Annotated in this window: 49 protein-coding genes and 1 pseudogene (2 of these 50 running past the window's edge); 32 read left to right on the forward strand and 18 right to left on the reverse strand. The window is 61.9% G+C overall.

Features of this window, described 5'->3' with window-relative positions:
• Nucleotides 1–402: the 3' end of an aromatic ring-hydroxylating dioxygenase subunit alpha gene (locus EVC45_RS22850; RefSeq protein ID WP_129960514.1), read on the forward strand. It extends 699 nt beyond the left edge of the window; the window shows 402 of its 1,101 coding nt (coding positions 700–1,101); its start codon lies off the left edge, out of view; the stop codon is at nt 400–402.
• Nucleotides 399–1,364, forward strand: a complete 966-nt coding sequence (locus tag EVC45_RS22855) for a PDR/VanB family oxidoreductase (protein WP_129960515.1) — start codon at nt 399–401, stop codon at nt 1,362–1,364. The genes EVC45_RS22850 and EVC45_RS22855 overlap by 4 nt, the downstream gene beginning before the upstream one ends.
• A 76-nt stretch (nt 1,365–1,440) precedes the next feature.
• Here EVC45_RS22855 and EVC45_RS22860 read toward each other — a convergent pair whose 3' ends face one another.
• Nucleotides 1,441–3,873 carry a penicillin acylase family protein gene (locus tag EVC45_RS22860; protein WP_129960516.1) on the reverse strand — a complete coding sequence of 811 codons (2,433 nt, stop codon included), beginning with the start codon at nt 3,871–3,873 and terminating at the stop codon, nt 1,441–1,443.
• 162 nt (nt 3,874–4,035) lie between these two features.
• Between EVC45_RS22860 and EVC45_RS47660 the strand changes: the two are divergent.
• A pseudogene (locus EVC45_RS47660) lies at nt 4,036–4,101 on the forward strand (cytochrome c); the annotation flags it as partial.
• 52 nt (nt 4,102–4,153) lie between these two features.
• Here EVC45_RS47660 and EVC45_RS22870 read toward each other — a convergent pair.
• Together EVC45_RS22870 and EVC45_RS22875 are read right to left on the reverse strand one after the other, a co-directional pair.
• The gene (locus EVC45_RS22870; protein ID WP_129960517.1) at nt 4,154–4,558 is read right to left on the reverse strand and encodes a Fis family transcriptional regulator; all 405 of its coding nucleotides are present in this window, start codon (nt 4,556–4,558) and stop codon (nt 4,154–4,156) included.
• A 174-nt stretch (nt 4,559–4,732) separates the two neighbouring features.
• Entirely contained in the window at nt 4,733–5,473 is a 741-nt protein-coding gene (locus EVC45_RS22875) for a 3-ketoacyl-ACP reductase (RefSeq protein ID WP_129960518.1), read from the reverse strand.
• Between the two features lie 378 nt (nt 5,474–5,851).
• Here EVC45_RS22875 and EVC45_RS22880 point away from each other — a divergent pair, with 378 nt between their 5' ends.
• Together EVC45_RS22880 and EVC45_RS22885 are read left to right on the forward strand one after the other, a co-directional pair.
• Nucleotides 5,852–7,543, forward strand: coding sequence for a Na/Pi cotransporter family protein (locus tag EVC45_RS22880; protein WP_129960519.1), 1,692 nt, complete (start codon nt 5,852–5,854; stop codon nt 7,541–7,543).
• Between the two features lie 341 nt (nt 7,544–7,884).
• Nucleotides 7,885–8,157, forward strand: a complete 273-nt coding sequence (locus EVC45_RS22885) for a hypothetical protein (RefSeq protein WP_129960563.1) — start codon at nt 7,885–7,887, stop codon at nt 8,155–8,157.
• A gap of 250 nt (nt 8,158–8,407) precedes the next feature.
• Here EVC45_RS22885 and EVC45_RS22890 read toward each other — a convergent pair whose 3' ends face one another.
• The 5 genes from EVC45_RS22890 to EVC45_RS22910 form a co-directional block, all read right to left on the reverse strand.
• Nucleotides 8,408–8,809: a DUF3597 domain-containing protein gene (locus tag EVC45_RS22890; RefSeq protein ID WP_129960520.1), complete on the reverse strand. Its 402-nt coding sequence runs from the start codon at nt 8,807–8,809 to the stop codon at nt 8,408–8,410.
• 115 nt (nt 8,810–8,924) lie between these two features.
• Entirely contained in the window at nt 8,925–9,797 is an 873-nt protein-coding gene (locus EVC45_RS22895; protein WP_129960521.1) for an oxaloacetate decarboxylase, read from the reverse strand.
• A 47-nt stretch (nt 9,798–9,844) separates the two neighbouring features.
• Nucleotides 9,845–11,251, reverse strand: coding sequence for an MFS transporter (locus EVC45_RS22900; RefSeq protein ID WP_129960522.1), 1,407 nt, complete (start codon nt 11,249–11,251; stop codon nt 9,845–9,847).
• A gap of 114 nt (nt 11,252–11,365) precedes the next feature.
• Nucleotides 11,366–12,040, reverse strand: coding sequence for a GntR family transcriptional regulator (locus EVC45_RS22905; RefSeq protein WP_129960523.1), 675 nt, complete (start codon nt 12,038–12,040; stop codon nt 11,366–11,368).
• Nucleotides 12,041–12,229: 189 nt separating this feature from the next.
• Nucleotides 12,230–13,324, reverse strand: coding sequence for a porin (locus tag EVC45_RS22910; RefSeq protein ID WP_129960524.1), 1,095 nt, complete (start codon nt 13,322–13,324; stop codon nt 12,230–12,232).
• A 1,115-nt stretch (nt 13,325–14,439) separates the two neighbouring features.
• Here EVC45_RS22910 and EVC45_RS22915 point away from each other — a divergent pair.
• From EVC45_RS22915 to EVC45_RS22935, 5 genes are all read left to right on the forward strand, one after another.
• Nucleotides 14,440–16,200: a tannase/feruloyl esterase family alpha/beta hydrolase gene (locus EVC45_RS22915; RefSeq protein ID WP_129960525.1), complete on the forward strand. Its 1,761-nt coding sequence runs from the start codon at nt 14,440–14,442 to the stop codon at nt 16,198–16,200.
• Nucleotides 16,201–16,742: 542 nt separating this feature from the next.
• Entirely contained in the window at nt 16,743–18,098 is a 1,356-nt protein-coding gene (locus tag EVC45_RS22920) for an aromatic acid/H+ symport family MFS transporter (protein WP_129960526.1), read from the forward strand.
• Nucleotides 18,099–18,169: 71 nt separating this feature from the next.
• Nucleotides 18,170–19,195: an amidohydrolase family protein gene (locus EVC45_RS22925; protein WP_129960527.1), complete on the forward strand. Its 1,026-nt coding sequence runs from the start codon at nt 18,170–18,172 to the stop codon at nt 19,193–19,195.
• Between the two features lie 2 nt (nt 19,196–19,197).
• Entirely contained in the window at nt 19,198–19,881 is a 684-nt protein-coding gene (gene ligK / locus EVC45_RS22930) for a 4-carboxy-4-hydroxy-2-oxoadipate aldolase/oxaloacetate decarboxylase (protein WP_129960528.1), read from the forward strand.
• Nucleotides 19,882–19,886: 5 nt separating this feature from the next.
• Entirely contained in the window at nt 19,887–20,603 is a 717-nt protein-coding gene (locus tag EVC45_RS22935) for a substrate-binding domain-containing protein (protein WP_129960529.1), read from the forward strand.
• A gap of 120 nt (nt 20,604–20,723) precedes the next feature.
• Here EVC45_RS22935 and EVC45_RS22940 read toward each other — a convergent pair whose 3' ends face one another.
• Together EVC45_RS22940 and EVC45_RS22945 are read right to left on the reverse strand one after the other, a co-directional pair.
• Nucleotides 20,724–21,740 (reverse strand): ATP-grasp fold amidoligase family protein, encoded by a 1,017-nt coding sequence (locus tag EVC45_RS22940; RefSeq protein WP_129960530.1) that lies wholly within the window; start codon nt 21,738–21,740, stop codon nt 20,724–20,726.
• A gap of 93 nt (nt 21,741–21,833) precedes the next feature.
• Nucleotides 21,834–22,805, reverse strand: coding sequence for a GlxA family transcriptional regulator (locus EVC45_RS22945; protein WP_129960564.1), 972 nt, complete (start codon nt 22,803–22,805; stop codon nt 21,834–21,836).
• A 770-nt stretch (nt 22,806–23,575) separates the two neighbouring features.
• On the opposite strand from EVC45_RS22945, the gene EVC45_RS22950 reads away from it, so the two are divergent.
• The 4 genes from EVC45_RS22950 to EVC45_RS22970 all read left to right on the forward strand — a co-directional run bounded on the left by EVC45_RS22950 (nt 23,576) and on the right by EVC45_RS22970 (nt 29,962).
• A complete protein-coding gene (locus tag EVC45_RS22950) occupies nt 23,576–25,897 on the forward strand; it encodes a polysaccharide biosynthesis tyrosine autokinase (protein WP_211193461.1) in 2,322 nt (773 codons plus the stop codon).
• A 59-nt stretch (nt 25,898–25,956) separates the two neighbouring features.
• Nucleotides 25,957–27,072 (forward strand): glycosyltransferase family 1 protein, encoded by a 1,116-nt coding sequence (locus EVC45_RS22955; RefSeq protein WP_129960531.1) that lies wholly within the window; start codon nt 25,957–25,959, stop codon nt 27,070–27,072.
• A gap of 331 nt (nt 27,073–27,403) precedes the next feature.
• Nucleotides 27,404–28,720: a lipopolysaccharide biosynthesis protein gene (locus EVC45_RS22965; RefSeq protein ID WP_129960532.1), complete on the forward strand. Its 1,317-nt coding sequence runs from the start codon at nt 27,404–27,406 to the stop codon at nt 28,718–28,720.
• A 51-nt stretch (nt 28,721–28,771) separates the two neighbouring features.
• Nucleotides 28,772–29,962, forward strand: a complete 1,191-nt coding sequence (locus tag EVC45_RS22970) for a glycosyltransferase family 4 protein (protein WP_129960533.1) — start codon at nt 28,772–28,774, stop codon at nt 29,960–29,962.
• On the opposite strand, the gene EVC45_RS22975 is transcribed toward EVC45_RS22970, so the two are convergent.
• Together EVC45_RS22975 and EVC45_RS22980 are read right to left on the reverse strand one after the other, a co-directional pair.
• The gene (locus tag EVC45_RS22975) at nt 29,938–31,245 is read right to left on the reverse strand and encodes an O-antigen ligase (protein ID WP_129960534.1); all 1,308 of its coding nucleotides are present in this window, start codon (nt 31,243–31,245) and stop codon (nt 29,938–29,940) included. The two genes, EVC45_RS22970 and EVC45_RS22975, sit on opposite strands and share 25 nt — an antisense overlap.
• A 308-nt stretch (nt 31,246–31,553) precedes the next feature.
• Nucleotides 31,554–31,751 carry a hypothetical protein gene (locus EVC45_RS22980; protein ID WP_129960535.1) on the reverse strand — a complete coding sequence of 66 codons (198 nt, stop codon included), beginning with the start codon at nt 31,749–31,751 and terminating at the stop codon, nt 31,554–31,556.
• Nucleotides 31,752–31,877: 126 nt separating this feature from the next.
• Here EVC45_RS22980 and EVC45_RS22985 point away from each other — a divergent pair, with 126 nt between their 5' ends.
• The 4 genes from EVC45_RS22985 to EVC45_RS23000 are packed head-to-tail and all read left to right on the forward strand — an operon-like array spanning nt 31,878 to nt 36,281.
• Complete coding sequence (locus EVC45_RS22985) at nt 31,878–33,398, forward strand: mannose-1-phosphate guanylyltransferase/mannose-6-phosphate isomerase (protein ID WP_129960536.1); 1,521 nt, start codon at nt 31,878–31,880, stop codon at nt 33,396–33,398.
• A gap of 41 nt (nt 33,399–33,439) precedes the next feature.
• Complete coding sequence (locus EVC45_RS22990; protein WP_129960537.1) at nt 33,440–34,822, forward strand: undecaprenyl-phosphate glucose phosphotransferase; 1,383 nt, start codon at nt 33,440–33,442, stop codon at nt 34,820–34,822.
• A 2-nt stretch (nt 34,823–34,824) separates the two neighbouring features.
• Complete coding sequence (locus tag EVC45_RS22995; RefSeq protein WP_129960538.1) at nt 34,825–35,910, forward strand: sugar-transfer associated ATP-grasp domain-containing protein; 1,086 nt, start codon at nt 34,825–34,827, stop codon at nt 35,908–35,910.
• 35 nt (nt 35,911–35,945) lie between these two features.
• Entirely contained in the window at nt 35,946–36,281 is a 336-nt protein-coding gene (locus EVC45_RS23000) for a hypothetical protein (protein WP_129960539.1), read from the forward strand.
• Between the two features lie 27 nt (nt 36,282–36,308).
• Here EVC45_RS23000 and EVC45_RS46845 read toward each other — a convergent pair whose 3' ends face one another.
• Complete coding sequence (locus tag EVC45_RS46845) at nt 36,309–36,710, reverse strand: hypothetical protein (RefSeq protein ID WP_248295219.1); 402 nt, start codon at nt 36,708–36,710, stop codon at nt 36,309–36,311.
• Between the two features lie 230 nt (nt 36,711–36,940).
• Here EVC45_RS46845 and EVC45_RS23010 point away from each other — a divergent pair, with 230 nt between their 5' ends.
• The 3 genes from EVC45_RS23010 to EVC45_RS23020 all read left to right on the forward strand — a co-directional run bounded on the left by EVC45_RS23010 (nt 36,941) and on the right by EVC45_RS23020 (nt 40,742).
• Entirely contained in the window at nt 36,941–38,608 is a 1,668-nt protein-coding gene (locus EVC45_RS23010; RefSeq protein ID WP_129960540.1) for a tetratricopeptide repeat protein, read from the forward strand.
• A 101-nt stretch (nt 38,609–38,709) separates the two neighbouring features.
• A complete protein-coding gene (locus EVC45_RS23015) occupies nt 38,710–39,165 on the forward strand; it encodes a hypothetical protein (protein WP_129960541.1) in 456 nt (151 codons plus the stop codon).
• A gap of 119 nt (nt 39,166–39,284) precedes the next feature.
• A complete protein-coding gene (locus EVC45_RS23020) occupies nt 39,285–40,742 on the forward strand; it encodes a S8 family serine peptidase (protein WP_306770787.1) in 1,458 nt (485 codons plus the stop codon).
• A 41-nt stretch (nt 40,743–40,783) separates the two neighbouring features.
• Here EVC45_RS23020 and EVC45_RS23025 read toward each other — a convergent pair whose 3' ends face one another.
• Nucleotides 40,784–41,065 carry a hypothetical protein gene (locus EVC45_RS23025; protein WP_129960543.1) on the reverse strand — a complete coding sequence of 94 codons (282 nt, stop codon included), beginning with the start codon at nt 41,063–41,065 and terminating at the stop codon, nt 40,784–40,786.
• Between the two features lies 1 nt (nt 41,066).
• Between EVC45_RS23025 and EVC45_RS23030 the strand changes: the two genes are divergently transcribed.
• Both EVC45_RS23030 and EVC45_RS23035 read left to right on the forward strand, forming a co-directional pair.
• Nucleotides 41,067–41,249: a hypothetical protein gene (locus EVC45_RS23030; RefSeq protein ID WP_129960544.1), complete on the forward strand. Its 183-nt coding sequence runs from the start codon at nt 41,067–41,069 to the stop codon at nt 41,247–41,249.
• 278 nt (nt 41,250–41,527) lie between these two features.
• Nucleotides 41,528–42,865 (forward strand): MFS transporter, encoded by a 1,338-nt coding sequence (locus EVC45_RS23035; protein WP_129960545.1) that lies wholly within the window; start codon nt 41,528–41,530, stop codon nt 42,863–42,865.
• Here the strand turns inward: EVC45_RS23035 and EVC45_RS23040 are convergent.
• Nucleotides 42,840–43,775 carry a LysR family transcriptional regulator gene (locus EVC45_RS23040; protein WP_129960546.1) on the reverse strand — a complete coding sequence of 312 codons (936 nt, stop codon included), beginning with the start codon at nt 43,773–43,775 and terminating at the stop codon, nt 42,840–42,842. The two genes, EVC45_RS23035 and EVC45_RS23040, sit on opposite strands and share 26 nt — an antisense overlap.
• Nucleotides 43,776–43,911: 136 nt before the next feature.
• On the opposite strand from EVC45_RS23040, the gene EVC45_RS23045 reads away from it, so the two are divergent.
• From EVC45_RS23045 to EVC45_RS23055, 3 genes are read left to right on the forward strand one after another with little or no spacing between them, the layout of a single operon-like run.
• Nucleotides 43,912–45,255: an MFS transporter gene (locus tag EVC45_RS23045; protein ID WP_129960547.1), complete on the forward strand. Its 1,344-nt coding sequence runs from the start codon at nt 43,912–43,914 to the stop codon at nt 45,253–45,255.
• 31 nt (nt 45,256–45,286) lie between these two features.
• Nucleotides 45,287–46,462 carry an L-rhamnonate dehydratase gene (locus EVC45_RS23050; protein ID WP_129960548.1) on the forward strand — a complete coding sequence of 392 codons (1,176 nt, stop codon included), beginning with the start codon at nt 45,287–45,289 and terminating at the stop codon, nt 46,460–46,462.
• A gap of 23 nt (nt 46,463–46,485) precedes the next feature.
• Nucleotides 46,486–47,487 (forward strand): 4-hydroxythreonine-4-phosphate dehydrogenase PdxA, encoded by a 1,002-nt coding sequence (locus tag EVC45_RS23055; protein ID WP_129960549.1) that lies wholly within the window; start codon nt 46,486–46,488, stop codon nt 47,485–47,487.
• 27 nt (nt 47,488–47,514) lie between these two features.
• On the opposite strand, the gene EVC45_RS23060 is transcribed toward EVC45_RS23055, so the two are convergent.
• Nucleotides 47,515–48,531 (reverse strand): LacI family DNA-binding transcriptional regulator, encoded by a 1,017-nt coding sequence (locus tag EVC45_RS23060; RefSeq protein ID WP_129960550.1) that lies wholly within the window; start codon nt 48,529–48,531, stop codon nt 47,515–47,517.
• Nucleotides 48,532–48,736: 205 nt separating this feature from the next.
• Here EVC45_RS23060 and EVC45_RS23065 point away from each other — a divergent pair, with 205 nt between their 5' ends.
• The 6 genes from EVC45_RS23065 (at nt 48,737) to EVC45_RS23090 (ending at nt 56,806) form a co-directional block, all read left to right on the forward strand.
• Nucleotides 48,737–49,876 (forward strand): ABC transporter ATP-binding protein, encoded by a 1,140-nt coding sequence (locus EVC45_RS23065; protein ID WP_129960551.1) that lies wholly within the window; start codon nt 48,737–48,739, stop codon nt 49,874–49,876.
• Nucleotides 49,877–49,995: 119 nt separating this feature from the next.
• Nucleotides 49,996–51,249 carry an ABC transporter substrate-binding protein gene (locus tag EVC45_RS23070; RefSeq protein WP_129960552.1) on the forward strand — a complete coding sequence of 418 codons (1,254 nt, stop codon included), beginning with the start codon at nt 49,996–49,998 and terminating at the stop codon, nt 51,247–51,249.
• Between the two features lie 115 nt (nt 51,250–51,364).
• Nucleotides 51,365–52,270, forward strand: coding sequence for a carbohydrate ABC transporter permease (locus EVC45_RS23075; protein WP_129960553.1), 906 nt, complete (start codon nt 51,365–51,367; stop codon nt 52,268–52,270).
• 312 nt (nt 52,271–52,582) lie between these two features.
• A complete protein-coding gene (locus tag EVC45_RS23080; protein WP_129960554.1) occupies nt 52,583–53,434 on the forward strand; it encodes a carbohydrate ABC transporter permease in 852 nt (283 codons plus the stop codon).
• 60 nt (nt 53,435–53,494) lie between these two features.
• A complete protein-coding gene (locus EVC45_RS23085) occupies nt 53,495–55,459 on the forward strand; it encodes a beta-galactosidase (RefSeq protein ID WP_129960555.1) in 1,965 nt (654 codons plus the stop codon).
• Between the two features lie 156 nt (nt 55,460–55,615).
• A complete protein-coding gene (locus EVC45_RS23090; protein ID WP_129960556.1) occupies nt 55,616–56,806 on the forward strand; it encodes an arabinogalactan endo-1,4-beta-galactosidase in 1,191 nt (396 codons plus the stop codon).
• 73 nt (nt 56,807–56,879) lie between these two features.
• Here EVC45_RS23090 and EVC45_RS23095 read toward each other — a convergent pair whose 3' ends face one another.
• Together EVC45_RS23095 and EVC45_RS23100 are read right to left on the reverse strand one after the other, a co-directional pair.
• Complete coding sequence (locus tag EVC45_RS23095; protein ID WP_129960557.1) at nt 56,880–57,212, reverse strand: hypothetical protein; 333 nt, start codon at nt 57,210–57,212, stop codon at nt 56,880–56,882.
• Nucleotides 57,213–57,376: 164 nt separating this feature from the next.
• Nucleotides 57,377–57,671: the 3' portion of an Lrp/AsnC family transcriptional regulator gene (locus EVC45_RS23100; RefSeq protein WP_129960566.1), read on the reverse strand. Its footprint extends 158 nt past the window's final position; the window shows 295 of its 453 coding nt (coding positions 159–453); its start codon lies beyond the right edge, outside the window; the stop codon is at nt 57,377–57,379.

The raw sequence follows: 57,671 nt of genomic DNA on the forward strand, positions 1-57,671 counted from the left end.
GTCGCGCATGCCGGGCATGGCGGCTATGATGCGCCGGCTGACAAGAAGGCGTCGTCGATCGTGGTGGATTTCATCACGCCGGAAACGGAAACGTCGATCTGGTATTTCTGGGGCATGGCGCGCAATTTCCGTCCCGACGATGCCGAGCTGACCGCAAGCATCCGCGAAGGGCAGGGCAAGATTTTCAGCGAAGATCTGGAGATGCTCGAGCGTCAGCAGCAGAACCTGCTGCGCTGGCCCGAGCGCAATCTGCTGAAGCTCAATATCGACGCGGGCGGCGTGATGTCGCGTCGCGTGATCGATCGGCTTGTCGCGCAGGAACGCGCGCAGACGGGCGAGCCACAGGCTGGCGCGCCCCCGGCTGAAGTGATACGCGTGATTCCGGTGCGGACGGCAACATGAATCATCCCGTGCTGAATGTGGTGGTCGCGCGCCGGCGCGACGAAGCGCTCGGTATCGCGAGCTTCGAACTTGCGAGCGAAAACGGTCAGGCGTTGCCCGCTTTCGACGCCGGCTCGCACGTCGACGTGCATCTGCCCAACGGGCTCGTGCGTCAGTACTCGTTGTGCAACGATCCGCGCGAAACGCACCGCTATCTGATCGCGGTGCTGCGCGACGAAGCGGGACGCGGAGGATCGAAAGCGGTTCACGATCTGGTCCGCGAGGGCGACCGCTTGCTGATCAGTGCGCCGCGCAATCATTTCGCGCTCGCTGACGATGCATCACATCATCTGCTGCTCGCGGGCGGGATCGGCGTCACGCCGATCGTTTGCATGGCTGAGAGGCTTGCCGCCACGGGCGCTTCGTTCGAGATGCACTACTGCACGCGCTCGAAGAAACGCACGGCGTTCGTCGAGCGGCTGGCGCAGGCGGGTTTTGCGAAGTCAGTGCAGCTTCATCACGACGACCATCCGGGCGGCTCGACATTCGATATCGAGCAGACGCTGAGCGATGCGCCGGCCGGCACGCATCTGTATGTATGCGGTCCGCGCGGCTTCATGGACTTCGTGCTCGCGACCGCGCGTGCGAAAGGCTGGCCGGAAAACAGGTTGCACTACGAGTTCTTCGGCGCGGCCGCGAATCAGGCGGTGCCGGGCGACAGCTTCCAGGTGCGCCTCGCGAGCAGCGGCGCGACGATCGACGTGCCGCCGGAATGCACGGTGGTGCAGGCGCTGGCCGCCCATGGCGTCGAAGTGATTACGTCGTGCGAGCAGGGCGTGTGCGGTACCTGTCTGACGCGAGTGTTGTCGGGCGAGCCGGATCACCACGATTCCTATCTGACCGACGAGGAACGCGCGGCAAACGATCAGTTCCTGCCGTGCTGCTCGCGCGCGAAATCGCCGCTGCTGGTGCTCGACCTTTGATCTGTGATCCTTGATCTTTGACCTACGACGGGCGTGTCGCCCGTCGTCCCGCCTACTGCGCCTTCCCCCCGGAATCCTACGAACTTACCGTGCGCACACTCAACGCCGGATCGCGCGCAATCGCTTCTTCCGAGAACGGCATCATCGTCCAGCGTTGGACCGCGTAATCGCGTGTTCCGTCGGCATAGTGCGGCGACGCCGGATCGTCGGATTCGGACGAAGCGAGCAGCGTGCGCGCGACCACCTGATCGCCGGCGAACGACACGATCTGCAGATACGTGTCGCCCATTGGCTTGACGTTCATCGAGTAGCCGCTCGCATCGAATGGATGCGCGGCACACGCCGAGGTGAAATAGCCCCCCGCATCGCAACCTCCGAAGAGCGCAATGCGCTCGTCGTTGCGTTGCACGTAGAGCGCCGTGCTGCGCGGCGCATCGATCGCGATGCCGGCGCGTTGCAGCGCCTTGAGCGCGTCATGCAGCGCGGCGGCGAGCCTGGCTGGATCGGCGGCAATGCCCGCGGGCGTGGTCAACGGCTTCGCGGGATCGAACGGCACCGCGTATAGCTGCGCGGGCGGAATCGCCAGCAGACGTCGCCACAACTCGTCCCACAGGGTTGCACCCACTGCGCCGGTCGCGGCCGTATCGTCCCATGCGGCGAGGACTTTGCACGCCGCGCGCTGTTGGTCGGCGTTCGGATCGGCCGGCAACGCAGCGAGCGCGTCGCTGCCGCACAGACGGTCGAGCACGGGCTGCTTGAACAGCAACGCCGACATCGAGCGGCTGTCGAGCGCCGCGTGGGCGAGCGCATCGGCGGACACGCCATGCGGATCGTTCTGCAATTGCGCGGCGATCGTATGGCCGAGGCGTGTGCGCAGTGACTGCGGCGTGCCGGTCGCGCCGATGATCCTCGCGTAGCCCGTCATCGGTTCGGCCGGATTGCTGAGCCAGTAGCTGTCGTTGAAATTGCCGACATAGTCGCGCCGAAGCAGCGACGGCATTCGCGCGACCGGCAACGCATGATGCTGTACCGCTGCGGGATCGTCGCGCCAGTCGCAGTCGCTGCGCGAACCGTCGAGGACCGGCACGCCCGGCATGATTTGCGCCAGTGCCCGGCCGACCGGCGGCGTGCAACGCTGCGCGAGTTCGTCGGGCACGTCCGGGGTCGCGCCGATATCCGCGTACCACACGCGCGGATCGTTGCGGCCGATCGCGAGCGTGTTGACCCACGGCACGGCCGCGTTCTTCTTCTGGATGCGGATGAAATCGTCGAGCGAACTCGCCTGATCCCATTCGAGGAAGTTTTCGTACACGCGGAAGTTGTCGGTGTTGATATCGCGCAGTGCGAACGCCTGCTGCGCATTCCACGCTAGCGCGGGCGACATCGTGCCGAGATTGACGAGCGGGCCGAAGCGCGAGCGATACAACGTGCGCGACACGGTATGCATCGAACCGTCGGCGGCGCGTACCTGGACGGTCACGCGCGACGGCGTCATCGCTTCGGTTTTGCCGTCGACCTGATACCGGGTCGGCGCGCCGGGTTCGAGCGTCAGCTTGAAGAGGCCGAAGCGCTTCGCGGTGGATACGGTATGCGTCCACGCGATGTTGTCGTTGAAGCCGATGATGATCAGCGGCACGCCGAGAAACGATGCGCCGCTGACGTTCACCTTGCCGGGAATAGTGAGGTGAGCCTGATAGAAGCGATCGGGACCGGTCCAGAACCAGTGCGGATTGCCGAGCAGCAGCGCGCTGCCGGTGTGCGTCGCATCCGCGCCGAACGCGAGCGCGTTGCTGCCGATGCCCGCATAGCCGCCGAATTCGGCGAGCGGCGCGTCGACGTGGGTGTGGCCGTGCAACGCGCTCTGCGGCGGCACCGGCATGGCTTGCGGCGGTTGCGCGGTCGCGATTGCATTGATGAAGCGCGCCTCGCCACCGGCCAGATTTGCCGCGACCTGACGCCGGTAGAGGTCCGCGTTGCCGATCTTGCCGAGCCACGGCGCCGCGCGGCAGGCCGCATGCGCGCCGGGAAAATCGCCGTGCGCGAGATCGGCGACGTAGCGGTTATAGCCGGCGACGAAGCCGTCGATCAGCGCGCGCATGTCGTCGGTCTGGCTTTTGCGGTAGCGTGCGACGGCCGCATCGTCGACGATGAAACGGAAGAAGAAATCCGAGTTGAGATTGTCGGGCTGGCCGAACGTCGCGCCTAATGCGGGGCGCGCGTCGGCGCCGAAGAAGCGCGAGCGTTCGCCGCGATAGGTGACGAAGCTTTCGGCCATCGTGCATAGATTGTCTTGCGCCTGCGCGTAGCCGAATCCATAGCCGAGGCTGCCCCAGTCGTCGGCTTTGATGTGCGGGATGCCGAGCGCGGTGCGGCGAATCTCGGCGCGATAGGGGCCGGCGTGCGCGACGTTGTCGGTGTCCGGGCTCGCGCAGCCTGGCAACGTGGCGGCGATGGGCAGGACGACTAGCAGGGCGGCGAGGCGGCGGAGCAGAGAGACGTTCGAACGCATGGCTCTTTTGTGGTTGCGCGGACGTTGAGCGGCAATGGGGGTGGCGCAATCGCGAGCTTAGCGGGTAATTGAGGGCGGGTCACGGCAGGCAACGCATGCGGATGCGCTTGCGCATCGCTGTCGGCTCTGACCTGAGCGTCGAGGCGCGGCCGCGTCGAGCCCGCGTCATACTGCGCGCGCTGTCATCAAATGGATGGGGCCGGCGTGCCGCAAAAGTATCCGCGCCTCGATGTGTCGAGCGTGCGCGGCGCATAGCACAAGTCAATGCCAACGCGCTTCGTCAAGCGGTGTTCCCGTTGCCGTCGCAGTGCCCGTTGGCGGTGCTGAACAGCGTCTTCAGCTTCGCGTTGACCGCGATCAACTCATGAACCGGTGCCGCCGCCAGTTGCTGATCGAAGAGCGTGAGGACCTGACCGAGCAGCGCGTAGGCGTCGTGATCGACCGCGCAGGTGCCGGTTTCGAGTCCCGCCTGCCGGCAGCGCAGAATCACGCCCTCCGCGTCGCGAAACAGCTCGGGTACGGCCGAGCCATAGCCGCGCTGATTCAGCAGCATCGCCATGTAAATGGCCTGTGCCATGCTGCCGACATGATATTGATTGGCGACGCCGCTGCGTAATGCCTCGAGCGTCATGTGATAGTCGAGCGAGATTTCGCCCGCCTTGGCAGGCACGATTGGGCGCAGCATCGCCTTTGGGCGTGTGCGCGGCGACTTCGCGGGTGCAGCGCGCGTAGCGCTCGCTTTTCTGGCCATAAGCTCACTGAGGCGGCCGGCTCGCGCCGGGCCGCGACACCATCACGGAACCTGACAACGTCCAAAACGGAAAACGGCGGCGCCGCGCAGCACGCGGCGCCGTTCCCGTTAGCTCATATGCAGACCGCCGTTCAGCGAGAAATCCGCCCCGGTCGCAAAGCCCGCCTGATCCGACGCGATCCACGCGACGATCGACGCAATCTCATCCGGCGTACCGAGACGCCGTACCGGAATCGTCGCGACGATTTTTTCCAGCACCTCCGGACGGATGGCCTTGACCATGTCTGTACCGATGTAGCCCGGCGACACGGTGTTGACAGTCACGTTCTTGGTGGCCACCTCCTGCGCGAGCGACATCGTGAAGCCGTGAATGCCGGCCTTGGCCGTGGAGTAGTTGGTCTGGCCGAACTGGCCTTTCTGGCCGTTGACCGACGAGATGTTGATGATGCGCCCAAAGCCTCGTTCGACCATGCCCTCGATGACCTGTTTGGTCACGTTGAACAGGCTCGTCAGATTGGTGTCGATCACCGCTTGCCAGTCTTCGAACGTCATCTTGCGGAACATGCCGTCGCGGGTGATGCCCGCGTTGTTGACCAGCACGTCGACTTCACCGACGTCCTTCCTGACCTTCTCGAACGCTTTCGCGGTGGATTCCCAATCCGCGACGTTTCCTTCGGACGCGATGAAGTTGAAGCCGAGCGCTTTCTGATCTTCCAGCCATCGGGCTTTGCGCGCCGAGTTCGGGCCGCAGCCCGCGATGACGGTGTAGTTCTCTTTGTGCAAGCGCTGGCAGATTGCGGTTCCGATACCACCCATGCCGCCGGTTACGTACGCAATACGATTTGCCATAAGTCCTCCTTCTTGTTTGGGGTGAGTTGAAGCAAGTCGATTGGAGGATGGACCTATTATTGGCAGCCGCCAACGGCCGGGACGATGGGCATTTTCACCTAGGGGTTAACTGCCAAATCAGCGGGGGAAATCGTTGTTTGACGGGGCAATGATTTACGTCGCTTGCAGAATGAATGCTTTGCGAACTTCGCAGGTGCTCGATACCGCCGGTCGCCTGCCGTCCTTGCCTGCGCGCCATCTTCCTCTTACCCTTAGCGTTGGCCTTAAGTACCTGCCCCGGACACGGCGCAGCAAACTGCATGCGCGCTCGTCGATCCGGGGCGCGAAGCCGTCGGTTGCAGCTCCGTCCATTCGCGTGATCATCAGAGGCACATCAGGATGACTGATTATCTGACTGAAATCGATCCCGACAAGTTGAACATTCTTGGGATCTTCGGCCTGTTGATTGGCGGCCTTGCGCTGTTTCTTCTCGGTCTGGAGTTTTTGACCGGCGGCCTGAAGGCGATCGCGGGATCGAAACTGCAGTCGCTGATCGGCGTGCTGACCTCAAACCGCTTTCGCGGTGTGGTGGCGGGCGCCGTCGTCACCGCGCTGCTGAACTCGTCGACCATCACGACGGTGCTGATGGTCGGCTTCGTGTCCGCCGGCCTGATGACGCTGGCCCAGGCGGTGCCGATGATCATGGGAGCGAACATCGGCTCGACGATCACCGCGCAGATCATCGCCTTCGACGTTTCGCGGCTGACGCCATACATGCTCGCGATCGGCTTCGTGCTGCACGCGTTCGCCCCGCGCGAGCTGCTGCGGCAGATCGGCAGCGTCGTGATGGGGCTAGGGCTGCTGTTCATGGGTATCCAGCTGATGGGCGAGTCCACGCATCCGCTGCGCACTTACCAGCCGTTCATCGACGCGATGCAGGATATGCGCAATCCGCTGTTTGGCGTGATCGTGGGAGCGGTCTTCACCGCGGTCGTGCAAAGTTCGGCGGCGACGCTCGCGGTCGTGATCGCGTTGAGCGGCCAGGGCTTGATGCCGCTCGAAGCCGCCATCACGCTGATTCTCGGTGCGAATGTCGGCACCTGCGGCACCGCGCTGCTCGCGTCGATCGGCAAGCCGCCGGAGGCCGTGCAGGTCGGCGTCGTGCATCTGATCTTCAATGTGCTCGGTGTCGTGATCGCGCTGTTCCTGATTCCGCAGATGGCGGAGTTCGTGCGCTGGATATCGCCGTCGCATCCGGAACTGGACGGCCTCGCGCGCCTCGCGGCCGAGGCGCCGCGCCAGGTAGCCAATGTGCATACGCTGTTCAGCGTGGCGAACACGCTGCTGCTGATCTGGTTTACCGGTCCGATCGCGCGGATCGCGCAGCTGGTCGTGCCGAAGCGCGCGAAGCCCGCCAAACCCGCGGGTGATCCGCAGTATCTCGACGACTCGTTGCTGGATGTGCCGGCGCTGGGTCTGCAACGCGTGCGCATCGAGCTGACCCGGCTCGGCGCGCAGGTGCTCGAAGTCGTGCAACGCGGCTCGCAGATGGTGTCGACCGGCACGATGGAAGAGATCAACCAGATGCTCGATCAGGACAAGGAAAGCGACCGGCTCGCGTTCGAGATTCTTCAATATATCGGCCGCCTGTCGCAGGGGGAGCACTCGGAGGACGAAGGTCAGCAGATGGTCGGCTATACGCAGGTCACGAGCCACCTCGAGAGCATCAGCGGCATTGTCGGCACGACGTTGATGACGGTCGCGCAGCAGCGAATGACGCAGCAGATCGACCTGCTGCGCCTGCGCGATGCGGCGACCACGCAGTTTTCCGAGGCGGTGATCCGCAATCTCGAGCAGGCGATCCGCACGATCGAGGCGCCCGATCCGGAGGAGGTCGCGCAGGTCATCGACGCGAAAGTCGGCATCGAAAAACTTGCCGCGACCGCGCGTCAGGTCGTGCTCGCGAAGCTTCAACTGGCGGACAAGGCGGACGTGGTCACGTTCCGCCTCGCGATGGATCTGATCGAGCAGGGCCGGCAGATCGCGCAGTTCGCGCGGGCCATTGCGAAAAACGTGGCGGCGCTTCAATAGATTCCATGGCGCGCAAGGCGCGTCCGGCGATCGCCCTATTCGCGCGGAACTGATCGCCAGCACACGGAGGTTCGGCCTGCACGAGCGCTAGACTTGCGGCGTGTCATCCTCGTGACACGCTTTCAATGAGAGTGGGATTGCCCGCCTTTGCTGTGCGGGCTTTTTTCATGTCGCGCGGGTTGTGGTATCTGTAGTGAAGCGGCGGCCGTCGTGAGTGGATTGTGCGATGTCCCACAGTGGCTTGCGCAATTAGCAACGCCCGAATCGATTTAACACACGCCGCGTCCATAATTTGATAGCCTTTGTCGCAGCAGAGCATTGAACTCAAGGAGGACTTCACCATGATGAGGTGGCTTGCTAACTGGGCTTCACAACATGCTCCTACTCCCGAGAAACAGGCGGAACGCGCGCTCAACAACTTGCGCATGGAACTGTTTCAGGCCGAACAGCTCGTGCTCGACGCACAGCTGCGTGCCGATTATTATCGGGCTCGCCTGACCTTCCTCGAAGAAGTCACGAGAAAGGGAATCGAACAGGTATCGGACGAACGCAAGGCTCCTCTAGAGCCTCCCCAGCCGTTGCGGCCGGGACTCAAGCTCACCGCGGCGCAATAGCTGCGTGTATTCCATCGCAATGGGTTCGGTCACCCGCGTTTCGCTACGTGGGGTGGCGGCATTCGTGCTGTCGGGGGCGCGTGTAGCGCGCGTTCTTGCCGGTAGATTGCGCGAGCACTGATTGCTGCGTGGAGAAGTTTCGGGTTGCCCGGTTTGGTGCTTCGACCGGGCAATCTCGTTTGGGCGATTGATTATTGCTGCGCGACTTCCAATGCGCTTCGCTTGCCGCGAAACGCTTGCTTCGTCCTGCTTAGCTTGCCAGATCGGGCGGCAGCTTGCCGCCGTTTGCCGCGAGCGCCTGCATGACCTGCTTGTGCAGCCAGATGTTCATGCTCGCCGAGTCGTTCATGTCCCCGCTGTACTTCAATTCCTGCGCAAGCTGCTTGCGGTGTTCGAGACTGCTGTCGACGCCGAGCGCCTTCATCGTGTCGACGATCGACGTACGCCAGTTCAACGTCTGTCCGCTTTCGCTGACGAGTTGATCCATCACGGCGGCCACGTCGACGTCGGTCAGCGGTGCGGGTGCGGCGGGAGCGTCGGGCGTCGCGGCTTGCGCGGCGGCCGGGTCGGGAGTGGGTTCCGTCGCGGGAGGAGGTTGGTCCGGCTTCGCTTTGCCGAACAGCTTGTGCACGATGTCACCAAAAATACTCATTTCCGAAATCTCCGCGGTTGAATGACGAATGCGAGTGGGGGCGCTCGCAGGACATGCGTCCACTATGCTACGCGATCTACCCCGGTGAAAAACGTAATATTTTGTCAGCCCGTCGTCATTCGGCGTGCTCGCGGTCGAACTGCCATACGGCCGGGAAGTCCATCAGTTTGCACATTTCGGAGAACGGGTACAGGGTGTTTTCCGCGTGCGTGGTGCCGCGCTGCGCCTTGATCTCGCCGTAGATGTCCCGCAACGCTTTCGCGACCGCGAGAAAGCCGGAGGCTGGATAAATCGCAATCGAAAAACCGAGCTTCTGCAATTCGGCCGGCGTCAGTTGCGGAGTGCGGCCGCCTTCGACGATGTTCACGAGCAGCGGTGTATCGAACGTGCGTGCGATCGTTTCCAATTCTTCGACCGATTCCGGCGATTCGATGAACAACACATCGGCGCCCGCTTTGGCGAACGCTTCACCGCGCCGCAACGCTTCGTCGAGTCCGAGCGATGTACGCGCATCGGTGCGCGCCACGATCTGAAAGTTCGGATCTTCGCGCGTCTCGACCGCGACCTTGATCTTCTTCACCATGTCGTCGAGCACGATCACTTTGCGGCCTGGCGTGTGGCCGCATTTCTTCGGAAACTCCTGGTCCTCGAGCTGGATGCCCGCGGCGCCGGCACGCTCGTAGCCGCGTACCGTGTGCGCGACGTTCAGCAAGCCGCCGTAGCCGGTGTCGCCGTCGCAGATCAAAGGCGCGTTGGTAGCGCCGCAAAACGCGCTGACACGATCGACCATGTCGGTGTAAGTCGCGAGGCCCGCATCGGGCAGGCCGAGATAGGACGCGACCGTGCCGAAGCCCGTCATGTACAGGCAATCGAATTGCATCGAGTCGGCCATCTTCGCGGAGATCAGATCGAAGATGCCGGGCGCGGTGACGATTTCCGGCCGTGCGAGGCGTGCCTTCAACTGTTGACGCTTGTGTTGTGCGTTCATGCTATTTCCGTTTGCTGACGATGAATGGGTGCCGATTCGAGGTCGGATCATCGACGCGGTTCACGCGCGACCGGTGCGCCGGCGAGCGCGGTGTCGAGGTCGACCGTGGGCGGCGGCGCGATGTCTTCGAGCGAGCGCTGATTCGTTTCGATGCCGAACACCGCGAGAATCGCGGCCATCGCGACGAGCACGCCGACGATCACCGACAGCACGTCGCGCACGCCGCCCGTCGCATACATGACGACCACCAGCTGCGGCGCGAGAATGCCGGCGATGCGGCCCGCGCAACCGGCAATGCCGTTCGCGCGCATGCGGTTTTCGGTGGCGAACAGCTCGGGGATGTAGGTGGCGATGCCGAGCGCGACCATCAGATACGTGAGCGTGAAAAGCAGGAAGCCGAGCAGGGTTGCGGTCGCGACGCTCGTCGAGTGTCCGTACAGCCAGCCGACCGCGGCCGCGATCGCCGCGACCGCAATGAGCCCATTTTTACGGCCTATCCGATCCGCGACGAGCACTCCCAGGAAGGCGCCGGCGGGACCGCCGAGCGACATCAGCGTCGTATATCCGAGCGACGACGCCATGCCGAGGCCCTGCTTGATCAGGAAGGTCGGCACCCAGACGATGAAGCCGTAGATCACGACGTTCACGCCGATCTGCACGCAGATCGCGAGCAGCGTGCGGCGAATCTGCGGACCTTTGAATAATTCGAAGAGTGTCGTGGAGCGCGGCGCGGCGGAGGCCGGTTCGAGCGCTGGCGTGAAGGGCGGCAGCGGCTGACCGTTTGCCGATTCGGCTTCCGCCGCGAGCAGAATCGCATCGGCTTCGGCATAGCGCCCCTTCGATTCGAGCCAGCGCGGCGACTCCGGCATCTTCTTGCGAATCACCCAGACGATCATCGCGCCGACGCCGACGATCGCAAACATCGCGCGCCAGCCGATCGACGGGATGATCAGATAGCCGATGAAGGTCGAGAAGAACAGCGCGGAGTTCGTGATCAGCGACAGATACGCGGACCACTTGCCACGCACGGCCGGCGGAATGAACTCGCCGACCGATCCGTAACCGACGACGATTTCCGCGCCGAGCCCGAGACCCATGAAGAAGCGGCAGACGATCAGCCACGTCATGTTCGGCGCGAGCGCACCGGCGATCGACGCGAGACCGAAGATCGCGAGATTGAATTGGTAGGTGAACTTACGGCCCTTTGCATCGCCCAGCAAACCGGCCGTGAACGCGCCGAATAACATGCCGACGAATGTCGACGACAGAAACGCCGCATTCAATTGCATCGTCGACCAGCCGCTCTTCGCGAGCGCGCCGAGCACGCCGCCGGCCAGGTAGATATCGAACGAATCGAGAAACATGCCTCCGCCGATCAGCCAGAGGATGCGCCGGTGAAAACCGGAGAGGGGCAGTCTGTCCAGTCTCGGACCAGCGTTCACGGTGCTCGGCATTTCACGTCTCCTGCGTCGTTATGGGACGGCTATTCGTGCGTTGCGTCGATGCGTGGTGCTGCGATATTCGGCTGTGATGCGTGCGGACCAGAGGCTAGATTCAATCGCGAATGGCTACGACGAAGGGTGCTCCCTTTGATAGCGGTCGAGCACCGCTTTCTCGGCGGCGAGGATATGACAACGGGTGATCGCCTCGGCCCACGCGGCATTGCGATTCTCGAGCGCCTGCACGATTTCGAAGTGCTGGCGCGCGCTGCTCGCGCGGTGCTCGTCGTTGTACGAGTCGAACGTCCACTTGATCAGCGGCGTTTCCTTCATCGACGTCAATGAGCGATCGAGGCGCGCATTCCCCGCCGCGGCCGTGATGATCGAATGGAATTCGCCGTTGGCGGCGAACCATGCTTCGGTCGTTTCGGGTGTGGACGCTTGCCGCGTGATGGCGGACATCTGTTCGGCGAGTATGCGCAGCCGTTCGATTTCGGTGGCGCCGATTTTTACTGCGGCGCGGCCGGCGAGAAATGGCTCGATCAGAAGCCGCGCTTCGAAGATTTCGCGCGCGTCCTGCAGCGACCATGCCTTGACCCGCACGCCATAGTTCGGTCGGATCTCGACCCAGCCCTCGGCGCCGAGACGGCGCAGCGCTTCGCGCACCGGTGTGCGGCTCACGCCGAGGCTTTTGGCGAGCTGTTCTTCGCGCAGATACTGACCCGCGCCGAAGCGATTCTCGGCAAGCGACTGCTTGATCGCGAGATAGACGTCATCCGGGGATCGCGCCGAGGGGGCCGGCATTGTATGCAAAATACTCTCCTTCACAGGCTGACGAGCCGGATTTAGCCGCTTCATGGATACATTGTATGCAAAGTGGGGTTGCACGGGCTCGGGGGTTTCCCTGGGCGATGAGGCGCGGTAGTCGCCGCAAAAAGAAAATGGCCTGAAGGGCGAAGTCGCCCTTCAGGCCATTCACGAATACTTCTGGAATCAGAAGTGTGTATTCAAACCGACCCGTGCGATCGCCTGGGTCTGGCCGCTCGATGCACCGTCCGCACTGTTCATGCCGTTGATCTGCGCGAAGCCGCCCGAGCTTGCGCGCTGATACAGACCCATCACATAGACGCTCGTACGTTTCGACAGCGAGTAGTCGACGATCGCCGCGACCTGGTGCGCGTGATTATTGTCGACGACCGAGTTGCCCTTCATGTACATATACGACGCACCGGTGGCGAGTGCCGGTGTGAACCGGTACTGTGCGCCAACCGAGCCTTCATAGACCGAGCCGCCGTTCGCCGAGTTGTGCACGGTGGTGAAGAGCGCGTTGGTGAACCACGATCCGAATTTGTAGTGCGCGCCGAGACCCCAGTTGCGCACGCTGACCTGCGGTGAACCTGCGGTGTAGTACTTCACGTTCGTATAGGCGGCGTTGGCGCCGAACGAATTCGCCGCGTAGTTGAGCCCGAAGCTGGTCGAATTGCCCGCGCCAACGGAGCCCGTGACATTGCCGAAGCCATACATCGCGCCCGCGCTGAATCCACCGAACACCGGCGTCAGGTATTTGACGGAGTTATTGAGGCTCACGCCGGCCATGCGGTCCCAGTCGAACGCGCCGGTCGGATTCTGCGGCAGAGCGAGTTTCTGGAACGGCCCCGCGCGGAATGAATAAAAGTGGCCGGAGAGGTTGGCAGGGTCATTACCGCCGGCGAACAGCGAGTCCGTCATGAAGTCGTACTGATTACCGAGCGTGAACTTGCCGAGGCGATCGTCGACGAGACCCACATACGAAAGACGGCTGAACAGGCTCGAATTAGGCATGAATTGCCCGTTGTTCAGCTGGTACTGGTTCACGAGCTCGAAGATGGCCTTGGTGCCGCCGCCGAGATCTTCCGAACCTCTCATACCCCACAGGTTCGGGCCATTGACGCCGTCGTCCATCTTGACGTTGTGCTTGCCTCCCTGGTTACTCACATACGTAACACCGGTATCCATGAGGCCGAAGAGCGTGACGCTGCTTTGCGCATGCGCTGCCGTCGACATCAAGGTACCCGCGAGAATGGCGAGCGCGATCTGCGTCTTCTTCATCGAAATGATCTCCTTTTATATTTAGTCATACCAAGCGAAGTCGTATAGCTGTGCTGTATTGGCGAATCACAAAGATCCCCGTGGATCCTCGTGATGCAAAACAGGTCGGGCACTGGTGAACGGGGCACAATATAGTCGGCGCGATGTTCCTGAGGAAGTGGCGCGGCTGGCCCGAAAAGCACAACTGATCGATGAGCAGGCTGTCAGACATCGCGGGGTTTACGCGAACGCCCGAGGCGGCGCGCTGACTGCGTCGTTTCAGGAGGTGAGATGTAGTTCGTTGAAAAATAAGCGCTTTGTGTTTGTCTCGCGGCGACGCCACGTTTGCTTGTCGTAAAGCAAAGGAATAAAAGGCGTAAGAATTCGAAATATCTCGACATTGCGTCGATAAACAAAACAGAAAGCTCATGGCATTGATTCGCAACGCGATTGGAAATGGCGTTGGGTTCACGCCACAACATGGCAACAGTCGAGATTGACGCCCGGTTGTTCTCTATGAGATTTCGCGCGCGATGCTGGGTTTGTCGTTGCGCAATGCATAGAAGCAGTACTTTTCGAGTCTCTGTGCCGCTGAACTACCGGGTTCTTCCGCGCAAGATCTAATCTCGTCCAATCACCTTCGGTAATGCATAGCGACGCCCTTGAAAATTCAAGGCGACTCATTGCCGCGCAATGGATTTCAATTTGTTTCTTTTCACATCTAAAAAACTTATTGCATGTGGTCGTGCGAGATCTCGGCGCACGGTCGAGTCGGCTTGCGCAGCTATCTGAAACTCCTTGTGTCGTCGGCTCGAGCGTGGCGTCGGGCGTCTTCGGGTTGGACGTGCGAGCGCATTGGAGAGCCGTCGATATCGCTGATCCTTGTGGTTAACCCGCGATTACTTGTGACTCACCGTCTGGCTAACGTCGCGTCAAAACCCGGCGAGCCTGCGTGCGACCGCGTGGCCACGGCCGAAACAACGAAGACGCTTCTGAAAGCCGAAGTACTCAAAGAGGAGATGTGAATCGATGAAGATGAATAACACTTGCGTCACTCGACGCGGATGCGTGATGCGCACCGCGAGCACACGCACCGGTCCGATAGTGGACCGCGACAACCACGCAGGAGAACGAGTATGAAAACACTGCAATCCCTAAAGTTGCTGTCGCGTATCAAGGCGCGCAGCATTTCGCTGCTGACCTTCGTCGGCGTTTGCGCGACGGCCGCGATCGTCGCCGCATGCGGTGGCGGTAGCGGCATAGTCACGTACACGCCGTTGTCGGTCGTGCAGTCGGTCGTCGATTGCTCGAAGCTCGCGTCGATCGATATCACGGACATCGGCGGCGCCGGTAGTTCGATTACCTCGGCGACCGTGACCAACGCAACGGTCAACGGCGCGACGGTCGCGTTCTGCACGGTGAAGGGCACGCTCGCTCCGTCGAACACGTTCGAGGTTGCACTGCCGGTCAGCTCGTGGACGCAACGTTTCGCGGAACTCGGTTGCGGCGGTTTGTGCGGCAATCTGAGCGACCCGACGCAGCAAAGCTCGTTCAGCTTCTCGTATCAGTGCCCGCTCGTGCAGCAAGGCGGCTTCGTGACGGCGGCGACCGACATGGGTCACTCGGGCCAGGATTCGAGCTGGACCACCGACCCGCAAAAGCAGGCCGACTTCGCGTATCGCGGCCAGCACATCACGACGCTCGCCGCGAAAAAGCTGATCAAGGCCTACTACGGACAGACGCAGAAGTACTCGTACTTCATCGGCTGCTCTGACGGTGGCCGCGAAGCGCTGATGGCTGCGCAACGTTACCCGACCGACTACAACGGCATCGTCGCGGGCGCGCCGGCTGCGCACTTCCAGATCCAGAACTCGCTGTATCACGGCTGGAGCGTGAAGTCGCAAAGCACGACCGGCACCAGCGCGGGCAATGCGATTCTGTATGCCGACAAGGCGACGCTGCTGCACAAGGCCGTTGCTGCGGCATGCGGCGGCGGCAGCGGTGCGGCCGACGGCCTGATCGCCGACCCGCGTACCTGCCATTTCGACCCGGCGACGATCCAGTGCGCGAGCGGCGCGACGAGCACCAGCAACTGCCTGAGCGCTGCTGAAGTCACGACGGCGAAGGCCATCTACAACGGTCCGACCGATGCGACGACCGGCGAGTACATGCTGGCGGGTTCGCCGCAGTATGGTTCGGAAGCGAACTGGATCGGCGTCGAAGTGCCGTCGTCGAACTCGACGGACGCACCGGTTTCGGTGACGAAGCTGTTCAGCTATTCGATCGTGACGGGCGCGTACAACCTGATCTTCACGGGCTCGCCGACGATGCCGACTATCGACACCTTCGGCTATCAGGACGCCAGCTTCTACCCGACTTATCTGAAGGCGAACCATCCGTTCATCGATGCGACGAGCCCGGATCTGTCCGCGTTCAATGCTGCCGGCGGCAAGCTGATCCTGTGGCACGGCTGGGCTGACCAGCACATCTCGCCGTTGTTCACGATCCAGTACTACGAGGCGATGCAGAACACGATGGGCGCGTCGAGCGTCGATCAGTTCGCGCGTCTGTATCTGGTGCCGGGCGTCGGTCACTGCGGCGGCGGCGAAGGCAACCCGAATATCGACCTCGTGTCGAAGATCACCAACTGGGTCGAAGAAGCGAAGGTGCCGACTTCCGTGATGACGTATCAGACCGATTCGTCGAACAACGTGACGGCCTCGCGTCCGGTCTATCCGTACCCGGCGGTCGCGAAGTTCACCGGCTCGGGCGACTGGCACGACGGCGCGAACTACACGCAAGGCGCACCGCTCTACACGGCAGCCTCGCGTACGTGGGCCGGTTCGAGCTTCTACACGCCTTATACGGCGGCGACGCGCGGTGTTGCGGCGCCCTGAGCCGCTAGCGCGCAGCGGTAATTGACCAGGTGCCGGTCCCGCAAGGGCTGGCTCGTCCCGAAGCGGAATCGCCGTTGCACGGTCATTCCGCTTTTTTCTTTTGAGCCCTTTTTTCAGGTGCAAATCCGCTGTCAGCGCGGGGCATCTTCGTTGCACGGGAAAAGCGGGCCATCTCACGGCCGTTGTATGCGAGTTCGTTCCCGCGTCATCTGTTCTGTTTATGAGGATGCACGCGAAGAGGCATTCGGCGAGCCCGCTTCGAAGGGCCTACGGTCTAGCTTGAGCGCTTATCCAACGGGGCTTTGCGCGAATCGGCGCAGTTTCGCGGGTGCTATGCGGAACGGTGAGAAAGCGGATACTCGCTCCGACTATATGGTTAACCCGCGCTTTGGCCCGCGAAGGACGAAACGTACCTTCACGCCAGTCGCTTGAGTAAGGCGTTTAGGGGCCCATCGCCACGATGGTTACGGAGTCGACGTACTTTGCGAAGCAACCCGCTTCGAGCGCGCGATGAGACCAATGAAGGAGACAGGAGAGTTTTGATGAGTACTAGCAGCGGTAACCGGATTGACATCAAGAAGTTCATCGATGAACGGCCGATTTCGCCCTACCAGTGGCTATTGGTCGTGCTGTGTTTTCTGATCGTGACCGCCGACGGCATGGACGTCGCGATCATGGGTTTCGTCGCGCCGTCCATCATTCATGATTGGGCGATTTCGCGCCCTCAATTCGGCCTCGTGATGAGCGCGGCGCCGATCGGTCTCGTGATCGGCGCATTGTTCGCGGGTCCGGCATCGGACCGCATCGGCCGCAAGTGGGTGCTGATTACGTCGGTGTTTCTGTTCGGCGTGTTCACGATCGCGACTGCGTTCACGCAATCGCCGTTTTCGATGGCGGCACTGCGTCTGTTGAGCGGTATCGGCCTCGGCGCCGCCATGCCGAACTCGACGACGCTGCTGTCCGAGTACGCACCGCAACGCAAGCGCGCGCTGCTGATCACCGTGATGTTCACGGGCTTCAATCTCGGCTCGGCCTTGATCGGCTTCGCGGCCGGCTGGCTGATTCCGGTTCACGGCTGGCGCTCGGTGCTGATTTTCGGCGGCGCACTGCCGCTCGTGCTGATCCCGTTCCAGATCTGGCTGCTGCCTGAGTCGGCCCGTCTGCTCGCGGTGCGCGGCGCGCCCGCGCAGCGTATCGGCAAGGTGCTCGGCCGGGTGTGCGGCGTGCACTTTGCAGGCAATGAAGTATTCGTGTCGAACGAACCGCCGCTGCCGACGCGCAAGCCGATCGGCGTGCTGTTCTCGCAAGGCTATGGCTCGATGACGATCGCGCTGTGGGTCACGTATTTCATGGGCCTGCTCGTGATCTATCTGCTGACGGGCTGGCTGCCGACGCTGATGAAGGATGCGGGCCTGTCGGTCACGACCGCGGCCAACGTCACGGCGATGTTCCAGATCGGCGGCACGATCGGCGCGGTCCTGGTCGGCTGGATCATGGACAAGGCACGTCCGGCGCCGGTCATCAGCGCCGCGTATATCGGTGGTGCGCTGTGCGTGCTCGGCCTCGGCTACATCGGCGCGCTGTCGTCGTCGCTCGCACTGCTGGTGTTTCTCGCGGGCTTCTGCATGAGCGGCGCGCAAACCGGTCTGAACGCATTCGCTCCCAGCCGTTACCCGACTGTCGCGCGTGCGACCGGTGTGAGCTGGATGCTCGGCATGGGCCGCTTCGGCAGCATCTTCGGCTCGGCGATCGGCGGCGCGCTGCTCGGCCTCGGCTGGCAGTTCGGCGCGATCCTCGCGATGCTCGCAATCCCTGCTACGCTCGCCGCTATAGCCATCCTGGTGAGCCAGCGGGTGGGCGGCGCCGAAGCGGTGGCGCAGCCGAATACCGCGCATTGACGCATGCAGGAACGCGGCGCGCGAGCGTTTCACGCGCGCTGCTGGTTAAATTCATCTACTGAGGAATCACGGTGATCATCGACATTCACGGCCACTACACCACCGCGCCCAAAGCGTTGGAGACGTGGCGCAACCGCCAGATCGCAGGCATCAAGAGTCCGTCCGAGATGCCGAAGGTGGCGGAATTGCAGATCAGCGACGACGAGCTGCGCGAGTCGATCGAAAACAACCAGTTGAAACTGATGCGCGAGCGCGGCCTCGATCTGACGATCTTCAGTCCGCGCGCGAGCTTCATGGCGCACCACATCGGCGACTTCGAAATCTCGAGCACGTGGGCCGCGATCTGCAATGAACTGTGCTATCGCGTGAGCCAGCTGTTTCCCGAGAACTTCGTGCCGGCCGCGATGTTGCCGCAAAGTCCGGGTGTCGATCCGGCCACCTGTATTCCCGAACTCGTCAAATGCGTCGAGCAGTACGGCAATGTCGCGATCAACCTGAATCCCGATCCGTCGGGCGGCCACTGGACCAGCCCGCCGCTGTCGGACCGCTCGTGGTACCCGATCTACGAGAAGATGGTCGAGTACGACATTCCCGCGATGATCCATGTGAGCACGAGTTGCAACGCGTGCTTCCACACCACCGGCTCGCACTACCTGAATGCGGATACCACCGCGTTCATGCAATGCCTGACCTCGGACCTGTTCCGCGATTTCCCGACGCTGCGATTCGTGATTCCGCACGGCGGCGGCGCGGTGCCGTATCACTGGGGTCGTTTTCGCGGCCTCGCGCAGGAGCTGAAAAAGCCCTTGCTGAAGGACCATCTGCTGAACAACGTGTTCTTCGACACCTGTGTCTACCATCAGCCGGGTATCGATCTGCTTACGCGCGTGATTCCGGTGGACAACATCCTGTTCGCTAGCGAGATGATCGGCGCGGTGCGCGGCATCGATCCGGAAACCGGTCATTATTTCGACGACACGAAGCGCTACGTCGAAGCCGCGGACATGAACCCGGAGCAGCGCTACAAGATCTACGAAGGCAACGCGCGGCGCGTCTATCCGTGTCTGGACACCTTGCTGAAAACGAAGGGGCTGTAATCATGTATGAAATGGGAGTCGTCTATCGCAACATCCACCGCGCGGATGCCGACGTGGCCGCCAGACTCGGCGTCCTCGGCTCGGCCACCGTGCACGAAGCCATGGGCCGCACCGGCCTGCTCAAACCGTATATGCGCCCGATCTACACCGGCGCGCGCGCGAGCGGCACGGCCGTCACGGTGCTGCTGCAACCGGGCGACAACTGGATGCTGCACGTCGCGGCCGAACAGATCCGGCCGGGCGACATCGTCGTCGCGGGCGTCACCGCGGAGAGCACCGATGGTTACTTCGGCGATCTGCTCGCGACCAGCTTCAAGGCGCGCGGCGCGCATGCACTGATCATCGATGCCGGCGTGCGCGACGTCAGCGTGCTGAGCGAAATGAACTTCCCGGTCTGGAGCAAGGCGATCTCCGCGAAGGGCACGGTCAAGGCGACGCTCGGCTCGGTGAACATTCCGGTTGTGTGCGCGGGCGCACTGGTCACGCCGGGCGACGTCGTCGTCGCCGATGACGATGGCGTGGTCGTGGTGCCGGCTGCCGCCGCGCAGGCGGTGCTCGACAAGGCCGCGGCGCGCGAGGCCAACGAAGCCGAGAAGCGCGCGAAACTCGCCTCCGGCGTGCTCGGTCTCGACATGTACAACATGCGCGGGCCGCTCGAGCAGGCCGGCCTGCGTTACAAGGACTGACAGGCGTGGTCGCAGAGTTCAACGCCCACGCGGCGCTCGCGCCGATCACCGGCATTTCGTCGATGGCGACGCGCCAGCTGCTGGCCGAACTCGCCACGTCGTACGAGCGACGCACGGGGCAGCGTGTCGCGATCGAATCGGTCGGCGGCGTCGATGCCGCGCGCCGGGTCGAGGATGACGAAGTATTCGACATCGTCGTGCTTGCCGCGGACGCGATCGAGCGGCTCGTCGTGACGGGCTGCGTCGAGGCGGCGAGCCGCGTCGCGCTGGCGCGTTCCGGCATCGCGGCCGCGGTCGCGGCCGGACAAGCGCAGCCGGACATCGCGACCGCAGCGGCGCTGCGCGACGCGGTTCTCGGTGCGCGCAGCATCGGTTACTCGACGGGGCCGAGCGGCACGTATCTGCTGAAGCTGTTCGAACGCTGGGGTATTGCCGGGCAGATTGCGCCGCGCCTAGTGAAGGCACCGCCCGGTGTGCCGGTCGGTACGCTCGTCGCGCGCGGAGAAGTTGCGCTCGGCTTCCAGCAGACGAGCGAGTTGATTCACGTGCCGGGGATCGACGTGCTCGGCGAGCTTCCGGCCGCCGTCCAGTCCACCACGACTTTCACCGCCGCGATCTGCACGGTGGCGCGCCAGCGTAAAGCGGCGCAAGCGTTGCTTGCGTTTCTGGCCTCGCCCGAGGCCGACGGCGCAAAGCTGCAAAACGGCATGTCGCCCGTTTGAGGGCCGGCGGCGCTCGCCGACCCCTGCTCTTCGAGCGACTGAAGCGGGCGCACACGCGCTGTTTATCGAAGCGCTCCGTTCGATGATCGCGGGGTCCGAACGCGATGAATGAAAGCGCGTTCAAACCAGCAGCTTGCCCCACTCGTAATCGATACGGTCCGGCGTGAAGGGCAGCACGCCCGCGCCGGGCGTGAATGTAAGTTCGCCGAAATAAACGAGGCCATCCGGCGCATACAGGTCGACGCGCACATAGTCGAAGTCTTCGCACAGGCGGGTCGCCACATCGAGCACGGACTGTAGGTGCGGCGGGCGCGGAGCGGGTGCCGCGCTGCGCTTGTAGTCGCCGATTGCGATATCGAGGTGATTCCAGTCGATGTCGTACACGTCCCCGTGCGTCGCGTTACCGAAGCGGTCGGAGATCACGAGGATATAGATGATCGGCCCCTCAGGCCGGCCACCAAAGCAGTGCACCTTGAAATCCGCCGGAATCTTGCCGTGCTGATCGAGCAGCAACTGCTCGAAGAACACGCGCGGCTCGATCATCCCGTAGTGCCGTTCGCGACCCACGTAATAGAACTGGGTGCGCAGCCATTGGTCGGCGATTTTCTTCAGCTTCTCGAACGAAGTCTCCGATTTGTTTCTCACCACTTCGACGAAGCTGCTGCCGTGATTGGCTTTCATCACGAAAGCCTCGGGCAGCGCATCGAACACCTCAGGTGTGAATGCATCGGGCGCTGCGATCAGCGGTATCAAATGCTTGTCGCCGATTTTCCTGGCAATATACTCGCGCACCCGCAGCTTGTCGGTCAGTTCGACGAAGCGCGGATCAGGGTGAAGATTGCGCTGCAGGATCTTCTCATTGAACGTCACCGGATGAATGAGGTTCGGATAGCGGCCAACGCATTTGTGATGTAACAGGCTTAGGAAAACAGTGTCCGGCAACAGCGTTTTTGCCGCTTCCTTGATCTTTCTCGCCGTAGATGGCGGTTGCCCGTTCGCCGAATGCGCGCCGGCGTGCGAACCCGGCCGTTCGCCGGACGGAGCCACGGTGCTGTCACCGGACTGTCGGGCGGGCATTTTTTTCGGCGCGACGGACGCGTCTTGCGCGGCCAGCCCCGCGGATTTGATGATCGTCATGTTTTAATCCCTTGGCGGTCGAGACGACGAGGCGTCCTCGGAGTAACAGGGAAATTGCAATCAAAGTGTCCTCGGAGTAACCGGGAATTGAAATCAAAGCGTCAGCGGCGCCTGCCGGAGCATCTCGGTCGCGGCGCTCCAGCTTTCCTCCGGCGTCAGCCAACGTTCATCCGCATCCACGTGCTGTTGCGCACGGAATTGGGTCGGCGACATGCCATAGCGTTCCTTGAATAGGCGCCCGAGTCGATTGCCGTCGCCCATTCCGCAACGGCGCGCAATCTTGTCCACCGGCAAATCGGTGTTCTTCAGCATCGAGCGAACGATCTCGAAGCGTGTGCGCAGCAAATATTCGAGTGGCGTCATGCCGAACTCGCATTTGAAGCGGCGCTGGAAGTTGCGCTTGCTCATTGCCACCGATTCGGCCGCCTGCGCAACCGAAATAGCCTTGCTGTAGTTCTCCTTGATCCAGCGCGCCGATTCGCGAATCTTCTCCGTCGTCGTCGTGATGTTGACGTCGTCGAACTCCGAACGGCTTTTCTCGGCGTAGCCGGTCTGCAGGATGCGGCCGATCTTGCGGGCCGTGTCGGTATTGATGTCGCGCTCGATCTGCGCGAGTGCGAGATCGGTCGGCGTCACGTTGCTTTGCGTGCGTGCGGCGTCACCGCTGTCGTCGAACAGAAAGATCGGCACGATCGATTGCAGCGGATCGTTGCAGACGACCGCGAGATTCGCACCCTGTTGCATGCCGAACGATGCGATCGATCCTTGCAGCGAGATCCACGACAGAAAGCGGTCGTTCGATTCGGCGACTTCGGTGACGTCGCGGCACGCGACGAAGAACGCGTGAAAATCAGCGAGGCAGTACCGTTCGAGGCCTTGCGTCCAGATCGATATACCGGAGGAGCTGGTCACCAGACCGCCGCCGTCGGATACGACGGTAAACCGGTATGGCGCCTCTTCGCCAGCCGTTCTCTTGAACTCATTGGCAAGCCGAAACGCGTCGCCAATCGCGCCGGTACTTGCCATCGAACAATCCTGAAAGACGAATAGACCAATGTGCTTCATCACGCGAGCTTCTCCAGTCAGGAAAATCTACGCATTGAGATTAGCGCAACGATTTGGGTGAGACGAGCTTGGCCGGCATGCGCGGGTGTTTTGGCGTAATCGTCAGGATCCCAGAAATTCTTACCTCGCTATTGGCCAAAATGCGTGCTACTAATTAACGTTGCGCGGCATTTTTTTCCCGATCAATTAGCGCGATTCTTGCAAGCCAGACGAGCATAGATCGGCGGAATGCGCCGAGTGGCGTGGTTTCGGCGCGATTAGCTTGATAACGACAGCATTCCTTGCACTTTCACCCTGCAAATCGCGTTCTGTCGCGATGTACGGCGTCGCCCGTATAACTCTGTTACAGCAATTGCAGATCGCAACAAGCCTTTCCGGCTTCTGTTTCATTTGTAAAAGGCTCCGCATTATCGGCCAATAGCACCCTACTTTGGGCCGCCGGCGAATGCCTCGATCCTTTGCGGACTATGCTTCACCGCAACATCGAGAGAGAAATTGTCAATCGCGGATTACGTGAATGGCGGGCTTCGCATTCCCTGATTCGTGAGAAGAACAATCGGCAACGCTGCGGTGGATAAGCATTAGGTGTGTAGCTTTCCGTGCTTCGAGAGGTCCCGAACACGGCTCCCCGACCTAACCCGACACAGCACGTCGCTTCGCCGTGCTGCCAGCCAATCGAGGGCCTATCTGGCCGGCGGCATAAATAGCGACGTGGCGACGCAAAGCGATCGTCGATCGTTTTGTTTCATCAACCTGCAAGGATCAGACCGGTGGATTACTATCCGCAAAACTCGCTCTATCCCGCTGTTGATACCGAGCGCAGACAACTCAGTGCCAGCGGGATGCTCACGCTAATGCGCGACCACATCTGGGAGATCGTGGTGACGACGGTCGTCGTCCTCACGCTCGCGGTCGCGTATCTTCTGATTGCTACACCCATCTATTCCGCCGACGTAATCATTCGTGTGGACCCACCCGAGCCAAATGCGCTCGGACTCGCGTTGCAGAACCAGGAACTGCTGCCGCCGCCGACACCATCGTCGGTAACCGAAATGGCGGTCATGGAGAGCCGCTCGGTTTTGCAGCCGGTCATCGACCAGTTCCGTTTCGACATTTCGATAAAGCCCCACAAGCTGCCGGTGCTCGGCGACATCGCCGAAAAATTCGCGACGCCGGGACAACCCTCCGCGCCGTGGTTTGGGCTGAAATCGTTTGCATGGGGCGGCGAGCGCGTGCAGATCGCGTCGCTCGATGTGCCGCGCGAACTCGAGGAAGAGAAGCTGACTCTGACTGCGCTCGATAATGGCGGCTTCCAATTGCACGGGCCGTCCGGCGAGTTGCTGGCGAGCGGTACGGTGGGCATGCCGCTCAAGCAGAACGGCGTGTCGATGCTCGTGAAGGAACTCGATGCGCGGCCGGGCACGAAATTCGAAGTGGTCCGCTGGAACGAGCTGGATGCGATCAAGCGCTTCGATAACCTCGTCAAGATCGGCGACAAGGTGAAGGACTCGGGGCTGATGGAAATACAGTACCGCGACAAGAGCCCGGACAAAGCCGCGGCCGTCGCCAATGCATTGGGGCAGCAATACCTCACATCCGCGGTGGCGAGCCGGCAGGCAAACGACACGCAGACGCTTGCGTTCATTAACGGCGAGCTACCGCGCCTACTCGGCGATCTGCGAAAAAGCGAGGAAGCGCTGAAGAACTTCCGCTCGAGCGCGCAATCGATGCAGCCGACCAATGAGGCGCAAGCCTACTTGCAGGGCGGCCTGGATCTCGACAAGCAGATCGCGACGTTGCAATTGCAGCGCACGCAAATGCTCGAGCGCTATACGCCGCAGAGCCGCTGGGTGCAGAACATCGACGAGCAGCTCGCGCAATTGAATCAAGCGAAAGCGAAATTCTCCGACCATTTCAATGGCATGCCGGCGTCGGAACGCGCGAGCGTCGATCTGATCCGCGCGCAGAAGGTCGCCGAAACGGTGTATCTCGGCATGGTGCAGAAGGCCGAGCAATTGCAGGTACGCCGCGCCAGCACGACCGGCGGCGCGCACATTCTCGACCAGGCGATCAGGCCGCATATGCCTGTCATGCCGCAGCCGATTCTGGTGCTCGGCGGCGGGCTGGTGCTCGGTGTCGTGTCCGGCGTCGTGCTGGTCTTCATGCGCCGCCATGTGATGATCGGCGTGACGGATCCGCGCTACGTCGAGCGTCAGATGAGCGTGCCGGTGTTCGGCGAGGTTCTGTTCAGCCATCAGCAGCTGCTGCTCGATCGCGATGCGAACGCTGGGCGCAAAGCGCTACCGGCCGCGGCCGGGCGCGCCCAGCCGCCAATGCAGAAGAGTCTGCACGACATTCAGCTCGATGCCGGCATTCAGAACAGGATTCTCGCCGCACGCTTTCCGCACGACACGTCGGTCGAAGCCCTGCGCAGCGTACGGACCGCCGTCACGCGCGATCTCGCGCATGCGCGCAACAACATCGTGATGATCATCGGGCCCACGCCGTCCGCGGGCAAGAGCTTCGTCGCCGCGAATCTGGCGATCCTGCACGCGGAAGTCGGTTCGCGCGTGGTACTGATCGATGCCGATATGCGTCGCGGCCATCTCGCCTCGCTATTTAACGAGAGCAATCGGGGCGGCCTTTCGGAAGTACTGGCGGAGCGCATGCCGCTGCGTAATGCGTTGCGCTCGACCCACATCGACGGATTGACGTTCCTGTCGTGCGGCGCGCGCCCGGAAAATCCCGCTGCACTTCTGATGAAGCCGCGCCTGAAGGACCTGCTCGAGCGGCTGTCGGGCCAGTTCGATCTGGTGATCATCGATACGCCGCCTTTCCTCGCGGTCACCGACGCATCGATCGTTGCGAACGAGGCGGGCGCGTCCCTGCTGGTGCTGCGCTCGGGCATGCAAAGCGAGGAGGAGATCGCCGACACGGTCAAAAAGATGGAGCGCGCGGAAGGGCGCATCGCGGGTGCGGTATTCAACGGCATTCCGCTGCGTCGAAGCACGAAGAATTACGGCTACGAAACGAACTATGCCAGCGATTTCGGCGAAAACGACATCGCGCCGCCAGCGCCGCGAGGCACCTGAGCGGGTGGAGACCTCGACGCGGTAAAGCGTGTTCGCGATGGCGCAAAACGGAGAATCAGATGGCCTTTGCAATCAACGGAAAGTTTACTTCGCAGTCCGTCACGGGGGTTCAGCGCGTTGCGTACGAGCTGACCAGGGCCATGCAGATGCGCGCCGCGCCGGGTGACAAACCCGAAGTGTTCGTGCCGCAAAACGTGGTGGAGCCTGGCGCACAGCTCGAACCGCAACGGCGCTTTCCGTGGCTGCGCGGCACGCTGTGGGAGCAGATCACGCTGCCGATCGCCGCACGCGGCCTCACGCTGCTGAGTCTGTGCAATACGAATCCGCTGTTCAAGCACGGGCAGATCGTGATGGTTCACGACATGGCCGTCTATGACGTGCCGGAAGGATTCTCGAGGAAATTCCGGCTCTGGTATCGCATCTGTTTCACGCTATTGCCGCGCACGCATCCAATCGTTCTAACGGTGTCGACGTTTTCGAAGGCGCGTATCTGCCATCACCTGAAAATCGACGAATCACGTGTGAAAGTGGTGACGCCCGGCGCGGATCATCTCGACCGGATCGTTTCCGACCCGTCGGTGCTGCAACGGCTCGGATTGAAGCAGGACGCTTATTGCGTGATCGTCGGCAGTCTCGACCCGCGCAAGAATCTGCGCGGCGTGCTGGCTGCGATCGCGCGGCTAGGGCATCTGAGCGACGTCAAATTCGTCATCGTGGGTAAAAAGAATCCGCGCATCTTCAGTAGCGCAGGCGTGGAGCATCCGGTGCATTCGCGGCAGATCGTGTGGGCCGGTTTCGTGTCGGACGGGGAGTTGAAGGCGCTGTACGAGAGCGCGGGATGCCTCGTGTTTCCGTCGTTGTACGAAGGTTTCGGTCTGCCGCCTCTGGAAGCGATGTATTGCGGCTGTCCGGTGATCGCGTCCGCGCGCACCTCGATACCGGAGGCGTGCGGCCATGCCGCGATGTACTGCGAGGCGACTTCCGCGGACGACATCGCCGCAAAGATCGCGAAGATGATGGGCGATGCCGGGCTTCGCCAAAGTTACCGCGTGGCGGGGCGCGCGCATGCGCGCGAGTTTCGCTGGGAGCGCGCGGCGCAACAGGTACTCGAACTCCTCGATGTCCGGACCGGCGAGCGACTGGTCGAGCTGACGCCGCGCGCGTCCGCGAGCTAGCGATGGGTGAACACGAACATGGATCGCATGAAGACCCGTGCTGGCAGAAGACGTGCATTGCGCCCACGCGCTGCATTGGCGCCGGGCGCGGCCGCGCCGCCGTCGAAGCTCGGACCCGCTTTTGCCCTGGTACGGGACCCAACGCCGACGAACCCGCGCGTCCACATGAGGTCTGATCTGATCGGCACGAACGGCTGGCCCGGATCGACCGCGGACATCGCGATGTGGCGTCGCTCGGCAAATGCCTTCGCTTCCCGGCAACGACCTCGTTATATCGCCAACCCGCACGCGCGCCGTGGCGTCGCAGGACGCTGAGGCGAAGGAGGAAGGCATGGATAGACGAGCGAGCGCCAATCTAATCATATTTGTCTACGTCGGCTATTTCATGAGGTACGTGTACCTCATGATCGTCGTGCCGTTCTATGGCCGGGTGCTCGGCGTGGCCGAGTACGGCCGGGTACTCGCGTCGATGTCGTTGATGAACGTGATATGGATGCTCGTCGGCTTCGGGTTCACCTTCGTCGGGATGCGCGAGGTGGCGAAAGCGCAGTCGCCGCAGGAATGCAATGCGATCTACTCGCTACAAGTCAGTGCGCGGCTGGTATTCGGCGTGATCGGCGCGGGCATCGGCATCATTGCGACGTTCTGTTCACCGTTATTATCGGAGCAGCCGCTGATCGGCGTGCTCGCGACCTTGCTCGGCATCGTGTCGGCATGCAATCTCGGCTGGCTGTTTCAGGGGCGGCAGCAGATTCGTACGCCGATCATGATCGAAGTATTCGGCTTCGCGCTGAGCCTCGTACTGGTGCTGACGCTCGTCAAAGGACCGAACGACGCCGTATGGGTGTTGGCGAGTCTGCTGATTGCGGGAATCGCGTCTTCGGTTATTTCCTATGGTTTGGCGACATGGCAGATCGGTTGGCCGCGTCTGGCGTTTGCCGGCGTCCTGCCGCTCGTGCGCAGGTCGGCGATGCTGTTCTGCTATTCGTCCGGCTCCGTCGTGCTGACGGCATCGTCGACGTATTTGCTGACCTTGTTCTCGACGCCGGCGGAGGTCGGCTATTTCGGCGCGGCCGAGCGTTTCGCGACGATCGGACTGAGCCTGATGTCCCCCGCGGCGCAGGTCTTTATTCCGACGATAACCCGCCAGCTCGCGCAGGGCGACACGGCCGGCGCGCATGTCACGACGCGGCGAGGCGCGATCTTGCTGATGGGCTATGGCGTAATCGTGCTGTGCGGCGCGTTGACACTTTCGCCTTTCGTGTTGCCTCTGATTCTCGGCGCCGCGTTCGAGCCGAGCGTGCACGTGCTGCAGATATTTGCATGGATGTTCCCGTTCGCGGCCTTCAATGATTTCGTCGCGCTCTACGTATTCGTGCCGCGCAGGAAAGACCGGGTACTCGCGATCGTCGGGGTCGCGTCAGCGCTGCTCAACCTCGCCACGGCGCTGATTCTCGCGCCGCGTTTCGGCGCAATTGGCATGGCGTCTGCTCGCGTGATCGGGGAGGCGTCGTCGTCGGTGGCGCTGCTCAGCGTGTTGATTCGCCTCGAGCTGGTCGGGGTGTTGCCCGGCGCGGAGCGGGCGCTCGAACGGGTAAGGGTGGTGTGTGGGCTTCGTACGCAGGCGGGCGGCGCAAAAGATGATTGAAGTGGCGCGTGGGTGTGCGGGAGTTCGGTTGGATTGTCACAGGAGGTCGAAGTGAAAGTCGCTATTGTTCACGATTGGCTGGTAGTGTCCGGCGGCGCCGAGAAAGTATTGAAGAACATCATCGAGTGCTTCCCGGATGCGGACATCTTTTCGATTGTCGATTTTCTCGAAGACCGCGAATGCGTGAAGGGGAAGTCCGTCAACACGTCGTTCATCCAGAAGATGCCATTCGCGCGAAGACGATACCGCGCCTATCTACCATTGATGCCGATTGCGATCGAGCAGGTGGATCTGTCCGCCTACGATCTCGTCATTTCGAGCTCGCACGCAGTCGCGAAGGGCGTGTTGACCGGGCCGAATCAGGTGCATATCAGCTACATTCATTCGCCGATCCGCTACGCGTGGGATCTTCAACATCAGTACCTGCGCGAATCCCATCTCGACACGGGACTGCGCTCGGCGTTGGCGCGCGTGCTGCTTCATTACATTCGCAGCTGGGATTCGCGCTCCGCGAACGGGGTCGATCATCTCGTCGCGAATTCTCAGTTCATTGCGCGGCGGATCAGAAAGGCCTATCAGCGCGATGCGACCGTGATCTATCCGCCGGTCGATCTGGCGAAGATGTCCATTGGTACGGAGAAAGAAGATTTCTACGTGACAGCGTCGCGTATGGTGCCTTATAAGCGTATCGATCTGATCGTTCAGGCCTTTTCTCAAACGCCCGAGCGCAAGCTGGTCGTGATCGGCGAAGGTCCCGAGATGAAGAGGATCAAAGCGGTGGCCGGCGATAACGTGCAGATTCTCGGGCATCAGCCGTCCGAGATGCTGGTCGATCATTTACGGCGCGCACGCGCATTCGTGTTCGCGGCGGAAGAAGATTTCGGCATCTCCGTGGTGGAAGCGCAGGCATGCGGCACGCCGGTCATCGCGTTCGGCCGCGGCGGCGCGCTTGAATCGGTGGTGGGGTTGCCGCTCGAGCGGCCCACCGGCGTCTTCTTCGGTGAGCAAAGCACCGCGTCCCTGCTTGAAGCCGTGACCCGCTTCGAGAGCAGCGCAGCCTTATTCGACGCGCGCGTGTGCCGCAAGAATGCCGAGCGCTTTTCGTCGGAGAACTTCAAGAAGGCGCTGATGGGCTTCGTCGAAGCGCGGCTCCCGTATGCGTGCGTCGAACAGTTTCTTCCCTATGCGCCGACTCAGTCGCTGCCGGTCGAAGAACGTCATCTTGCCGACGTGACACCCTGAGTCGGGCGCCGGGGCACGGGCTGTGCAGCTCGCGTGCCCACGATGCCCGCGTTGCGCGCTCCGCGCGTGCCGGGCCTGAATACGGTGGCCGTCAGCGGACGCGCGGCCAGCAGCAGCGAGACCACCAGAGAAAGAATCAATACGTTCGACGGCGAGACCAGCCGATGCTCGGTAGCCGACATCACCAGCAGGCAGACCGACGAAATCTCGACGAAGCGGAACGCCGCGAACTGGCGCCCCCCTTCGACCAACGCGGCATACGCCGCCCCCTGTTTGCTCCATTCGACCAGCTTCCAGAAGAACGCGAGGATCAGCGTCAGGCCCACTACGCCGAGCTCAGCGAGGATATTCAGGTACGAGTTGTGAGCATGCGAGTCGCTGTGTTCGATCACCACGTTGGACGGCACCGCAAACAGATGGAAGTACGACACGAGGCTGCCGATATGATCGTCGAAGGCGCCGAAGCCGAGACCGACGAGCGGGCTTTGCACGAAATACGCGAGCGCTCGTGGCCACAACCATTCGTAGCGAATGTTGAGGTTGGCGACCTTGGCGTCATTGGAGTGAATCGCGAACGAATAGCCCATGTAGTCGACGTTCGGTTCGGTATGGTAGATCGCGATGGCGAGCGAGGCGACCAGCATCACGGCGATCAGCGTGCCGAGAATCCAGCGTTTGCGGCCAAAGTACAGATAGGGCAGCACGGCCACCGCGCCGAGCAGCGAGCCGCGGCTATAGGTCGAAAACAGCATCAGCGCATTGCAGACGAGCAGCGCGATCAGCAGCTTGCTGCGTTTCTGCAGATAGCAGGCTATGCCGAGACAGAACAGCATCGCCAGGAAGCCACCGGCTGCGTTACGGGCAATGAAGTAGCTGCCGAAGCTGTCGTTTGCGTGAACGAAGATGCTGAAAAGCCCGTTTTCCGCGATGAAGTACGCGTACATCGGCAGATTGATCACGACCGCGAAAATGAACAGCGCACGCAGTACCTTGTTCAGATCCCAGCGGTGCACATATACGCAACCGGCAAAAATGGGCAGATACGAGATGAAAAAATTGCCGTCGCGCCGATAGAAATCGAAATCGAGGAACGATTGCGGATCATAGAGCAGCGTCGAGACGATCGCGAGCACCGTGAAGGCGGTAAGCGGCGCGATGAATGGGGGATAACTGCGGCCGTAAAAGCGCCATGCGAGCAATAGCATCGGGACAAAGCCGATCGCACAGATGGGCACGAAATTCGTGACCGTCATGAAAAGTGCGAGTAGCGAAATATAGGCCATTGCAACTCCAGAAAAGCCGATGGCGCGCCGATTGGGTGGTACCCATGCGCTGAACGATGGCGAGATTGGAAACGGCGGAAAACTCGCAGTGTGGCCGCACGATCACACCGCTGTTTCTCTTTGACATGAATGCCATGGGACGTTCATTAAACGGTAGCACGTGTCGCGGTTTATTTCCAATCGTGCGCCCTGCAATAGAAGTGCAAGCTCGTTCGCAAGTTTGCTAAATCGAGTCCGCGAGCGCCGCCAAAACTTCCGCGCTTCGCGCCAGATGGCCTGCGTGGCAACGTGTCCTCACTATGATGAATTCATCGGGGCACGATGTCGACCAGATCCAAAGCACGTCGTTGCCGCATTCGTTCTTTCGTTTCAATCGTTTTCCGGTCGTCGTTGTCGAGCAGACCACTGCGATCCGGCCAGTCAGTTTCCGTACTTCGCGATCGAGCCGGATTCTCCGTCGGCGGATGCTTTTCTTCACAGCGAACTGAACTGCTGGTCTGGTCCATTCGACGCGGACGCCCTGTCAATAAATCACATCAGACGGTATTTGCGTGGATCGCGGCACACCGTGTTATGCGGCGGCGTCCAGAAAGACGCGTTCCCGAGCCGGTTTCAATGCGAAGGAGTTAGCGATGGGCAAGGTTAGCGCGGCAGCAGTCGCGACGGATGTCGAAACGATACGACAGGATTCTGCCGAGGCGGAGTTTCCGACGCTCGTGCAGGTGATTCTCGCCGGTGGTTCCGGTACCCGGTTGTGGCCGGTATCGCGCGAACAGTTTCCCAAGCAACTGATCGATGTGATCGGCAATCAGACCTTGCTGCAAGCGACCATGGGGCGCATGGCGGGCTTCGATCGCGCATGGAACGTCGCGGCCGATCCCGTGATCGTTTGCGGCACTGAGCATTATTTCGCCACTTACGAACAGGCTCGCGAGATCGGCGTGAACGCGCGGATCGTGGTCGAACCCGGGCGTCGGGATACGGCGCCGGCGCTGACGCTGGCCGCGCTGGCGGCATGCCCGGAAGAGGAAGACGCGATCCTGGTCGCGATGCCCGCCGACCATGCGATCGCGAATCTCGAAGCGCTTCATCACGCGCTCGACGGCGCCGCGAAGCACGCGCGCGACGGCGCGATCGTCACGCTAGGCGTGCCGCCCGTACGGCCCGACACGGGCTTCGGTTATATCCGCCTCGGCGACGCATTGCCGGACGGCGCGCGCCGGATCGAGCGTTTCGTCGAGAAGCCCGCGGCGGAGCTCGCGGCCCAGTACGTCGCGTCGGGCAGTTACTGGTGGAATAGCGGCATCTTCGTCGTGCGGGCGTCGGTGTGGCTATCCGCGATCCGGCAGTTTCAGCCTGAGATGCACGCCGCCTGCGTGCAGGCGTACCGCGACGCGAAGAAGACTGAAGAATGCATCATGCCGGACGCCGACGGGTTTCTGGGTTCGCCGTCCGACTCGATCGACTACGCGGTGATGGAACAGCTTGGCAAACCGGAGTCGGCGTTTTTCGGCGTAGTGGTGCCGCTCGAAGCGGGCTGGTCCGATCTCGGCTCGTGGGATGCGGTCTGGCAAGCGATGGAGAAGGACGAGTGCGGCAACGCGGCCAGCGGTCGCGTGCTGTTCGAAGGAGCGACCGCGACGTACGCCCGCTCGCAAGGAGGCAGGCTTCTTGCCTGCGTCGGCACCGACAACATGATCGTGATCGAAACCGATGACGCGGTGCTCGTCGCGGATCGCTCGCATGTGCAGGACATCAAGGCACTCGTGTCGCGGATCAGACGCGAGAACTCTCCGGAAGCCGATGCGCACAGAAAAGTCCGGCGCCCGTGGGGCTTTTACGACTCGATCGATCACGGCGAGCGCTTTCAGGTGAAGCGCATCGTGGTGATGCCGGGCGGGCGTTTGTCGTTGCAGATGCACCATCATCGCGCCGAGCATTGGGTCGTGGTGTGCGGCACCGCACTCGTGACGCGCGGAGAGGAGCAGTTTCTGCTTGGCGAAAACGAATCGACCTTTATCCCGTTGGGTGTTCGCCATCGGCTCGAAAATCCGGGCCGGGTACCGCTGCAGATCATCGAGGTGCAGTCGGGCACTTATCTCGGCGAAGACGACATCGTTCGCTTCGACGACCAATACGGGCGCTGTGGCTGATGCGACGGAGTCGACCTGATACGTGCTATGAGGGGGCTGTGATGCGATTGCTGACTGGTCTACTGGCGAGAGCGTTCGACGTCGCGATGATCGTGGCTGGGGCCTGCGCGGCCTCCCAGATCCGCTTCGACGGCGGCTCGCAAAGGAGCTTCTATTTCGCGTTCGTTGCTTTTGCCGCGGCGTTCGCCCTCGCGGTTTTTCCGGCCTTCGGGGTGTACGAATCGTGGCGCGGCCGCTCGAAAAGAGTGCTCGCGAGCCAGGTGGCGCTTGGCTGGCTGGTGGTGCAGGCCTGCGCGATGGTGCTGATGTTCTCGCTGCACCGGATCGACTTCGTGTCGCGGCTCTGGTTCGTGTATTGGACCGGCATCTCGGGCGCGGCGATGATGGCCGGCCGGTTGATCACGCACAAGCTGCTCGGCCGCATGCGTCATGCGGGGATGAACTTGCAGCAGGTCGCGGTGGCGGCGTGCGGCGATCATTGCGACGAGATCATCCGGAAGATCGAGACATCGCCCGCGGCCGGCTTTCGCGCGAATGCGTTGTATAACCTGCACCCCGGCTGCTGCATTCCGCCGCGCCCGTCGGTGCAGGTGTTCGAAGAACAGGGCGCGTTCGCTCGCTACGTGCGCGAACAGCAGATCGGCGAAGTGTGGCTGGCACTGCCGCTCACCGAGGAGCGCGCGATTCTCAAGCTGGCGTCGGAGTTTCGCAACGACCTGATCAATGTGCGCTTCATGCCCGACGTGCGCTCGCTTGCGTTGTTCGAAGGCAGCATGACCGAGTTGCTCGGCTTGCCGACGATCAATCTCGCCGCGTCGCCGCTGCCGCCGAAGGCGTTGGTGCAGAAAGACCTGTTCGACCGGCTGTTCGCGCTCGTCGCGTTGATCGCGATCGCGCCGATACTGCTGGGCTGCGCGATCGCGGTCAAACTGAGCTCGCGCGGGCCGGTGTTCTTCAGGCAGCGCCGCAAAGGTGCCGACGGCCGCGTCTTTACCATCTACAAGTTCCGCACGATGCGCTTGCACGAGCAGAAGCCGGGAATTCTCGAACAGGCCCACCGCGACGATCCACGCATCACGCGCGTCGGCGCGTTCCTGCGCCGCACGAGTCTCGACGAACTGCCGCAGTTCTTCAACGTGCTGCGCGGCGACATGTCGGTGGTGGGGCCGCGTCCGCATGCGCTCGAACACGACGATCTCTATCAGAACATCGTGTCGGGCTATATCCATCGTTACCGGATCAAACCCGGCATTACCGGCTGGGCGCAGATCAACGGGTATCGCGGCGAGACCGATCGCCTCGAAAAGATGGAAGGTCGCGTCGCACACGATCTGTACTACCTTCAAAACTGGTCGTTCTGGCTCGATGTGAAGATCATTCTCGCCACGGTTTTCAAGGGGCTTCATCATCCGAACGCGTACTGAGCATGATGCTATCCGGCGTTGAAGATGTAGTTAGACGATCAGCGAAGCGAGTCTCGCTTTACCGCTTTCACCACGAGCACGATTTGCAGGCGAGAAGAATATTGCAGCAACTCGAAAGCAGGTACGGCGAGGCCGATCCGAACAACTTGCGGCTCGCGGATACCTATGCGCGCGACGTGTTCGGCGACCTGGTCTACGCGCCCTGGCTGCGCGTTTATAGCGCGTTTTGCGGCACCTTCAGGGAAGGCTGGATTCCGGATAATTACTACGGCATCGTCGTCGTGCCGCATATGCAAGGCTGGTACGGCACGATTTCGAACCTGAAGCCGATTGCGCGGCTGATCTTCGACGGCGACGAATTGCCGGACATCGCGTACTTTGCCAATGGGCTGTTCTTTGCGGGAAAAAGCGTCGTGGTGCCCGAGCAAGACTTGAAAGACGTCGTGTTCGAGCATACCGAGCGCGTCGTCTTCAAGCTCGACGGCTCCAAACAGGGCGATGGTGTTTACATCTTCGACCGTGCCAACTTCGACCCCGCGATCATCAGGTCGCTCGGCAATGGCGTGATTCAGACGTTCATCAACCAGCACCGTCTGTTCGCTACGTTTGCCGCGAAGCCGGTGGCGACATTGCGTGTTACCACCGTGGTGGACGACGCCGGCGGCATTTCCGTGCGGGCTTGCTACCTGCGCCTCGGCAGAGCCGACGATACGCATGTGCTGAGCGACCGCGAGGTCTGCGTGCCCGTCAAACTCGACACAGGCGAACTGTGCGACGACGGGTATATGAGCGACTGGGCCGCGGTGGACGCGCATCCGGACTCGGGCGTGCGCTTTGCGGGCGTGAAGGTTCCATGTTTCGAGCAATGCATGGCCACCGTGCTACGCCTTCACAGGAAGATTCCGTTTGCGCGCTGCATCGGCTGGGATGTCACCGTCGATGCGAACGAGCAGGTCAAGGTGATGGAGTGGAACGGCAGGCACAACGAGGTCAAATTCAGCGAGGCGACGCAAGGCCCGTGCTTCGCGGATCTGAACTGGGAACGGCTCAGGGCCGTCCCTAGATTATCACGGCTGCCACCAGGCTGAGCAGACAGGACGAAAAACGCAGCAGGAGACGCGACGTGAGCGAACAGTTATGGTGCGTCCACATCGAAGGACTGAACGACTACATTGCCGTCGATTCGGAGGAATCGGCGCGGCACGAGGCGTCGGAGATCAATGCGTATATCGATCGTGCCGACAGAAGCTCGCGTGCCGCGCAATTGCGCGCGGTGGTGGTCGAGTGGCCATTCAGCGCGGACGGTCACGCGAGAGCGCTCGATAGCGACCGGCACGATCTGCAGCGTATGCCGCATAGACGGCAGGGCGTGACGCAGTCCGGCGGCGTGCTGTCGAAATTCGCGCGGCGCGTCAGAGAACTGCTGAACGTCGCGCGCGCGAACAAGGACGGTGCCTGAACCGCGGCGCGGCCAGCGTAAGCCGCGTTATGCGGGCAGCGGCACGTCGTCGATCAGATCCGCGTTCAGCGCGCGAATCCTGCGATCGACGAAGTAGCCGCCGCCTTCGACATAGCGCAAGTACAGGCGCCCGCAGGTCGAGCACTGCCATACGCCGCAGCGGTTGTACGGGAAATAGCGCGGCGCGATCGGCGCATCGCCCGACCAGTAGGTCGCTTTATTGGGCAGATATTCGCTGAAGGTGCAGGTTCGCGCATCAGCACGAAGGCCCGTCCAGCCGCGTACCCCTCCCGATAGAGCCCGATCAATGGGCGCAGGGGCGCCGCTTCGGCGTAGATGAACAGACCGGTTACGCACAGCAGCAATTAGGCGAGCACCGGGCTCGGCGCGTACGCACTGCCGGTAATCGTTGTTCGAGGACATCGGCACGCCGATGCCGGAAGACGATCCCGAGCCGGCATTATTTTTTCAGATTTCGCCTGATGTACAGCCCTTCCCGTTTCGACCATCCTCGCAGAATAAGACCGCGCAACAAATTGTCCCATCATCAATTGGAGCGGTGATCCTCTGGTTGTCGGTAATGCCGTGGCATCCGGGGCAATAGAAAAGCGGCATTTTCTCCGACAAACCAACCGCAACTTTGAAGAATTGAATTCAACATGGACTCGCTTGATGTGGTTCTGGAAAACGCAAAGCGCCATCACACGTGCGGCAAGCTTGATATCGCCGAGCGATATTATCAGCAAATTTTATCAACCTTCCCGACTCATTTCGAGGCTCTTTGGCGATACGGTTCGTTGAAGCTTCAGCAGGGCCAATCTGATATTGCCATTGAGGCTCTGGAAAAAGCTATCCAATGCGACTTCAACGAACCGTCAGCGTGGAGTAATCTGGCCATCGCCTATTCGGAAGTTGGTCGCGACATTGACGCGGGCGCCGCACACGAACGGGCATGCGCGCTTGCACCAGATCGCGCCGCTATCCTCAACAATTTCGGCAACTGGCTTGCCACTAACGGCAAGCCCGAAGAGGCCATTACATTGCTGAAATCGGCGATAAGGTGCAATCCAGTTGAATCGGACTATTATGCCAATCTCGCCCTGGCGATGAGTAAGACTGGTCAATTCCTCGATGCTTTGCGATATTACACGCATGCGCTTGCCTTGAACCCGAAATCCAGCCGAGGATGGTTTGGGTTAGGAAACGTCAATCTGGATTTGTGCAACATGGAAATCGCCCGTGGCTGTTTTCAGCGCGCGCTGGAACTGTCACCTGCAAATCATCAGGCGCAACTTAACCTCGGTGCTGCGCTTGCTAATCTCGGTCGTTTCGATGAGGCCGATGATCAATATAATGCAGTTTTATCGAGATTTCCGGGAGACGTTAAAGCACGTTATAACCTTGCTCATAACCGGTTGCGTCGCGGGGATTTCTCTCGCGGGTGGGTGGAGTATGACGACAGTCGATACGACGCAATGAAGCGTGGGCAATTCCAGTACTCCGGAAATGCAAAACGATGGCGCGGTGAATCCATCGCAAATAGGCGGTTACTGCTGGTCGGTGAGCAGGGATTTGGCGATCAGATACAGTTCATTCGTTATGCAAAGCTATTGAACGACGCAGGTGCCATTGTCGATGCCTGGTGTGATAAACCGCTCCACAACATCTTTGAGCGCGTTGGCGGCGTGACACGCGTATTTTCGTCGCATCCCCCTGACGGGCACGACTTCTGGGTACCGTTACTCAGTGCGCCACGCTTTATTGATAGACCTGAAAATCATATTCCGTGTGACATTCCATATATCAGGGCGTCATCTGACTCAATCAGGAAGTGGAGGGCGCTTTTTCCGGATGCGCCCGCATCGAGGCCAAGGATCGGCATAACGTGGGCGGGGAACCCGAAGTTCAAGAACGATATATTTCGTTCAATGCATCTCAGGACGCTGATTTCGTTGATCGAGGCGATACCAGCGACGTGGGTCGCGGTGCAGAAAGACTGGCGTGAAGAAGATGCGCTGGTCGCAGCGGACGACTTCAGGATGGTCGACCCGTCGCAACATCTCCATGACTTCAATGATACAGCAGGGCTTGTGCAACATCTCGACCTGATTATCTCTGTTGATACTTCGGTCGCTCATCTTGCCGGAGCAATGGGCAAACCCGTATGGATCATGGTCCCCCTGAACTCGGACTGGCGCTGGCAATTAAACAGGTCGGACAGTCCGTGGTATTCCACTGCCCGTCTGTTCAGGCAGAAAACGCTTGGGCAATGGGATGACGTAGTGATTGCGATCGCCAACGCACTGAAAGAATTTCAGGGAGGATAAAAAGCCGGGTGCAGCGATTCAAAAGGGGGGTGCGGCAGATCTGGAGGTCCATGAACCTATAACTGCCGTTGACCAGATGAGATGCATGGAGCCATTGAAGCATGAAATCATTATGTAGGTCACGTCGCACGCTTTTCACCGGCGCGGGCAACATGGCGATTGTCGCCATGTCGTTGCTCTTTGCCGCCTGTGGTCACGACGATGACCCTGTCTCGTCAACCAGCGTTGGAAATGCCGCTGCAGAGAGTTCTGCTGGGGCCGTTCAAAGGATCGCCCAATTCAATTCCAGTGCTCTACCGGAATCTGCCGAAACTGACAGATTCATCGTCGAGTTCAAAGCTGGTGTTTCGCAGCACGAGGACCACGCACGCGTTCAATCCCGACTGGACCGGTTGACCGCCGGACGGCGGACTTCGGCGCGACATTCACATCGGCTCCCGACCGGCGCAGATGTTATTGTGACCAGCAGGAAGCTGACGCGCGAAGAGGCGTATGAGTACATGCAGCAGATCTATGCTTCCTCTGAGTTGAGTACATTGAGCCTGATGTACCGATGACAGGTGCGATGATACCCAACGACTCGATGTATGCGCGGCAAACCACCTTTCTCAGCGCTGCTTAATATCCTGCCGGAATTAACGCAGAACCCGCATGGGATATCGCGAACGGTGCCGGAATCACAATTGCGGAACTGGATAATGGCATCGCGGATCATTCCGATCTCGCTGCGAATATTCTTCCCGGTACGGACATCATTCGCGGCGTGTTCAGCGGCACCGGCCGGGACGAGGGGAGCACCAGCTGCCGGCCTCCCTGGCATGGTACACCTGTCGCAGGGATACTCGCGGCCAGTACAAATAATGGCATCGGGGTTGCAGGAACAGCCTGGGGAGCGAAGATCGTACCCGTTAAGGTTATGGACGCCTGTGGAACTGGATGGCTGTCGGATGTTGCTACCGGCATTACCTGGGCTTCCGGCGGTCTTGTATCCGGGGCGCTGACCAACCCCTATCCGGCACAGGTAATCAATATCAGTATCGAAGGAAAAGGTACCTGTAGCCGCGCGTTCCAGGACGCGATCGACGACGCGGTCACTCGTGGAACGACAATCATAGTTGCAGCGGGAAATTACAATTCCGACGTCTCGACTACGCAGCCCGCAAATTGCAGGGATGTTATAACAGTGGGCGGAGTGTCGATGAAGGGAAACCGGCATTCTCTTTCAAACTACGGTGACCTGGTGAGCATCGCTGCGCCGAGCCAGAACGTGATGTCAACATGGAATTCCGGTATCAATCTGCCTGCTGAGGAAACCTATATCACCATGGATGGCACGTCTATGGCTACACCTTTTGTGACGGGAGTTGCCGCCCTGATGCAATCAGTCGCTTCAACGCCTCTGACACCGTCCGAGATCAAAAGTATCCTGGTGCGCACTGCGCGGCCATTTGCGCTGGCCCCCGATCAACCTGTAGGTAGCGGTGTTCTCGACGCAGCAGCAGCCGTGCAGATGACAAGGAGCACTCATCCTACTCTAATCGCAGATTTCAGAGCCTCTACCTCAGTTGATACCGAAGAAACCGTAACCCTTACTGACACATCTAAAATTACCGGAGGTAAGCTTACTGCGAGAACTATTAATTGGGGCGTCTCTCCGGCGTCCAGATCGTGGCTTCCATTGACAGAGAAAAGAACTCTATACGCTCCGGGTGAAAGTATTGGGCAAACGATTAACGTAACGCTGACCGTAACGGACGATAAGGGAATGAGCGATAGTGTGACGAAACCCGTCCAGATACCATACCCGAAATTTGAAGAGTTGGTACGCGGAGAAATGGTTTCGAACATCGGGCGGCCCGCCGATAGCCCGCCGAATACCGCCCGGTATAGGCTCAAGGTCCCGGCCGGTGCATCAAATCTGACTTTCAAAATCTCGGGTGGAACGGGGGATGTCAATCTGTATGCTAGAAAAGATCTTCCGACATTTGCCAACGCAGCGTGCTCTAATGCACTGTCCGGCTCCAACAAGACATGTACAATTGCAGATCCACAACCAGGCGATTGGTACGTGATCTTACTTGCGAGATCCACCTTTAGTGGCGTATCGCTTGCTGGTAATTACGATTCACCGTAGACATGTAAACTCGTTGATCGGACATCACCGGCTTTGATACGTTATTCGCCCTCGCGCTCCTGAAAAAGCCCTGACGGCGTGGAAATCACGGTCAGGGCTTTCTCGCCTATGAGCAGGCGACGATAGTTATTCAGTATCCTCAGCGCCTCACCGGCGCCATAGCTGCCAGGCAAACCGAAACAGTTGGACAGGGCAGCGCTGACTGATGACATGTGATCGAGCGCGACGCATGCCGAGGCAAAAACCAGCATCGTGACGCTTTGCGCTGCGTACGGCGCGGAATGCTCATCGTAGTATTCGCCCGCAAGGAGCGCTGACGCCACGATGTGGGGGCCCCCCGAGCTTTCGGCGGTCGCCGTAGCCTTCGACTTCGCCGGCGATCTGCATGGGCTTTCGATCGGCGGCCCGACCGAGCGCACCCGCGAGCAGTTGCACGAGCACGTGGCAACCCTGGTCAACGCAAAGCAGCAAATCCTTTTGACCTGGCGAAAGAGCGAGGCGGCCTGAGCGGCAAAGTCGAACAGTTTCTGGGCGTTCTGAAGCGGCCATGCGAACGGTTACCGACCTATCTGCCATGCCTTCGATCCCCGAAGGAAGGGCGCTGTCCATTCCATCTCAAGCCATCCCGCTATTACTCGCAGCGATAACCGCCAGTGATCGCTGTATCCAAACAATTCATTAGTCAACTATCACCCGGCTTCTGATAATGTGCGCACAAAACAGCTCATAGCGGACCCCGACGTCGGAGCATCGGCGTGGGCTCACGCAACAATCCGGAGGAGACGATGCAGCGACCCAAGGTCAGCCGGGCGGTTCTCGCGCTCATGTGCGCGATGTCGTTCATCATGTATCTCGATCGCGTCAACCTGTCGGCGGCGGCCGGCCTGATTCGCGACGATCTGCACCTGAGCAATACCGACGTCGGCCTCGTGTTCGCCGCGTTCGCATACACGTACACGATATGTCAGGTGATAGGCGGCTGGATCAGCGACCGCTTCGGCGCGAAGCGCACCCTCGTCGCTTCCGCGAGCATCTGGATCGTCGCGACGGTTGCGACCGGTCTCTCCGGCGGGCTCGTGTCGCTGTTCGCCTCGCGTCTGCTGCTCGGCATAGGAGAAGGCGCCGCACTTCCCGCCCAGGCGCGGGCGCTGACCAACTGGTTCCCGTCGAACCGGCGCGGCTTCGTGCAGGGCATCACGCATTCGTTCTCGAGACTCGGCAACGCGATCACGCCGCCGCTGATCGCGCTGCTGGTTGCGTATTCATCCTGGCGCGGGTCGTTTCTCGCGGTGGGCGCGCTGACCTTCGTGTGGGTCGTCGTCTACGCATGGTATTTCAGCGACGATCCGCGCAAGCATCGCCACATGACCGCCGAGCAGGAAGCGCAATTGCCGCCGGTGCGTCAAGCCGCGGCCGAAGCGACGCGCGAGCCCACCCCGTGGCGGCGTCTGCTCAAACGCATCGCACCCACGATGCTCGTCTACTTCTGCTATGGCTGGACCGGCTGGCTGTTCTTCACCTGGCTGCCCACCTTCTTCATGCACGGCCGCGGCCTCGATCTGAAGAGCTCGGCGATGTTCTCCGCGGGGGTGTTCCTGTCCGGCGTGGTCGGCAATACCGCGGGCGGCGTGCTCAGCGACCGGGTGTTGAAGCGCACCCGCAACGTCGTCGCGGCGCGCCGCAACGTGATCATCTGCGCGTTTCTCGGCGCGCTGGTGTTCCTCGCGCCGGTGATGGTCGTGAAGTCGCTGCCGGTGATGGCCGCGTGCATGAGCCTGTCGTTCTTCTTCCTCGAAATGACGATCGGGCCGATCTGGGCCGTGCCGATGGACATCACGCCGCGGCATGTCGGAGTCGCGAGCGGACTCGTCAACGCGGGCTCGGCGATTGCGGGGATTTTCACGCCGATCGTATTCGGCTTGATCGTGGACCGCACGGGTAGCTGGACGCTGCCGTTCGCGGGCTCGCTCGGACTGCTCGCGCTCGGCATCGTCGCGACGTTCTTCATGCGGCCGGATATTCCGCTCGACGCGGCCGGCGCTCAATCTGAGCTCGCGGACCTCAACGCGGGCGCCGAATTGCGCTTCGCCGACAACCTCACGCCGCGCGAATCGAATCGATGACCAGTTGCATGGCCGGCGTGATGCGCCGGTTCCTGCGCAGAATCAGCCCATATGGTGCGAGCCGGCCGCGCAACGGCGTCGCGATCGCGGCGATCGCATCGAGCGCGACGTAGTACTGGGCGACCGAACTCGGCAGCACGGCGAGCATGTCCGAATCGCGCAGCAACGACAGCGTGGTCAGAATCGACGAGGTCTCGACCGTGCTCACGGGCGGCGCGACGCGCGACTCGCGAAACGTTTGATCGATGACCTGGCGCATCGGGCTCGGATGCGGCTGGATGATCCACGGGTAGCGCGCGAGGTCCGCGAGCTTCGGCCGCGTGTTCGCCTGTTTGCCGGCCAGCACGGCCGGATGATCGGGCCGCACGACGATCGACAGCGCCTCTTCCGCCAACGTCTCGAAGCTCAGATCGAGCGCCGGAAAACCATCCGGAATGCGGCCGATCACGATGTCGAGCTGATCCTGTTGCAGCGACTGCACGAGCACGTCGCTGGTGTCGATCGTGACCGCCATCTGCAGGCGCGGATGCGCTTCCTTCAGCTTGACGATCGTGTGCGTCAGCAACTCGGGCGACGGCGCCATCACCGCGCCGATGCGCACCTTGCCGATGTCGCCCGCCTCGATGCCGGCCAGCTCCTCGCGCAGCTCGTCGAGATCCTCGAACACGACGCGCGCATAGCGCATCACGGCCTCGCCGAAGATGGTCGGCTCCATACCGCGCGCATGGCGCACGAACAGCGATACGCCGAGCGTGTCTTCGAGTTCCTGCAAGGCTTTGGTGGCGGCGGGCTGGGTCATCGCGAGATCGTCGGCGGCGCGCCGCAGCGATTCCGTTTCCGACAGCGCGACCATCAGTTGCAGATGACGCAGGCGCAAGCGTTTGCGAATGGTGGAAGCGGGCGGGATCATGAGCGATAACTTTAGCGAATCGGCCGATTCGAATTATTCAGTGGTCAGTTATCGGATAGTTTCGCACACTAGCGCTTATCGAACGACGCCAATCGCAACGCCGTTCGGGTTGACAAGACAAAACTGGAGACGACGCATGACGATCACCGCGAGCCCCGCGCTCGACAGCGCGATTACCAAAGCGCGCACGAGGCTGCTGCCTTTTCTGATCCTGATGTATGTGCTGGCCTTCATCGACCGCGCGAACGTCGGCTTCGCGAAGAACGTGCTGCAGGCCGACACCGGCTTGAGCGATGCGGCATTCGCGTTCGGCGCCGGCATTTTCTTCGTCGGCTACGCGGTGTTCGAAGTGCCGAGCAACCTGCTGATGTACCGCTTCGGCGCGCGCGTGTGGATGAGCCGCATCATGGTTACGTGGGGCATCGTGTCAGCGTGCACCGCCTTCGTCGACAGCGCCACCAGCTTCTATGTGCTGCGCACGCTGCTCGGCATTGCCGAAGCCGGTTTCTTTCCCGGCATCATCCTGTTCCTGTCGAACTGGTTCCCCGCGAAAACGCGCTCGCAAACGATGGGCATGTTCTATTTCGGCTTCCCGCTCGCACTGCTGCTCGGCAGCCCGATCTCGGGTCTGCTGCTCGATGCGGGTAATCCGTTCGGCATGCATCCGTGGCAATGGCTGTTCGTCGTCGAGGGGCTGGCGGCATCGGTGGTGGGTGTCGTCGCTTACTTCTATCTGACCGACCGGCCGGTGCAGGCGCGCTGGCTCGATGCCGAAGAGCGTGACGCGCTCGATCAGGCGCTGCGGCAGGAAGACCGTCAGAAGCTCGCGCATGGTCCGTCGTCGGTGCTCGCGGCGCTGCGCGATTCGCGCGTGCTGTTCTGCGGGCTGATCTACTTCGCGGTGCAGATGAGCGTGTACGGCGTGGTGTTCTATCTGCCGACGCGCATCGCCGGGCTTGAGAGCGGCGGACATGTCGGCGTCGAGGTCGGACTGCTGACCGCGATTCCGTGGATCGCGGCGATCGTCGGCACGTTCTGCGTGACGCGCTACGCCGACCGCCACGGTCATCACCGTATCTGGGCCGCGGCGATGCTCGCGCTCGCGGCGTTCGGCATCGCCGCATCGGCGATGACCTCGTCGGTCACGCTGGCGATTGCCGCGTTCTGTTTCGCCGCCATCGGTTTCGTCTGTGTGCAGCCGCTGTTCTGGACGCTGCCGACCAATTACCTCGGCGGCGCCGCGGCCGCGGGCGGCATCGCGTTGATCAATTCGATCGGCAATCTTGGCGGCTTCGTCGCACCGAATCTGAAGGGGCTGGCCGAGCGCGCGATCGGCTCGTCGCAGGCGGGCATGTTCTCGCTCGCCGTGGTCGGACTGATCGGCGCATTGCTGCTGCTGACTTTCCGCTTCACGTCCGCCCCTGCCTCCCATTCCGTCTCTCATCGCAACGGCCCGCTCGGCGAACGCACGGGCCACTGACTCACCGACTCTCTGAAGGAAATCGTCGAACATGAAAATCAAGCATATCCGTACGCGTGTTTTCGAGTGGAAAGGCAAGGTCGTCCCGCCGCAAGCGCATTTCTGCACGAACGCGGTCGATATTCTGTACGAGCGTGGCGATGCGATGGGCTCGTTCCGCTTTCACGGCTGGCTCGTCGTCGAAATCGAATGCGATGACGGCACCGTGGGCATCGGCAATTGCGCGCTCGCGCCGCGCATCGCGAAGCAGATCATCGACGAATACCTCGCGCCGATCGCGATCGGCGAAGATCCGTTCGATAACGAATACATCTGGCAGAAGATGTATCGCCGCACGCTCGCGTGGGGCCGCAAAGGCATCGGCATGGCGGCGATCTCCGCGATCGATATCGCGCTGTGGGACATCATGGGCAAGGCCGTGAAAAAGCCGGTGTTCAAGCTGCTCGGCGGCCGCACGAAAGAGAAGATCTGGTGCTATGCGTCGAAGCTCTACAACAACGACGATCGCGATGCGTTCCTCGGCGAAGCGCAAGGCTATCTGGACAGCGGCTTCACCGCGATGAAAATGCGCTTTGGCTACGGTCCGAAAGACGGTCCGAAAGGCATGGCGAAGAACCTCGAACAGGTGCGCCTGTTGCGCGAACTGGTCGGCGACGAAGTCGACATCATGCTCGAATGCTATATGGGCTGGACGCTCGAATACGCGCGCAGAATGCTGCCGCGCCTCGCCGAATTCAATCCGCGCTGGATCGAGGAGCCGGTGATCGGCGATGACGTCGAAGGCTATCAGGAGTTGAAGAAGATGAACCTGATGCCGGTGTCGGGCGGCGAGCACGAGTTCACCAGCTATGGCTTCAAGGATCTGCTGGAGCGCCGCGCGATCGACGTGATTCAGTACGACACGAACCGTGTCGGCGGCATCACGGCGGCGCGCAAGATCAATGCGATGGCCGAAGCGTGGTCGGTGCCGGTGATTCCGCATGCGGGGCAGATGCACAACTATCACCTGACGATGTCGAGTACCGCGAGCCCGATGTCGGAGTTCTTCCCGGTGTTCGACGTCGAAGTGGGCAACGAATTGTTCTACTACATCTTCGAAGGCGAGCCGCAGCCGGAAAATGGCTATCTGCAACTGTCGGACGACGCGCCGGGTCTTGGCATCAAGTTGAGCGACAAGTATCTTGCCGATTTCAACATCGTCGAATGAATGGACAGAGCCGAGGAAAGCACATGAAGCCACGCATCGCAGTACTTCTCGGCGACCCCGCCGGGATCGGTCCCGAGTTGGTCGCGCGTCTGTTCGCGCAGCAGGAGAACAGGGCGCGCGCGGAGTTGCTGATCATCGGCGACCGGCGCGAGCTGGAGACCGGCATGAAGATCGCGCAGCAGCGCTTCGATTACGACGTGGTCGAAGATGCGCACGCCGCGTTTCAACGCGAGGGCGTGCCGTCGCTGATAGATTTCCGTCTGCCCGGCGAGCAGCCTTTCGAGCGCGCGGTGGCAACCGAGCGCGGCGGCCGTTATAGCCTCGCCGCGTTCAAACAGGCGCTCGCGCTGACGCAAAGCAACGTCACGCAAGGCATGCTGTTCGCGCCGGTCAACAAGACCTCGCTGCATCTGGCCGGCATGGAAACCGGCGACGAGATGGAGTGGTTCGCGAAGCAGCTCGGCTATACGGGCAGCTTCTGCGAGTTCAACCTGCTCGACGAGCTATGGACGTCGCGCGTGACCTCGCATATGGCATTGAAGGACGTCAGCGCGAAGCTGTCGGAGGAGCGCATCGTCGGCGCGGTGCAGCTGATTCACGATGGCCTGAAGCGCGCCGGCCATTCGCAGCCGCGGATCGCGGTGTGCGGCTTCAATCCGCACAACGGCGACAACGGCGCGTTCGGCCGCGAGGAGATCGACGTGATCGCGCCGGCCGTCGAGGCTGCGCGCAAGCTCGGCTACGACGCGCAGGGACCGTTTCCGGCCGACACGATCTTCGTGCGCGCGCGCGACCAGAGGGCCTTCGACGGCGTCGTCACGATGTATCACGACCAAGGCCAGATCGCGATGAAGCTGATGGGTTTCTGGCGCGGCGTGACCGTGCACGGCGGCTTGCCGATTCCGATCGCGACGCCCGCGCATGGCACCGCGTTCGACATTCACGGGCAGGGCAAGGCTGATGTCGGCGCGACGCAGAAGGCGTTCGACATTGTCACGCGGATGGCGACGGAGCGCGTGAACTAGCGCGGAAGTTGTGCAGGAAACGCTCGTTCAGCGCTTCCTGCGCGGTCCGGTCGAAGCGCGCACCACGAGCTCGGGCGGCGGCCCGAGCACCATCGACGGCTGCCGCTCCGGCGTCTGGATCAAACGGATCAGACTCTGGATGGATAGCTCCGCGACAGCCGCGGTTTGAATCGCGACCGTGGTCAGCGCGGGATGCACCTGATGCGCGAGCTGAATGTCGGTGATGCCGATCACCGACACGTCGTCGGGCACCGAGCGGCCGAGCGTGATCAACGCCTGAATCGCGCCGATCGCGAGCAGGTCGTTGGTCGCGAAGATCGCGCTCAGTTGCGGGCGGTTCGCCATCAGTTCCATGCAGGCGGCGAAGCCGGCGTCGATCGAGTCGCGAATCTGCAGCACCGCGGCCGCGTCGGCCTCGATGCCGGCCGCGCGCATCGCCGCCCGAAAACCATTCGAGCGCGCGTCCTGCAATCCGCCGCAGCCGTCGCCGATCAACAGGCCGATCTCGCGATGGCCGAGCCCGAGCAGATGCGCCGCGGCCAGTTCGCCCGCGCGCGCGAAGTCGACCGCGATGCACGGCAGCGCGGGCGGCGACTCGGGGTGCTCCCACATCGCGAGCAGAATCGGCGCGCTATGCGTCGCCGATGCGCACAGGTCGTTGATCGTGATGTCGGTGTTCATCACGAGCACACCGTCGGCGAGCGTGCCGGCGATCTGGTTCAGATACGCGCGGCCGATTTCGGCATCGTCGTCGGTATTGCAAACCATTAGGAAGTGGCCGGTTTTGCGCGCCGCGCGCTCGGCGGCGAGCACGAACTCCGGGTAGAACGGGTTCGAGATGTTCGACAGCATCAGCGCGAGCGTCGACGAACGGCCTTCGGCGAGCGCGCGCGCATTCAGGTTCGGCCGATAGCCGAGCTCGGCGATGGCCTGCAATACCCGCTCAGCCGTTTCAGGGCGGACTTTCTCGCGATTGCGCAGCACGTTGGAGACGGTGGCGGCGGTAACCTGCGCGCGTTTCGCGACTTCGGACAACGTGACCATGTCGGGGTGATCCCATATTTAGGGAGGGCAATTCAAATGTTGCAATCGGGCTGCGACATTGCTAACTTTCTCGGAAACGTAACGGAGACACCCACCATGACTTTTTCCGTCAAACTCGAATTTAAGCGATTAAATGCCGCCCGCACAAGAGCCGGGCGTTTTATTTCGGCGAAAATTTAAGCGGTTAAATCAAGGTGGAGACAGCATGGCGACGATTCGTTTGAGCGATGTGCAAAAGGCCTACGGCGACCATCCGCCGGTGATCCGGCGCGTGAATCTGGAGATCGCGCAGCATGAGTTCTGCGTGTTCCTGGGACCGTCGGGCTGCGGCAAGTCGACCTTACTCCGGATGATCGCTGGTCTCGAAGACTTGAGCGAAGGCGAGCTGCATATCGGCGGGCGACTCGTCAACGACGTGCCGGCCGCCGAACGCGGTGTCGCGATGGTGTTCCAGAGCTACGCGCTGTTTCCGCACATGACCGTGTTCGACAACATGGCGTTCGGTCTGAAGCTCGCGAAGCAGCCGAAGGACGTAATCGAGCGCAAGGTGCGCGAAGCCGCGCGGATTCTGCAACTGGATAGCCTGCTCGATCGCCATCCGAAAGCGCTGTCGGGCGGCCAGCGGCAGCGCGTCGCGATCGGCCGCGCGATCGTGCGCGAGCCGGGCGTGTTTCTGTTCGACGAGCCGCTGTCGAATCTCGATGCCGCGCTGCGCGGCCAGACGCGCGTCGAGATCGCGCGTCTGCATCAGCGCTTCGCGAACGCGAGCGTGGTCTACGTGACGCACGATCAGGTCGAAGCGATGACGCTCGCCGATCGCATCGTGCTGCTCCATGCGGGTGCGGATGCCGAACGCTTCGGCAGCATCGCGCAGAGCGGTGCGCCGCTCGAGCTATATCACCACCCGAAGTCGCGCTTCGTCGCGGGCTTTATCGGCTCGCCGCGCATGAACTTCTTCGATGCGAGCGTCGAGTCGATCGAGCCGGGGCGCGTGACGGTGGCACTGGCGGCCGGTGCGGAAAAGCTCGTCGCGCACGTCGATTGTGAACGACTGCAACGCGGCCAGCGCGTCACGCTCGGCGTGCGACCCGAGCATCTGCGGCTCGACGGCGACGAGCAGTTCATTCAGTGCGCGACCGTGCTATCGGAACGGCTCGGCGAGCACAGCTATATCCACGCGGACCACGCGGGCGGAACGTTGATCGCGAAGGCGCCCGGCGATACGCCGCTCGGCGCGGGCGAACGCCTGCGCGTTCACGTGCCGCCCGCTGCCTGTCATCTGTTCGACGAACAGGGACTCGCGCTGCGGCGTAGCACGTTCGAACCGGAACACGCGGCCGCCTGATCGAACCTCGACGACGGACCCCGGACCGAATGGTTCGTCTTACTGAATTCCGCCATAGAGCGGGTTACATCGCCGGCCACGCTGCGTAGCCGGTCAACAAGGTAGACAAGGAGACATAGATGATTGCTCTTCGCCTTCGCCGTCTTGCACAGGTGTCGATCGCCGCCGCCGTGGTGGCGGGCGCGCTCGGCAGCGCCGTGGTCGACGCGGCCACGCTGAACGTCAACGTATCGGCGCGCGGTAATCAGCGCTCGACCTGGCAGGACGCATTCGATCAGTTCAAGAAAGCCAATCCCGACATCGATCTGAAAGTCACCTACGTGACCGAGGAAGCGTACAAGGTGCAAATGGGCGGCTGGCTCGCCACCGATCCGCCTGACATCGTGTCATGGCACGACGGCGAGCGGATGGCCTACTACGCGCAACGCGGTCTGCTCGAAGATCTGAGTTCGGACTGGGCGAAGAACGGCTGGTCGCAGCAGTACGCGTCGGTCAAGGAAGCTTCGACTTACAAGGGCAAGCAGTATGCGGCGCCGCTCGGTTATGACGCGTACGGCTTCTTCTATCGCAAGGATCTGTTCGAGAAGGCCGGCATCAAGAGCGAGCCGAAGACGTGGGACGAACTGCTCGAAGCGAACAAAAAGCTGAAGGCGATCGGCGTCGCGCCGATCGCGGTGGCCGCGCGCGATAGCTGGACGCTGGCCGCCTGGTTCGACTATCTCGACCTGCGCATCAACGGCAACGAGTTCCATCAGAAGCTGATGGCCGGCGAGATTCCGTACACCGATCCGCGCGTGAAGAAGGTCTACACGACGTGGAAGGTGCTGCTCGACAATCACGACTTCATCGAAAACGCGCTGTCGTACGACGTCGATTCGATCGGGCCGATCCTGAACAACGGCAAGGCCGCGATGATGCTGATGGGCACCTTCTTCTCGGCGAGCTTCCCGCCGTCGATCAAGGATCAGATCGACTTCTTCCGTTTCCCGGTGATCGACCCGAACGTGCCAATGGCCGAGGACGGTCCCGTCAACGTGCTGCTGATTCCGGCGAAGGCGAAGAACAAGGCCGACGCGCGCAAGCTGCTCGCGTTCATGGAGACGCCGAAGATCAACGCCGAACTCGCGAAAGGCTGGGGCCAGTTGCCGTCGAACAGCCAGGCCGCTCCGCCTGAAGATTCGATCTCGAAGGTCGGCTTCCAGACGCTAGCGAACACGAAGGGCGGCATCGCGCAGTTCTACGATCGCGACATGCAGAAGGAAATGGCCGACGAAGGCATGAAGGCCATGCAGCAGTTCTACAGCGATCCGTCGCAACTCGACAGCGTGCTCGCTCATCTCGAAGCGACCCGCAAGCGCATCTACCAGAAGTAAGTCCCGCCGCGCCGGCCGCCTGAGCGCGGCCGGCTTGCGGGTCCCGCTTCCGGGGCCCGCGTTTGGGTCCCGCTTTTGGGTCAATCCCGCCTTCGATTTCCGACGAGGCCGTTCCATGTCTCATACCGCAGCGCGCCGCCTGCCCGCGGCGCGGCACCGTCGCGTCTCGACGACGCGCCGTCATCAGCATCGCGCCGCGTTTTTCTTTCTGCTGCCGGGCTGTGCGTTGTTCGCGCTGTGCGTGATCTATCCGATCATCAGCAGCATTTCGCTGAGCTTCTACAACTGGGACGGCATGACGCCGAAGACCTTCGCGGGTCTCGCCAATTACGTCGAGCTGTTCCAGTCCGATACGTTCTATACGGCGCTGAAGAACAACCTGATCTGGCTCGCGCTGTTTCTGCTCGCGCCGCCTCTCGGTCTGCTGTTCGCGCTGTATCTGAACCAGCACGTGCGCGGCATGCGCATCGTGAAGTCGCTGTTTTTCGCCCCGTTCGTGCTGTCGGGCGTCGTGGTCGGCCTCGTGTTCAGCTGGTTCTACGATCCGACGTTCGGGCTGCTGCGGTTGATTGTAGGTCACGGCATTCCGGTGCTCGGCGATCCGCACACGGCCACGTTCGGCATCATCTTCGCCGCGCTGTGGCCGCAGGCACCGTTCTGCATGATCCTGTATCTGACCGGACTCACCGGCATCAATCCCGAAGTGGTCGAGGCCGCGCGCATGGAAGGCGCGAAAGGATTGCGTTTGCTGTGGCACGTGATCCTGCCGCAACTGCGGCCCGCCACTTTCATGGCGGTGGTGCTGACCGTGATCGGCGCACTGCGCAGCTTCGATCTGATCGCGGTGATGAGCGGCGGCGGTCCGTTCGACAGTTCCACCGTGCTCGCTTATTTCATGTACGACCAGGCGATCAAGTACTACCGCGAAGGTTATTCCGCGGCGATTGCGGTCGTGCTGTTCGCGATCATGCTCGTCTATATCGTGTTCCATCTGCGCCGCATGCTGCGCGAGGAACGCTGATTCTCTGAACGCTAGGGTCTGTTTACATATGGAACGCACGTGCGAATGCCCGCTATCGGGCGCAGGGCAAGGAGTAAGGAGCGCTGCGTGGCCGCGCCACGTGAGCGACGCGCGACGCCGCCATGCGCCCGATAGCGGGCATTCCCCTGGAATGAAATCAAGAACTGGGGTTGCCGCGAGAAGGGCCGCTCGCTGCGTCACGCTCCTTGCGAATACGTTGAGTATTCGCGGCGTCGCAATCCTTGCGAGCGGCCCTTCTCGCGGCAACGCACGTGCGTTCCATATGTAAACAGACCCTAGGAGTAACCGGTCATGTATCCGCTTCCCGTCGAACGCTGGAAACCGCTGAATCGCACGCTTTACAAAGCCTCGCTGCCGCTCGCGCTGTTCATCTGGCTGCTGCCGATGCTCGCCGTGCTGCTGACCTCGATCCGCTCGACGGACGAGTTGTCGCGGGGCGACTACTGGACCTGGCCGAAACATTTCGCGCTGCTGGAGAACTACGGCACCGCGCTCACGCAAACGCCGATGCTGCATTACTTCGCCAACAGTGTGCTGATCACGGTGCCGTCGGTGCTCGGCGCGATCGTGCTGGCGTCGATGGCGGGCTTCGCGTTGGCGACCTATCGCTTTCCGGGCAACACGGCGGTGCTGTTCGCGTTCGTCGCCGGCAATTTCGTGCCGATCCAGATCCTGATGATTCCGGTGCGCGACATGGCGCTGAAGTTCGGCCTGTTCAATACCGTCTGGGCGCTGGTGATCTTTCACGTGTCGTTCCAGACCGGCTTTTGCACCTTGTTTCTGCGCAACTTCATCAAGCAGCTGCCGTTCGAGATGATCGAGGCCGCGCGCGTCGAAGGCGCGGGCGAGTGGACGATCTATCTGCGCATCGTGCTGCCGCTGATCCGCCCCGCGCTCGCCGCGCTCGCGATCCTCGTGTTCACGTTCGTGTGGAACGACTACTTCTGGGCGCTGTGCCTGACGCAAGGCGACGATGTCGCGCCGATCACGGTGGGCGTCGCCTCGCTGAAGGGGCAATGGACGACCGCGTGGAACCTGGTCGCAGCGGGCTCGGTACTGGCCGCGCTGCCTTCGGTGCTGATGTTCTTCGCGATGCAAAGGCATTTCGTCGCCGGGCTCACGTTCGGCGCGAGCAAGGGCTGAACGGCGCTTGAAACACGATTGAAACGACGGCTCGACGTCAACTCACCACGAGACTTTCACATGCAACTTGGTGTCTGCTACTACCCGGAACAATGGCCGCGCACGATGTGGGCCGACGATGCGCAACGTATGGTCGAACTCGGCATCACGCATGTGCGGATCGCCGAATTCGCGTGGAGCCGCATGGAGCCGCGCGCCGGCGAATACGACTGGCAATGGCTCGACGAAGCCGTCGAGACGCTCGCCAAAGCGGGGCTGAAACTCGTGCTCGGCACGCCGACCGCGTCGCCGCCGAAGTGGCTCGTCGACGCGCATCCGGACGTGTTGCCGGTACGCGCGGACGGCACGCGCTGGAATTTCGGCTCGCGGCGACACTACGATATTTCGAGCGACACGTACCGGCGCGAATGCGTGCGCATCGTCAGCGCGATGGCGAAGCGCTATGGGCGGCATGCGTCGATCGTCGCGTGGCAGACCGATAACGAACTCGGCTGCCACGACACGGTGCCGAGCTATTCGGCCGCGGCGTTGCAGCGCTTTCACGCGTGGCTGCAGCGGCGCTACGCAACGATCGGCGGGTTGAACGATGCGTGGGGCAACGTGTTCTGGAGCATGGAGTACCCGTCGTTCGACGCGATCGGCCTGCCGACGCTGACGCCCACCGACGCCAATCCGATCCATCTGCTCGACTTCCGCCGCTTCATGTCCGACGAGGTGGCGAGCTTTCATCGCGAGCAGATCGACGTGTTGCGCGAGCATGCGCCGAACGCGGATCTGCTGCACAACTTCATGGGTTTTTTCACGACCTTCGATCACTATCGTTTCGCCGCCGACAACGCGATCGACGTCGCCGCATGGGACAGCTATCCGATCGCGCGCACCGAATCGATCGCGGTGCCGCAGGAGCAGAAGGCGCGCTTCGCGCGGACCGGGCATCCCGATGTGTCCGCGTTCGATCATGACCGCTACCGGGGCATTGGCGGCGGCCGCTTCTGGGTGATGGAGCAGCAGGCCGGGCCGGTGAACTGGGCGTCGTGGAATCCGGTGCCGGCGCCGGGCATGGTACGGCTGTGGGCCTACGAGGCGTTCGCGCATGGCGCGGAACTGGTGTCGTATTTCCGCTGGCGCCAATGCCCGTATGCGCAGGAGCAGATGCATTCCGGGCTCAGTCTGCCGAACAACGAACTGTCGCCGGGCGGTCTCGAGGTGCAACGGGCCGCGCGTGAAATCGCGGGCAGCACGGCGCTGTCGACGCTTGCGGCGCCGGCGCGCGCGGCCACCGCGCTGGTATTCGACTACGAGACGCAGTGGATGTTCGAGATCCAGCGTCACGGCAAGGGCTTCGACTATCAGACGCTCGCGTTCGACTACTACGAGTCGCTGCGCGAACTCGGTCTCGATGTCGATATCGTGTCGAGCCGGGCGGATCTGTCGGGCTACCAACTGGTCGTGGTGCCGAGTATCGCGGTGATCGACACCGAGCTCGTCGAACAGATCGCGCGTTCGAACGCGCAATGGGTATTCGGCCCGCGCAGCGGCTCGAAAACCGATGCGTTCGCAATCCCCGGCAATCTCGCGCCCGGCGCGTTGCAGCGCGTGCTGCCGATCCAGGTACTCGAAGTCGAATCACTGCGCTCGACGCTTGCGCCCGCGCTGTCGATCGACGGCACCGAGGGTCACGCGCTGCACTGGCGCGAGCACGTACGCGCCAATGGCGAGACGCGCATTGCCGCGCGCTTCTACGACGCGTGGCCCGCGCTGCTGACGCACGGCAACGTGCGCTATGTGGCCGGATGGCTGTCGCACGACCTGCATCGCACGCTGTTGCGGCAGGCGGCGCACGACGCGAGCCTCGATACGCAGGTGCTCGCCGACGGACTGCGGCTGCGCCGCCGCGGCGGCCTGACCTTCGCATTCAATTTCGGCGCGCAACCGGTACAGGCGCCGGCCCCGCGCAATGCGACGTTCGTGCTCGGCGAGCCGCGCCTGAATACCGGCGACGTTTGCGTGTGGAAAGACGCGTGACGCGGTGTGTTTCGACGTCAGGAACGCAACAAAGGAGGAAGCGGTAACAGCAGTCTGAAACTCGCAGTTCGAAACTCGAAGGTTGCAGCACGGACGCATCAAACCAGGACCAGGCGGCCCGACAAGAGCCGCCATTCAATCGATGGAGGATGACGGATGAACCGAAGAGAAATGCTGGGATGGCTCGCGGGCGCCGCTGCGGCGGCGGGTGTCGGCGCGACGGTGGGCGCGCCCGCTATTGCCGCCGAGCGTGGGCAGTTCCCCGGAAACGCTGGCGCGCAGAATGCTGCCGGGCTTGCGAACCGCTTCGCGATGGGCGCGGACGTCTCGACGTTGCTCGAACTCGAAGCGAACGGCGCGAAGTACTACGAACATGGCGAGGCACACGACTGTCTGCAGATTCTGAAGCGTCACGGCGTCGATTCGATCCGTATCAAGGTGTGGAACGATCCTGGCAATCCCGACTTCTTTCCGGCCAATCAGAGTCCCGCGGCCGGCTGGAACAATGCCGAGCACGTGCGCGTCCTCGCGCGCCGCGCCGCCGCGCTCGGCCTGCGCATCCTGATCGACTTCCACTACAGCGACTGGTGGGCCGATCCGGGCAAGCAGTACCCGCCGCACGACTGGGCCGGCAAGGACATCACCGAGACCTGCGCGCTGCTGTCGGCGTATACGTCGAATGTGTTGCGGATGCTCGAGCGCGACGGCGTGCATCCCGAGTGGGTGCAGATCGGCAACGAGATCACCGGCGGCATGCTGTGGCCGCTTGGCAAGTACGACCAGCTCGATAACCTCGCAGCGTTGCTGAAGGCCGGGCACGACGCGGTCAAATCGGTCGACGGGCGCATCAAGGTGATGCTGCATATCGACAGCGGCGGCAATAACGCGACGAGCCGCTGGTGGTTCGACGCCATGACGCAGCGTGGCGTCACGTTCGACGTGATCGGCCTGTCGTACTACCCGCAATGGCAGGGCTCGTTCAGCGACCTGCAGGGCAACGTGAACGATCTCGCGACGCGCTACGACAAGGACGTGATCGTCGTCGAGACCGCCTATCCGTGGACGACCAGCGACGGCGATTCGGAACCGGACTCGATGACCAACGTCGGCACCTCGACCTACCCGCAGACGCCCGCGGGCCAGGCGCAGTTCCTCGGCGCGGTGACCGATATCGTGAAAGCGATCCCCGACGGACACGGCAAGGGCGTGTTCTGGTGGGAGCCCGAGTGGATTCCGACGCCGAACGTCGGCTGGAAAGTCGGCGCCGGCGATCAGTGGGACAACAACACGCTGTTCGATTTCCACGGCAATGCGTTGTCGTCGCTGGATGCGTTCCGGCGGCGCTAGCGCATGGCGCCTGGCGCATCGCGTGTGACGCGCGGCTGAAGGCGCAGCGCAACGGGCGCGGGACATGCCGGCATCACTTTGCCGGCGCTGCCTGCCCGTTGTGCTGGTTCGCGCAGTCCGACGTGATCGCCATGCTCGCCTGATCGGGCGTCATGTGCGGCGCGTTCGGGCTGTAGATCTTTTCAATGATCGCGTCGACGGCGGCGCGGTCGGCCGGGTCTTTGTAGTAATGGGCGGCCTGATCGAGCGCCTGAGCTTTGGTCTTCTTGTGGGCGCGCCACGACGCGACCTGGCCGGCGATATCGCCGAGCGCGAAGCATTGACCGCTGACGGTCTGCGCGACGGCCTGGGCGGCCGGCTGTGCGATGCACAGCGCGGCGAGCGCGGATACGACTACGCGTTTCATTACCGGAATCCTGAGATGGGACGGCGGCGGCGCGGAAGCGGCGATGGTCGCCGGGCCGGGCCGCGCGCGGAAAAATTGTTGCGTAGTGTATCGGGAAGTGGCCGGGGGCGCTTTTTACCGCGGTGGATCACAATGCCGCAGGCCAACCGTGCGACGCCGATGCGTCACAATGGCAGCGGCCGGTCCTCGAAAATGCTTTTCATCACGAGCGTCGACGACAGTCGCAGCACGCAGGGGAGCGTCAGCAGATAGCGATCGTAAAGGATCTGGAACGCCTTCAGGTCGCGCGTGACGACGTGCAGCATGTAGTCGGGATCGCCGAACAGGCGCTCCGCGCGGGTGATCTCCGGGATGTCCGGCAGCGCGCGTTCGAAAGACTCGATGTTCTGGCTACTGCCCTCACGCAACGTCGCAAACACGATCGCCGAGAAGTTCAGACCGATCGTGGCCGGATCGATA

The organism is Paraburkholderia sp. UYCP14C (assembly GCF_004197395.1).
Lineage (GTDB): Bacteria > Pseudomonadota > Gammaproteobacteria > Burkholderiales > Burkholderiaceae > Paraburkholderia.

Bases quoted from the DNA above. Each gene is read 5' to 3' on its own strand.
- EVC45_RS22855 (WP_129960515.1), top strand. From the start codon at position 399: ATGAATCATCCCGTGCTGAATGTGGTGGTCGCGCGCCGGCGCGACGAA.
- EVC45_RS22860 (WP_129960516.1), bottom strand. From the start codon at position 3,873: ATGCGTTCGAACGTCTCTCTGCTCCGCCGCCTCGCCGCCCTGCTAGTC.
- EVC45_RS22870 (WP_129960517.1), bottom strand. From the start codon at position 4,558: ATGCTGCGCCCAATCGTGCCTGCCAAGGCGGGCGAAATCTCGCTCGAC.
- EVC45_RS22875 (WP_129960518.1), bottom strand. From the start codon at position 5,473: ATGGCAAATCGTATTGCGTACGTAACCGGCGGCATGGGTGGTATCGGA.
- EVC45_RS22880 (WP_129960519.1), top strand. From the start codon at position 5,852: ATGACTGATTATCTGACTGAAATCGATCCCGACAAGTTGAACATTCTT.
- EVC45_RS22885 (WP_129960563.1), top strand. From the start codon at position 7,885: ATGATGAGGTGGCTTGCTAACTGGGCTTCACAACATGCTCCTACTCCC.
- EVC45_RS22890 (WP_129960520.1), bottom strand. From the start codon at position 8,809: ATGAGTATTTTTGGTGACATCGTGCACAAGCTGTTCGGCAAAGCGAAG.
- EVC45_RS22895 (WP_129960521.1), bottom strand. From the start codon at position 9,797: ATGAACGCACAACACAAGCGTCAACAGTTGAAGGCACGCCTCGCACGG.
- EVC45_RS22900 (WP_129960522.1), bottom strand. From the start codon at position 11,251: ATGCCGAGCACCGTGAACGCTGGTCCGAGACTGGACAGACTGCCCCTC.
- EVC45_RS22905 (WP_129960523.1), bottom strand. From the start codon at position 12,040: ATGCCGGCCCCCTCGGCGCGATCCCCGGATGACGTCTATCTCGCGATC.
- EVC45_RS22910 (WP_129960524.1), bottom strand. From the start codon at position 13,324: ATGAAGAAGACGCAGATCGCGCTCGCCATTCTCGCGGGTACCTTGATG.
- EVC45_RS22915 (WP_129960525.1), top strand. From the start codon at position 14,440: ATGAAAACACTGCAATCCCTAAAGTTGCTGTCGCGTATCAAGGCGCGC.
- EVC45_RS22920 (WP_129960526.1), top strand. From the start codon at position 16,743: ATGAGTACTAGCAGCGGTAACCGGATTGACATCAAGAAGTTCATCGAT.
- ligK (WP_129960528.1), top strand. From the start codon at position 19,198: ATGTATGAAATGGGAGTCGTCTATCGCAACATCCACCGCGCGGATGCC.
- EVC45_RS22940 (WP_129960530.1), bottom strand. From the start codon at position 21,740: ATGACGATCATCAAATCCGCGGGGCTGGCCGCGCAAGACGCGTCCGTC.
- EVC45_RS22945 (WP_129960564.1), bottom strand. From the start codon at position 22,805: ATGAAGCACATTGGTCTATTCGTCTTTCAGGATTGTTCGATGGCAAGT.
- EVC45_RS22955 (WP_129960531.1), top strand. From the start codon at position 25,957: ATGGCCTTTGCAATCAACGGAAAGTTTACTTCGCAGTCCGTCACGGGG.
- EVC45_RS22965 (WP_129960532.1), top strand. From the start codon at position 27,404: ATGGATAGACGAGCGAGCGCCAATCTAATCATATTTGTCTACGTCGGC.
- EVC45_RS22975 (WP_129960534.1), bottom strand. From the start codon at position 31,245: ATGGCCTATATTTCGCTACTCGCACTTTTCATGACGGTCACGAATTTC.
- EVC45_RS22980 (WP_129960535.1), bottom strand. From the start codon at position 31,751: ATGGACCAGACCAGCAGTTCAGTTCGCTGTGAAGAAAAGCATCCGCCG.
- EVC45_RS22985 (WP_129960536.1), top strand. From the start codon at position 31,878: ATGGGCAAGGTTAGCGCGGCAGCAGTCGCGACGGATGTCGAAACGATA.
- EVC45_RS22990 (WP_129960537.1), top strand. From the start codon at position 33,440: ATGCGATTGCTGACTGGTCTACTGGCGAGAGCGTTCGACGTCGCGATG.
- EVC45_RS22995 (WP_129960538.1), top strand. From the start codon at position 34,825: ATGATGCTATCCGGCGTTGAAGATGTAGTTAGACGATCAGCGAAGCGA.
- EVC45_RS23010 (WP_129960540.1), top strand. From the start codon at position 36,941: ATGGACTCGCTTGATGTGGTTCTGGAAAACGCAAAGCGCCATCACACG.
- EVC45_RS23015 (WP_129960541.1), top strand. From the start codon at position 38,710: ATGAAATCATTATGTAGGTCACGTCGCACGCTTTTCACCGGCGCGGGC.
- EVC45_RS23030 (WP_129960544.1), top strand. From the start codon at position 41,067: ATGTGGGGGCCCCCCGAGCTTTCGGCGGTCGCCGTAGCCTTCGACTTC.
- EVC45_RS23035 (WP_129960545.1), top strand. From the start codon at position 41,528: ATGCAGCGACCCAAGGTCAGCCGGGCGGTTCTCGCGCTCATGTGCGCG.
- EVC45_RS23040 (WP_129960546.1), bottom strand. From the start codon at position 43,775: ATGATCCCGCCCGCTTCCACCATTCGCAAACGCTTGCGCCTGCGTCAT.
- EVC45_RS23045 (WP_129960547.1), top strand. From the start codon at position 43,912: ATGACGATCACCGCGAGCCCCGCGCTCGACAGCGCGATTACCAAAGCG.
- EVC45_RS23050 (WP_129960548.1), top strand. From the start codon at position 45,287: ATGAAAATCAAGCATATCCGTACGCGTGTTTTCGAGTGGAAAGGCAAG.
- EVC45_RS23055 (WP_129960549.1), top strand. From the start codon at position 46,486: ATGAAGCCACGCATCGCAGTACTTCTCGGCGACCCCGCCGGGATCGGT.
- EVC45_RS23060 (WP_129960550.1), bottom strand. From the start codon at position 48,531: ATGGTCACGTTGTCCGAAGTCGCGAAACGCGCGCAGGTTACCGCCGCC.
- EVC45_RS23065 (WP_129960551.1), top strand. From the start codon at position 48,737: ATGGCGACGATTCGTTTGAGCGATGTGCAAAAGGCCTACGGCGACCAT.
- EVC45_RS23070 (WP_129960552.1), top strand. From the start codon at position 49,996: ATGATTGCTCTTCGCCTTCGCCGTCTTGCACAGGTGTCGATCGCCGCC.
- EVC45_RS23075 (WP_129960553.1), top strand. From the start codon at position 51,365: ATGTCTCATACCGCAGCGCGCCGCCTGCCCGCGGCGCGGCACCGTCGC.
- EVC45_RS23080 (WP_129960554.1), top strand. From the start codon at position 52,583: ATGTATCCGCTTCCCGTCGAACGCTGGAAACCGCTGAATCGCACGCTT.
- EVC45_RS23085 (WP_129960555.1), top strand. From the start codon at position 53,495: ATGCAACTTGGTGTCTGCTACTACCCGGAACAATGGCCGCGCACGATG.
- EVC45_RS23090 (WP_129960556.1), top strand. From the start codon at position 55,616: ATGAACCGAAGAGAAATGCTGGGATGGCTCGCGGGCGCCGCTGCGGCG.
- EVC45_RS23095 (WP_129960557.1), bottom strand. From the start codon at position 57,212: ATGAAACGCGTAGTCGTATCCGCGCTCGCCGCGCTGTGCATCGCACAG.